The 56,456-nt window shown below is 74.4% G+C and carries 50 protein-coding genes (1 of these 50 running past the window's edge); 25 read left to right on the forward strand and 25 right to left on the reverse strand.

Annotated elements, in window-relative coordinates; genetic code table 11:
* Positions 1-228: the start of a TetR/AcrR family transcriptional regulator gene (locus ACZ5GH_RS01350; RefSeq protein WP_387755075.1), read on the reverse strand. 351 nt of this gene lie to the left of the window's left edge; 228 of the gene's 579 nt are visible here — the first part of the coding sequence; its start codon is at positions 226-228; the stop codon falls past the left edge of the window.
* Between the two features lie 154 nt (positions 229-382).
* Between ACZ5GH_RS01350 and ACZ5GH_RS01355 the strand changes: the two genes are divergently transcribed.
* Positions 383-856, forward strand: coding sequence for a DoxX family protein (locus ACZ5GH_RS01355; RefSeq protein ID WP_387755072.1), 474 nt, complete (start codon positions 383-385; stop codon positions 854-856).
* Here ACZ5GH_RS01355 and ACZ5GH_RS01360 read toward each other — a convergent pair.
* Together ACZ5GH_RS01360 and ACZ5GH_RS01365 are read right to left on the reverse strand one after the other, a co-directional pair.
* Entirely contained in the window at positions 845-1,156 is a 312-nt protein-coding gene (locus ACZ5GH_RS01360; RefSeq protein WP_387755070.1) for an MTH1187 family thiamine-binding protein, read from the reverse strand. The genes ACZ5GH_RS01355 and ACZ5GH_RS01360 overlap by 12 nt on opposite strands.
* Before the next feature lie 131 nt (positions 1,157-1,287).
* Positions 1,288-2,769, reverse strand: coding sequence for a SulP family inorganic anion transporter (locus ACZ5GH_RS01365; protein ID WP_387755716.1), 1,482 nt, complete (start codon positions 2,767-2,769; stop codon positions 1,288-1,290).
* Between the two features lie 745 nt (positions 2,770-3,514).
* Here ACZ5GH_RS01365 and gcl point away from each other — a divergent pair.
* The 4 genes from gcl to ACZ5GH_RS01385 all read left to right on the forward strand — a co-directional run bounded on the left by gcl (position 3,515) and on the right by ACZ5GH_RS01385 (position 8,211).
* Positions 3,515-5,296, forward strand: a complete 1,782-nt coding sequence (gcl, locus tag ACZ5GH_RS01370; RefSeq protein ID WP_464333141.1) for a glyoxylate carboligase — start codon at positions 3,515-3,517, stop codon at positions 5,294-5,296.
* Between the two features lie 158 nt (positions 5,297-5,454).
* Positions 5,455-5,943: a glutathione peroxidase gene (locus tag ACZ5GH_RS01375; protein WP_387755065.1), complete on the forward strand. Its 489-nt coding sequence runs from the start codon at positions 5,455-5,457 to the stop codon at positions 5,941-5,943.
* A gap of 205 nt (positions 5,944-6,148) precedes the next feature.
* Positions 6,149-6,721, forward strand: coding sequence for a nuclear transport factor 2 family protein (locus tag ACZ5GH_RS01380; RefSeq protein WP_464333142.1), 573 nt, complete (start codon positions 6,149-6,151; stop codon positions 6,719-6,721).
* A 278-nt stretch (positions 6,722-6,999) separates the two neighbouring features.
* Positions 7,000-8,211: a hypothetical protein gene (locus ACZ5GH_RS01385; RefSeq protein WP_464333143.1), complete on the forward strand. Its 1,212-nt coding sequence runs from the start codon at positions 7,000-7,002 to the stop codon at positions 8,209-8,211.
* A 109-nt stretch (positions 8,212-8,320) separates the two neighbouring features.
* Here ACZ5GH_RS01385 and ACZ5GH_RS01390 read toward each other — a convergent pair whose 3' ends face one another.
* Positions 8,321-9,241, reverse strand: coding sequence for a LysR family transcriptional regulator (locus tag ACZ5GH_RS01390; protein ID WP_387755057.1), 921 nt, complete (start codon positions 9,239-9,241; stop codon positions 8,321-8,323).
* 96 nt (positions 9,242-9,337) lie between these two features.
* Here ACZ5GH_RS01390 and ACZ5GH_RS01395 point away from each other — a divergent pair, with 96 nt between their 5' ends.
* From ACZ5GH_RS01395 to ACZ5GH_RS01410, 4 genes are all read left to right on the forward strand, one after another.
* Complete coding sequence (locus ACZ5GH_RS01395) at positions 9,338-10,042, forward strand: succinate dehydrogenase cytochrome b subunit (protein ID WP_387755055.1); 705 nt, start codon at positions 9,338-9,340, stop codon at positions 10,040-10,042.
* A complete protein-coding gene (locus ACZ5GH_RS01400; RefSeq protein ID WP_464333144.1) occupies positions 10,039-11,982 on the forward strand; it encodes a fumarate reductase/succinate dehydrogenase flavoprotein subunit in 1,944 nt (647 codons plus the stop codon). Before ACZ5GH_RS01395 ends, ACZ5GH_RS01400 begins: the two co-directional genes overlap by 4 nt.
* Positions 11,979-12,716, forward strand: a complete 738-nt coding sequence (locus ACZ5GH_RS01405; RefSeq protein WP_387755049.1) for a succinate dehydrogenase/fumarate reductase iron-sulfur subunit — start codon at positions 11,979-11,981, stop codon at positions 12,714-12,716. The genes ACZ5GH_RS01400 and ACZ5GH_RS01405 overlap by 4 nt, the downstream gene beginning before the upstream one ends.
* Before the next feature lie 352 nt (positions 12,717-13,068).
* Complete coding sequence (locus ACZ5GH_RS01410) at positions 13,069-13,374, forward strand: hypothetical protein (protein ID WP_387755047.1); 306 nt, start codon at positions 13,069-13,071, stop codon at positions 13,372-13,374.
* A gap of 21 nt (positions 13,375-13,395) precedes the next feature.
* Here the strand turns inward: ACZ5GH_RS01410 and ACZ5GH_RS01415 are convergent, their stop codons facing one another.
* Entirely contained in the window at positions 13,396-14,910 is a 1,515-nt protein-coding gene (locus ACZ5GH_RS01415; protein ID WP_464333145.1) for an FAD-dependent monooxygenase, read from the reverse strand.
* A gap of 93 nt (positions 14,911-15,003) precedes the next feature.
* On the opposite strand from ACZ5GH_RS01415, the gene ACZ5GH_RS01420 reads away from it, so the two are divergent.
* The 3 genes from ACZ5GH_RS01420 (at position 15,004) to ACZ5GH_RS01430 (ending at position 16,947) form a co-directional block, all read left to right on the forward strand.
* A complete protein-coding gene (locus ACZ5GH_RS01420) occupies positions 15,004-15,618 on the forward strand; it encodes a TetR/AcrR family transcriptional regulator C-terminal domain-containing protein (protein ID WP_387755041.1) in 615 nt (204 codons plus the stop codon).
* 265 nt (positions 15,619-15,883) lie between these two features.
* Positions 15,884-16,585, forward strand: a complete 702-nt coding sequence (locus ACZ5GH_RS01425) for a DUF6232 family protein (protein ID WP_387755038.1) — start codon at positions 15,884-15,886, stop codon at positions 16,583-16,585.
* On the forward strand, positions 16,582-16,947 hold the full coding sequence (locus ACZ5GH_RS01430; RefSeq protein WP_464333146.1) for a hypothetical protein: 366 nt from the start codon (positions 16,582-16,584) through the stop codon (positions 16,945-16,947). The genes ACZ5GH_RS01425 and ACZ5GH_RS01430 overlap by 4 nt, the downstream gene beginning before the upstream one ends.
* A gap of 126 nt (positions 16,948-17,073) precedes the next feature.
* On the opposite strand, the gene ACZ5GH_RS01435 is transcribed toward ACZ5GH_RS01430, so the two are convergent.
* Positions 17,074-18,009, reverse strand: a complete 936-nt coding sequence (locus tag ACZ5GH_RS01435; RefSeq protein ID WP_387755034.1) for a DUF2797 domain-containing protein — start codon at positions 18,007-18,009, stop codon at positions 17,074-17,076.
* Positions 18,010-18,222: 213 nt separating this feature from the next.
* Between ACZ5GH_RS01435 and ACZ5GH_RS01440 the strand changes: the two genes are divergently transcribed.
* The 4 genes from ACZ5GH_RS01440 (at position 18,223) to ACZ5GH_RS01455 (ending at position 24,722) form a co-directional block, all read left to right on the forward strand.
* On the forward strand, positions 18,223-18,543 hold the full coding sequence (locus ACZ5GH_RS01440) for a hypothetical protein (RefSeq protein ID WP_387755032.1): 321 nt from the start codon (positions 18,223-18,225) through the stop codon (positions 18,541-18,543).
* Positions 18,544-18,996: 453 nt separating this feature from the next.
* Positions 18,997-21,117 (forward strand): restriction endonuclease, encoded by a 2,121-nt coding sequence (locus tag ACZ5GH_RS01445; RefSeq protein ID WP_464333147.1) that lies wholly within the window; start codon positions 18,997-18,999, stop codon positions 21,115-21,117.
* A gap of 213 nt (positions 21,118-21,330) precedes the next feature.
* Positions 21,331-22,101, forward strand: coding sequence for an ABC transporter ATP-binding protein (locus tag ACZ5GH_RS01450; RefSeq protein WP_464333148.1), 771 nt, complete (start codon positions 21,331-21,333; stop codon positions 22,099-22,101).
* A gap of 56 nt (positions 22,102-22,157) precedes the next feature.
* Positions 22,158-24,722, forward strand: coding sequence for an ABC transporter permease (locus tag ACZ5GH_RS01455; RefSeq protein ID WP_464333149.1), 2,565 nt, complete (start codon positions 22,158-22,160; stop codon positions 24,720-24,722).
* Positions 24,723-24,835: 113 nt separating this feature from the next.
* Here the strand turns inward: ACZ5GH_RS01455 and ACZ5GH_RS01460 are convergent, their stop codons facing one another.
* The 5 genes from ACZ5GH_RS01460 to ACZ5GH_RS01480 form a co-directional block, all read right to left on the reverse strand.
* Positions 24,836-25,447 carry a DUF4232 domain-containing protein gene (locus ACZ5GH_RS01460; protein WP_464333150.1) on the reverse strand — a complete coding sequence of 204 codons (612 nt, stop codon included), beginning with the start codon at positions 25,445-25,447 and terminating at the stop codon, positions 24,836-24,838.
* Between the two features lie 227 nt (positions 25,448-25,674).
* Complete coding sequence (efeU, locus tag ACZ5GH_RS01465) at positions 25,675-26,529, reverse strand: iron uptake transporter permease EfeU (protein ID WP_387755019.1); 855 nt, start codon at positions 26,527-26,529, stop codon at positions 25,675-25,677.
* Between the two features lie 46 nt (positions 26,530-26,575).
* Positions 26,576-27,877: an iron uptake transporter deferrochelatase/peroxidase subunit gene (gene efeB, locus ACZ5GH_RS01470; protein ID WP_387755017.1), complete on the reverse strand. Its 1,302-nt coding sequence runs from the start codon at positions 27,875-27,877 to the stop codon at positions 26,576-26,578.
* Positions 27,878-27,994: 117 nt separating this feature from the next.
* The gene (gene efeO / locus ACZ5GH_RS01475; RefSeq protein WP_387755015.1) at positions 27,995-29,140 is read right to left on the reverse strand and encodes an iron uptake system protein EfeO; all 1,146 of its coding nucleotides are present in this window, start codon (positions 29,138-29,140) and stop codon (positions 27,995-27,997) included.
* 130 nt (positions 29,141-29,270) lie between these two features.
* On the reverse strand, positions 29,271-30,095 hold the full coding sequence (locus ACZ5GH_RS01480) for an ABC transporter ATP-binding protein (protein ID WP_464333151.1): 825 nt from the start codon (positions 30,093-30,095) through the stop codon (positions 29,271-29,273).
* Between the two features lie 211 nt (positions 30,096-30,306).
* Here ACZ5GH_RS01480 and ACZ5GH_RS01485 point away from each other — a divergent pair, with 211 nt between their 5' ends.
* The gene (locus tag ACZ5GH_RS01485) at positions 30,307-32,403 is read left to right on the forward strand and encodes an amino acid adenylation domain-containing protein (protein WP_464333152.1); all 2,097 of its coding nucleotides are present in this window, start codon (positions 30,307-30,309) and stop codon (positions 32,401-32,403) included.
* Positions 32,404-32,410: 7 nt separating this feature from the next.
* Here ACZ5GH_RS01485 and ACZ5GH_RS01490 read toward each other — a convergent pair whose 3' ends face one another.
* Together ACZ5GH_RS01490 and ACZ5GH_RS01495 are read right to left on the reverse strand one after the other, a co-directional pair.
* The gene (locus ACZ5GH_RS01490; RefSeq protein WP_387755007.1) at positions 32,411-33,739 is read right to left on the reverse strand and encodes a hypothetical protein; all 1,329 of its coding nucleotides are present in this window, start codon (positions 33,737-33,739) and stop codon (positions 32,411-32,413) included.
* Positions 33,740-33,848: 109 nt separating this feature from the next.
* Positions 33,849-34,250 (reverse strand): GNAT family N-acetyltransferase, encoded by a 402-nt coding sequence (locus ACZ5GH_RS01495; protein WP_464333153.1) that lies wholly within the window; start codon positions 34,248-34,250, stop codon positions 33,849-33,851.
* A 156-nt stretch (positions 34,251-34,406) separates the two neighbouring features.
* Between ACZ5GH_RS01495 and ACZ5GH_RS01500 the strand changes: the two genes are divergently transcribed.
* The gene (locus ACZ5GH_RS01500; RefSeq protein WP_464333154.1) at positions 34,407-36,002 is read left to right on the forward strand and encodes a M4 family metallopeptidase; all 1,596 of its coding nucleotides are present in this window, start codon (positions 34,407-34,409) and stop codon (positions 36,000-36,002) included.
* A 104-nt stretch (positions 36,003-36,106) separates the two neighbouring features.
* Here the strand turns inward: ACZ5GH_RS01500 and ACZ5GH_RS01505 are convergent, their stop codons facing one another.
* Positions 36,107-36,484, reverse strand: a complete 378-nt coding sequence (locus ACZ5GH_RS01505; protein ID WP_387754998.1) for a response regulator transcription factor — start codon at positions 36,482-36,484, stop codon at positions 36,107-36,109.
* A 569-nt stretch (positions 36,485-37,053) separates the two neighbouring features.
* On the reverse strand, positions 37,054-38,046 hold the full coding sequence (locus tag ACZ5GH_RS01510) for an ArsR/SmtB family transcription factor (RefSeq protein ID WP_464333155.1): 993 nt from the start codon (positions 38,044-38,046) through the stop codon (positions 37,054-37,056).
* Between the two features lie 84 nt (positions 38,047-38,130).
* Between ACZ5GH_RS01510 and ACZ5GH_RS01515 the strand changes: the two genes are divergently transcribed.
* From ACZ5GH_RS01515 to ACZ5GH_RS01530, 4 genes are all read left to right on the forward strand, one after another.
* The gene (locus ACZ5GH_RS01515) at positions 38,131-39,081 is read left to right on the forward strand and encodes an oxidoreductase (RefSeq protein WP_464333156.1); all 951 of its coding nucleotides are present in this window, start codon (positions 38,131-38,133) and stop codon (positions 39,079-39,081) included.
* A 116-nt stretch (positions 39,082-39,197) separates the two neighbouring features.
* Positions 39,198-39,827, forward strand: a complete 630-nt coding sequence (locus tag ACZ5GH_RS01520; protein ID WP_464333157.1) for a histidine phosphatase family protein — start codon at positions 39,198-39,200, stop codon at positions 39,825-39,827.
* A 123-nt stretch (positions 39,828-39,950) separates the two neighbouring features.
* Positions 39,951-40,526 carry a TetR/AcrR family transcriptional regulator gene (locus ACZ5GH_RS01525; RefSeq protein WP_464333158.1) on the forward strand — a complete coding sequence of 192 codons (576 nt, stop codon included), beginning with the start codon at positions 39,951-39,953 and terminating at the stop codon, positions 40,524-40,526.
* Between the two features lie 118 nt (positions 40,527-40,644).
* Entirely contained in the window at positions 40,645-41,652 is a 1,008-nt protein-coding gene (locus ACZ5GH_RS01530) for an SDR family oxidoreductase (protein ID WP_464333159.1), read from the forward strand.
* A gap of 100 nt (positions 41,653-41,752) precedes the next feature.
* Here ACZ5GH_RS01530 and ACZ5GH_RS01535 read toward each other — a convergent pair whose 3' ends face one another.
* The 3 genes from ACZ5GH_RS01535 to ACZ5GH_RS01545 all read right to left on the reverse strand — a co-directional run bounded on the left by ACZ5GH_RS01535 (position 41,753) and on the right by ACZ5GH_RS01545 (position 43,641).
* Complete coding sequence (locus ACZ5GH_RS01535; RefSeq protein WP_464333160.1) at positions 41,753-42,466, reverse strand: DUF4937 domain-containing protein; 714 nt, start codon at positions 42,464-42,466, stop codon at positions 41,753-41,755.
* A gap of 301 nt (positions 42,467-42,767) precedes the next feature.
* Positions 42,768-43,277, reverse strand: a complete 510-nt coding sequence (locus tag ACZ5GH_RS01540; protein WP_464333161.1) for a hypothetical protein — start codon at positions 43,275-43,277, stop codon at positions 42,768-42,770.
* A 133-nt stretch (positions 43,278-43,410) separates the two neighbouring features.
* A complete protein-coding gene (locus tag ACZ5GH_RS01545) occupies positions 43,411-43,641 on the reverse strand; it encodes a hypothetical protein (RefSeq protein ID WP_464333162.1) in 231 nt (76 codons plus the stop codon).
* A 242-nt stretch (positions 43,642-43,883) separates the two neighbouring features.
* Here ACZ5GH_RS01545 and ACZ5GH_RS01550 point away from each other — a divergent pair, with 242 nt between their 5' ends.
* Positions 43,884-44,384 (forward strand): hypothetical protein, encoded by a 501-nt coding sequence (locus tag ACZ5GH_RS01550; RefSeq protein WP_464333163.1) that lies wholly within the window; start codon positions 43,884-43,886, stop codon positions 44,382-44,384.
* On the opposite strand, the gene ACZ5GH_RS01555 is transcribed toward ACZ5GH_RS01550, so the two are convergent.
* The 3 genes from ACZ5GH_RS01555 to ACZ5GH_RS01565 all read right to left on the reverse strand — a co-directional run bounded on the left by ACZ5GH_RS01555 (position 44,375) and on the right by ACZ5GH_RS01565 (position 49,331).
* A complete protein-coding gene (locus ACZ5GH_RS01555) occupies positions 44,375-46,717 on the reverse strand; it encodes an acyltransferase family protein (RefSeq protein WP_464333164.1) in 2,343 nt (780 codons plus the stop codon). The genes ACZ5GH_RS01550 and ACZ5GH_RS01555 overlap by 10 nt on opposite strands.
* A 135-nt stretch (positions 46,718-46,852) precedes the next feature.
* Positions 46,853-48,592, reverse strand: a complete 1,740-nt coding sequence (locus ACZ5GH_RS01560) for a glycosyltransferase family 2 protein (protein WP_464333165.1) — start codon at positions 48,590-48,592, stop codon at positions 46,853-46,855.
* 169 nt (positions 48,593-48,761) lie between these two features.
* Positions 48,762-49,331: a GNAT family N-acetyltransferase gene (locus ACZ5GH_RS01565; protein WP_464333166.1), complete on the reverse strand. Its 570-nt coding sequence runs from the start codon at positions 49,329-49,331 to the stop codon at positions 48,762-48,764.
* A gap of 225 nt (positions 49,332-49,556) precedes the next feature.
* Between ACZ5GH_RS01565 and ACZ5GH_RS01570 the strand changes: the two genes are divergently transcribed.
* Both ACZ5GH_RS01570 and ACZ5GH_RS01575 read left to right on the forward strand, forming a co-directional pair.
* Positions 49,557-50,813, forward strand: coding sequence for an SLC13 family permease (locus ACZ5GH_RS01570; RefSeq protein ID WP_387755713.1), 1,257 nt, complete (start codon positions 49,557-49,559; stop codon positions 50,811-50,813).
* Between the two features lie 4 nt (positions 50,814-50,817).
* Positions 50,818-51,309 (forward strand): universal stress protein, encoded by a 492-nt coding sequence (locus ACZ5GH_RS01575; RefSeq protein ID WP_464333167.1) that lies wholly within the window; start codon positions 50,818-50,820, stop codon positions 51,307-51,309.
* 113 nt (positions 51,310-51,422) lie between these two features.
* Here ACZ5GH_RS01575 and aspA read toward each other — a convergent pair whose 3' ends face one another.
* The 4 genes from aspA to ACZ5GH_RS01595 form a co-directional block, all read right to left on the reverse strand.
* Positions 51,423-52,856 (reverse strand): aspartate ammonia-lyase, encoded by a 1,434-nt coding sequence (gene aspA / locus ACZ5GH_RS01580; protein WP_464333168.1) that lies wholly within the window; start codon positions 52,854-52,856, stop codon positions 51,423-51,425.
* 47 nt (positions 52,857-52,903) lie between these two features.
* The gene (locus ACZ5GH_RS01585; RefSeq protein WP_387754959.1) at positions 52,904-53,920 is read right to left on the reverse strand and encodes an asparaginase; all 1,017 of its coding nucleotides are present in this window, start codon (positions 53,918-53,920) and stop codon (positions 52,904-52,906) included.
* Positions 53,921-54,017: 97 nt separating this feature from the next.
* Entirely contained in the window at positions 54,018-55,457 is a 1,440-nt protein-coding gene (locus ACZ5GH_RS01590) for an amino acid permease (protein ID WP_464333169.1), read from the reverse strand.
* A complete protein-coding gene (locus ACZ5GH_RS01595) occupies positions 55,454-56,182 on the reverse strand; it encodes a FadR/GntR family transcriptional regulator (RefSeq protein ID WP_387754953.1) in 729 nt (242 codons plus the stop codon). The genes ACZ5GH_RS01590 and ACZ5GH_RS01595 overlap by 4 nt, the downstream gene beginning before the upstream one ends.
* Positions 56,183-56,456: the final 274 nt, after the last annotated feature.

The raw sequence follows: 56,456 nt of genomic DNA on the forward strand, positions 1-56,456 counted from the left end.
CTGGGACAGCTCGTCCAGCCGCGCCGAGTCGCTCTGCTCGCAGTAGCGCTCCAGCGCCCGCAGGTACAGCTCGTGCTTGCTGCCGAAGGTCGCGTACACACTGGCCCGGGCGATTCCGAGCCGCTCGACCAGGTCGGCCATCGAGGTCGCCTCGTAGCCGCGCTCCCAGAACAGCTCCAGGGCCGCCTGCAGCGCCGCGTCCGGGTCGAATTCCTTCGTTCGCGCCATGTCGAGAACCGTATCCCTTTCTGGACCGAACGGTCAAGAAAGAGCACCCATTGGTCCAGACCTAATGCCTGACGGAGCATTGCCAACGGAACTCGGCCAAGGCTACCCTTACCGCTCCCCCGTCCACCTCCTTCCCCACCGGGAGGCGCTTCGCATGCCCGCACCCCGCCCCACCACCCCCCGGCAGGCCGTCGACGCCGTCAGACCCGTCGTCCTGACGGCGTTCCGGATCGTCGTCGGCCTGCTCTTCGCCTGCCACGGCGCCGCCTCGCTGTTCGGCGTGCTCGGCGGCGCCAAGGGCGGCGGCACCGTCCCGCTCGGCCAGTGGCCGGGCTGGTGGGCCGCTCTGATCCAGCTGGTCGGCGGCGCCCTGGTGCTGCTCGGCGCCGGCACCAGGGTGGCCGCCCTGCTCTGCTCCGGCTCGATGGCCTACGCCTACTTCACCGTCCACCAGGAGCACGCCCTGCTGCCGATCCAGAACGGCGGCGAGCTCTCGGTGATGTTCTGCTGGTCCTTCCTGGTCATCGCGGCGCTCGGCTCCGGCCCGTACGCCCTGGACCGGCTGATCACCCGTCAGCCGGTGGCCGCGTCGGCCGAACCGGCGGCCCAGCAGACCTCAGCGGTCTGACGGTCCGCCCGCGGCCAGGTGGCGCTCGACCGAGGCGACCTTGGCGGTGAGGCCGTCGGTGACCCCGGCCCGGTCGTCGATCTTGATGACCGTGCTCACCCGGTTGCTGTGGGCCTTCACCGCCTCGATCGCCGCCTTGATCACCGGCATCACCTCGTCCCACTCCCCCTCGATGCTGGTGAACATCGCGTCCGTACGGTTGGGCAGGCCGCTCTCCCGCACGACCCGGACGGCGGCGGCCACCGCCTCCCCCACGTCCTCGCCGATCCCCAGCGGGGTCACCGAAAAGGCTGCGATCACGGTTCTGCGCTCCTTGCGTCGAAAGGCACTGGTCGCGTCCCGGAGCTCCACCCCGGGCCGCGACCAGGCTAGGGCGCGTCTGACAATTCGCGTCGCGAACCCGGCGGGAATCGTCAGGCACGCCCTCGACGTCAGGCCACCGAGGGCAGCGGCGGTTCGACCGCCAGCGGCGCCGTGGCGCGGGCCCGGTGCTGGTCGGCCCAGGAGACCAGGGCCACCGTGCAGGCGTGGTCCAGGTGGCGCAGCCCGGACCAGTCCAGCTCCACCGGCCGGTCCCCCGGCAGCCGTTCCAGGGTGTCCAGCAGCCGGGGCAGCCGCAGGAAGGTGGCGTTGCCGCTCAGCCGCACCCGGTGCAGCGGCTCCCCGTCCGGCCGCGCCTGCTCCTCCACCGCGATCTGCAGCTGCGAGGTCTGCCAGGCCGACTTGGCCACCGCGAGGCCGACGCCGACCAGCACCCCTTCGAACAGGTCGGTGGCGATGATCGCGCCCGCCGTCACCACCAGCACCAGCGCCTCGCCCAGGTGCCCGCGGCACAGCGCGACGATCCGGCGCAGCGGCACCAGCTTGGCGCCGGCGTGCACCAGGACGGCGGCCAGCGCGGTGAGCGGGACGAGCCCGAGCGCGCCCGGCAGCAGCGCGGTGAACAGCAGCAGCCAGCCGCCGTGCAGGACCCGCGAGGCCCTGGTGCGCGCGCCGGCCTGGACGTTGGTCGCGCTGCGCACGATCACCGCGGTCATCGGCAGCGCGCCGAGCAGCCCGCAGACGGCGTTGCCGACACCCTGGGCGGTGAGTTCGCGGTCGTAGTCGGTGCGCGGGCCGTGGTGCATCCGGTCGACGGCGGCGGCGCTGAACAGCGTCTCGGCGGAGGCGATCAGGGTGAAGGCGATGACGGTGCCGAGCCCGGCGGTGCCGACCAGGGCGGCCAGCGCGTCACGGTCGGGCAGGTGCACCACGTCGAGCAGCCCGGCCACCCGGACCCGGGCCACCGGCAGGTCGGCGGCGGCGGTGACGGCGGCGGCCAGTCCGACGGCGGCCAGCGGGGCGGGGACGGCGCGGGCGGCGCGCTCCGGGAGGTACTTCCAGCCGACCAGGACCAGCAGGGTGCCGAGGCCGAGGGCGACCGCGCTCGGGGTGGCGGCGCCGGTCAGCACGTCGTGCAGCAGGTCGGGCAGTCCGGCGATCTTCTGCGGCCCGGTGGCGGGGGCGCGGCGGTCGGCGAGCGCGTAGAGCTGGCCGAACACCAGGGTCAGTCCGATGCCGGCCAGCATGCCGTGCACCACCGAGGCGGACATCGCCCGGAACCAGCGGCCGAGCCGCAGGGCGCCCATCGCCAGTTGGAGCAGGCCGGTGCAGAGCACCAGCAGGCCGAGCGCGCCGACGCCGAAGCGCTGGACGGCGTCGGCCACCAGGACGGTCAGCCCGGCGGCCGGCCCGCTGACCTGGAGGCTGCTGCCGGGCAGCAGGCCGGCCACCAGGCCGCCGACGATCCCGGTGACCAGGCCGAGTTCGGCGGGGACGCCGGAGGCGACGGCCACCCCGACGCAGAGCGGGAGGGCGACCAGGAACACCACCAGTGAGGCCGGCAGGTCGTGGCGCCAGGGGACGGCGCGCAGGGCCGCGGCCGGGGTTCGGGGCCGGCCCGGCGGGCCGTGCTTGCGGAGGAGGCCCGGCGGGCTCTCGCTGCGGTGGGACGGCGGGTTCACCCGGTCACCGCCAGGGACCGGTCGGGGGTGCAGCAGCGCATGGGGGGTTCCTTCCGCGCGCCCGCCGCTGCGGGCGCGCCGTTGCGGGGCGGGGAGCAGGAGCACGGGGGAAGGGGACAGGGGACCGCGGAGGGGCGGCGACAGCGGTACGGCCGCGGGTCCGGATCGAGCGGCGCGCGGCGGCGGGTGTCGGGTCGGTACGGTCGGGGGGTGCGTCCCTCGCTCGGGTGCGGCGGACCGGGCGCACCGGTCCTGGACGGGGCCGCCGGCGGAGTTCCCCCGCTCCTCGGCGCTCCCGAATCCCCCCGCCGCGGCCTCAGTCGGACGTCACGGGCCCGGCGTGCCACCGACGGTACCCAGTGCGGCGGGGCGGCCCGACACCCCGCACCGTCCCTTCACCGGCGCTGCACACCGGCTGCGCTTCCCGGCGCGGAACGTCCGCTTCCCCGGGTACACCAGCGCGAACGCCGTCCGGGCGTACGAATCCGGGCCGCTCGGGCCGCCCCTCCCGGCGTCCACATTCTGTTGAAGCCCCCTTGACGGCCCGACAGGCCCCGCCCTACCGTGCTTCCACATAGAGAAACCATTCTTCCGTATGGTGGAATTCGTGAGATGAGCCCTCCGAGCCCCTGCGGGCCGACGCAGGAGAGATCCGATGCCTCGTATGACAGCCGCCCGCGCGGCCGTGGAGATCCTGAAGATCGAGGGCGTGGACGTCGCGTTCGGCGTGCCCGGCGCGGCCATCAACCCCTTCTACGCCGCGCTCCGAGCCGCCGGCGGAATCCGGCACACCCTGGCCCGGCACGTCGAGGGCGCCTCCCACATGGCCGAGGGCTACACCCGCGCCAGGGCCGGGAACATCGGGGTCTGCGTCGGCACCTCCGGGCCGGCCGGCACCGACATGATCACCGGCCTGTACTCGGCGATCGCCGACTCCGTCCCGATCCTCTGCATCACCGGCCAGGCGCCCGTCGCCCGGCTGCACAAGGAGGACTTCCAGGCCGTCGACATCGCCTCGATCGCACGGCCCGTCACCAAGGCCGCCACCACCGTGCTGGAGGCCGCACAGGTCCCCGGGGTGTTCCAGCAGGCCTTCCACCTGATGCGCTCCGGCCGCCCCGGCCCGGTGCTGATCGACCTGCCGGTCGACGTCCAGCTGACCGAGATCGAGTTCGACCCGGAGGCCTACCAGCCGCTGCCCGTCCACAAGCCCGCCGCCAACCGCGTCCAGATCGAGAAGGCCGTCGCCCTGCTCCAGCGCTCCGAGCGCCCGCTGATCGTGGCGGGCGGCGGCGTCATCAACGCCGACGCCGCCGAACTGCTGCTGGAGTTCGCCGAGTTGACCGGCGTCCCGGTGGTCCCCACACTGATGGGCTGGGGCGTCGTCCCGGACGACCACGAGCTGAACGCCGGGCTGGTCGGCCTCCAGACCTCCCACCGCTACGGCAACGAGACCTTCCTCGCCTCCGACTTCGTCCTCGGCATCGGCAACCGCTGGGCCAACCGCCACACCGGCGGCCTGGACGTCTACACCGCGGGCCGCACCTTCGTCCACATCGACATCGAACCCACCCAGCTCGGCCGGATCTTCGCCCCGGACCTCGGCATCGCCTCCGACGCCAAGGCCGCCCTGGAACTCCTCGTCGAGGTGGCGCGCGAACTGCGGGCCGCCGGCACGCTCAGGGACCGCGGCGCCTGGGCCGCCTCCGTCCAGGAGCGCAGGGCCCGGCTCCAGCGCCGCACCCACTTCGACGACGTGCCGATCAAGCCGCAGCGGGTGTACGAGGAGATGAACAGGGCCTTCGGCCCGGAGACCCGCTACGTCACCACCATCGGGCTGTCCCAGATCGCCGGCGCGCAGCTGCTGCACGTCTACCGGCCGCGGCACTGGATCAACTGCGGCCAGGCCGGCCCGCTCGGCTGGACCGTCCCGGCCGCCCTGGGCGTCGCCACCGCCGACCCCGGGGCCCAGGTCGTCGCGCTCTCCGGCGACTACGACTTCCAGTTCATGATCGAGGAGCTGGCGGTCGGCGCCCAGCACCGCATCCCGTACGTCCACGTGCTGGTGAACAACTCCTACCTGGGGCTGATCCGCCAGGCGCAGCGCGCCTTCGACATCGACTTCCAGGTCAAGCTGGAGTTCGAGAACGTCAACGCGCCGGAGCTGGGCGCCTACGGCGTGGACCACGTCAAGGTCGTCGAGGGCCTCGGCTGCAAGGCGATCCGGGTCACCGAGCCGGCGGGCCTGCTGCCGGCCTTCGAGGAGGCGAAGAAACTGGCCGCCGAGTTCCGCGTCCCCGTCGTGGTCGAGGCGATCCTGGAGCGGGTCACCGACATCTCGATGGGCGCCGCCGACATCGACAAGGTCACCGAGTTCGAGGAGCTCGCCACCCGCCCGGAGCACGCCCCGACGGCGATCAGGCCGCTGGTGCCCTGAACGGTCGCGCGCACCGGTCGCGCGGGCGCGTACGCGAGGCTCCGTACGCCCCCGCGCGCCCGGAACACCGGCACGCCGACCACGGTTGATCCCGTCGCGGCCGCTACCGTGGCCCCGGAAGAGGCCCGGCCCGACGACCCTCCGAAAGGACCACCACCGTGAGCCTGTACGACATCCCGCTGCGCACCCTCGCCGGCGCGCCCACCTCGCTCGCCGAGTACAAGGGCAAGGCGCTGCTGATCGTCAACGTCGCCTCCAAGTGCGGCCTGACCCCGCAGTACGAGGGCCTGGAGCGGCTCCAGCAGCGGTACGCCGGGCGCGGGTTCACCGTGCTGGGCTTCCCCTGCAACCAGTTCGCCGGGCAGGAGCCGGGCAGCGCAGAGGAGATCCGGACCTTCTGCTCAACCACCTACGGGGTGACCTTCCCGCTGTTCGAGAAGATCGACGTCAACGGGGAGGACCGGCACCCGCTGTACGCCCGGCTGACCGAGGTCGCCGACGACGAGGGCCAGGCCGGGGACATCAGCTGGAACTTCGAGAAGTTCCTGGTCTCCCCGGACGGCACCGTCGCCGCCCGCCTGCGTCCGGGCGTCGACCCGGAGGCCCCCGAGCTGATCACCGCCCTCGAAGCCGTCCTCCCGGCCTGACACCGCCGCCACCGCCCCCGCCTGACGACCCGGAGCGCGCCCCGCGCCCCGGGTCGTCGCGCGTCCGCCGGGCGCCGCCTCCCGGGGCGGTCGGCGGATCCCTGGAACCGGACCTTGATCTCAAGTCGACTTGAGGTCCTAGTCTCCCCGGTGTGCGGCCGGAGCGGCCGCGACACCCGCCGCGATCCCCGGGAGAGCCACCGCCATGACCACCGCCCCCGCCCCCGTCACCCCCACCGCCGCGGACTTCGCCGCCCTCGAGCAGCGCGTCCGGGCCCTCACCGACCGCGCCGACCTCACCGGTCTCATCGACGGCTACCTGCTCAGCCTCGACACGGTGCCTCACGGCGGCGGACGGTTCGACGAGGCGTGGGAACGGCGCTACTTCACCCCCGACGTGCGGATCACCTCGCCGGTGGGGCAGCACGAGGGGATCGACGGACTGGCCGAGTCCGAGCAGGCCACCCTCGGGAAGTTCGAGCGCACCCAGCACGTGGGCGCCAACTACATGATCGACCTGGACGGGGACCGGGCCACGGTGCGCTGGAACGCCCTGATGACCCACGTCCACCTCGCCTCGACCCAGCGGGCGCGGGGCGAGGAGCCCGGCGGCCACTTCGACGTCGGCGGCACGTTCACCGGCGAGGCGGTGCGCACCCCCGACGGCTGGCGCCTGCGCAGCCTGGACGTGCGGGCCGTGTGGACGAACGGGAAGGGCCCGCTCGTCCTGACCGCGAAGGCCGAGGAGACCCTGCGCGACCTCGCGGGCGGGGCGTGACGGCGGGGCGTGACGGCGACCGGAGCCGGCCCGATGTTGCGGACATGCTCAGCACGCCCCTAGGGTCTGTCTTCAAACTCGCGTCTGCGGGGCGACGCCGGGGCACGCACCTCGCCGCGTTGTCGTCGGTCGCCAATGCTCCGCAGTGGCTCCCTCCTCCGCCTTGCGATGCACGCACCCCAACGCCGCCCCGCCCGCCCTCCGGGCGAACGACGGGAGTTTGAAGACAGACCCTAGCGTGAGTGCCCGTCGACCCCGTTCCCGCGGAGAGGACCGCCTTGATCACTCGTCACCTCAGGACCGCCGCCCGAGCGCTGCTCGCGGCCGGTCTGCTCGTCACCGGCGCGCTCGTCGGCGCACCGCCCTCGGCCGCGGCCGCCGCGGCACCGACGGCCCTGACCGCCTCCGACTACACCCTCACCGCGGACTACCACCGGTTCGACACGCTCAACGCCGCGCTCGTCACCGCCCTCGGCACCTCCGCCGTGCACACGGTGATGGAGAACGCCAACCACGACCGGCAGGCGCTCCCCTCGTCCTTCTCCGTCAACGGCCTGTCCACCGGCTTCCGGTTCGACGACGGCGACGACTCCGACTGCCAGAGCGTCCCGCAGGGCATCACCACGAGCCGGGACGCCGTGGGGACCGCGAACAGCGGCAACTACGACGGCCACCAGCTCGTCCTGGTGAGCTGGTACACCACGGACGGCTGCGGCGGCGCCCAGCAGCGCAGCCGGATCACCCTGGTCGACTGGGACGCCACCTACCCCAACACCTACCGCAAGATCCTCCTGGTGGAGCCGTCCGGCACCGCGGCGGCGCCGGACTTCAAGGACATCCCGATCCACGCCGGCGGCGTCTCCTGGTACGGCGACTACCTCTACGTCGCCGACACCGGGAGCGGCATGCGCGTCTTCGACATGCGCAAGATCCTCAACACCGACACCGGAGGCACCGCCGACCAGATCGGCCGCCAGTCCGGCTCCGTCTACTACGCCCACAACTACGCCTACGTGCTGCCCCAGGTCGGCACGATCACCTCCCACGCGCCGTCCGGCAAGGGCCTGGTGTGGTCGTCGGTCTCCCTCGACCGGGTCAGCAAGTCGATCGTGATGACGGAGTACACCTGCCAGGCGGACTGCACCAAGTACCCCAACCGCCCGCCGCGGGCGGTCCGCTTCCCGTTCACCTCCGGGGCGACGACCTTCGCCGCGACGACGACCGCCACCCAGGCCCTCCAACTGCCCTGGTACAACCTCAACGGCGTGGCCTCCCACAACGGCCGCTGGTGGTTCAACTCCTCGCGGCAGAAGCAGCTCTACTACTGGACCCCGACCGCCGGCCCCGCCACCTTCCCCTGGGTGGGCGGCGGCGAGAGCCTCTCCTACTGGGAGGACGCCACCGCCGCCGACCTGCTGTGGTCGCTGCAGGAGACCACGGGCGGACGCAACGTCTTCGCGGTCACCCAGGCCACCTACGGCGGCGGCTGAGCACCCGCCCGCCGATCGGAGCCCACGGCCCGGGGCCGCGGCACCGTCCACTGCGGATGGTGCCGCGGCCCCGGGCCGGCCGCTTCCACCGCGCGGCAGCCGCGCGAGGTCACAGCAACAGCCGGGTGCCCGGCGGCAGTTCGCCGTCCCGGGCGGCGTCGTGGAGGTGCGCCAGCAGGGTGGTGCGCAGCGCCTCCGCCGCGCGGGTGAGCGGCACCTCCTGGCCGTGGGCGACGGCGATGGTGCGGCCCAGGCCCGGCCCGGCGAACGCGGTGACCGCCAGGCCGGAGCGGGCGGCCACCATGCCGGGGACGACGGCGGGCCCGAGCCCGGCCCGGACGAAGCCCAGGACGGCGTCCATCTCGCCGCCCTCCACCGCGAACTCCGGCTCGAACCCGGCCGCCCGGCAGGCCGCCAGGGTCGCCTCGCGGACGTCGTAGCCCTCCCGGAACATCACCAGCGGTCGGCCCTCCAGCTCCGCCACCCGGACCCTGCGCCGGGCCCGCCGCTCGGCCGCGACCAGCACCAGCTCCTCGTGCAGCAGTTCGGTGACCGCCAGGGCGGGCGCCTGCTCGCCGCTCGGCCGGGTGATGATCAGCGCGAGGTCCAGCTCCCCCGCTCCGAGCCAGCCGACCAGGTCGCGCGAGCCGCCCTCGCGGACCACCAGGGTCACCCCCGGGTAGCGGTCCCGGAACACCCGCAGCACGTCCGGCACCAGGCTGGTGCACAGGCTCGGCGGGGCGCCCAGCCGCACCCGCCCGCGGCGCAGCTGGACCGTCTCCTGGACGGCCAGCCGGGCGCTCTCCGTGTCGGCGAGGATGCGCCGGGCCAGCGGCAGCAGGGCGTCCCCGGCGTCGGTCAGCGCGATGTTGCCCCGCGCGCGGTGGAACAGTTCGGCGCCCAACTCCCGTTCCAGCGCCCGGATCTGCTGTGAGAGCGACGGCTGGGCGACGTGCGCCGCCTCGGCCGCCCGGGTGAAGTGCCGGGTCTCGGCGACGGCCAGGAAGTAGCGGAGTTGCTGGAGCTGCACAGGGCCAGGATAGGCCGCTTCGATAGCCGGCACCTATCGTCGCGAGCCGCATCATGTCTTGGACGCACCCCGGCCCCCGCCCCTAGCGTTGCTGCCATGACAACCGCGACTCGGACGGCCCGGCACCCGTCCACCCTGGCGACCCTGTGGCGGTCGACCGTCGGCAAGAAGGCGGTCATGGCCGTCACCGGACTGGTCATGCTGCTGTACCTGGTCGCGCACATGCTGGGGAACCTCAAGGTGTTCGCCGGCCCGGACGACATCAACGGCTACGCGGCCTGGCTGCGCACCATCGGACAGCCCTTCCTGGGCCACGAGTGGTTCCTGTGGATCGCCCGGGCCGGCCTGCTGGCCGCCGTGGTGCTGCACGGCGTGTCCGCGTACCAGCTCAGCCGCCGCGACCTCGCGGCCCGCCCGAGCGGGTACGTGCACAAGCGCCGCCGCGCGAGCTACGCGACCCGCACCATGCGCTGGGGCGGGGTGATCCTGGCGCTGTTCATCGTCTGGCACGTCCTCGACCTCACCACGCTGACCGTGAACCCGGCCGCCGAGCACGGCCACCCGTACCAGAACGTCGTGGCCTCCTTCGGCCGCTGGTACGTCGACGTGTTCTACGTCGTCGCGATGCTGGCCGTCGGCCTGCACATCCGGCACGGGTTCTGGAGCGCCGCCCAGACCCTCGGTGCCAACAACGCCCGCCGCGACCGGGCGCTCAAGCTGATCGCGAACGGACTGGCCCTGGTGCTGACGGTCGGCTTCCTGTCCGTCCCCGTCGCCGTGATGACCGGAGTGGTGAAGTGAGCTACCTGGATTACACCGTCGGCGAGCCGGTGGCCGACGCCAAGGCCCCCGCCGGCCCGATCGAACAGCGCTGGGACCAGCGGCGGTTCGACGCCAGGCTGGTCAACCCGGCGAACCGGCGCAAGCACACCGTGATCGTGGTCGGCACCGGCCTGGCCGGCGGCGCGGCCGGCGCCACCCTGGCCGAACAGGGCTACCGCGTCGTCCAGTTCTGCTTCCAGGACTCCCCCCGGCGCGCCCACTCGATCGCCGCCCAGGGCGGCATCAACGCGGCCAAGAACTACCGCAACGACGGCGACTCGGTCCGCCGGCTGTTCTACGACACCGTCAAGGGCGGCGACTTCCGCGCCCGCGAGTCCAACGTGCACCGGCTGGCCCAGGTCTCGGTGGAGATCATCGACCAGTGCGTGGCCCAGGGCGTGCCCTTCGCCCGCGAGTACGGCGGCCTGCTGGACACCCGCTCCTTCGGCGGCGTCCAGGTGTCCCGGACGTTCTACGCCCGCGGCCAGACCGGCCAGCAGCTGCTGCTCGGCGCCTACCAGGCGCTCTCCCGGCAGGTCGCCGCCGGGAACGTGGAACTGCACCCGCGCACCGAGATGCTCGACCTGCTGGTGGTCGACGGGCGGGCCCGCGGCATCGTCGCCCGGGACCTGGTCACCGGGGAGATCCGCTCCTACACGGCCGACGCCGTGGTGCTCGCCACCGGCGGCTACGGCAACGTGTTCTACCTCTCCACCAACGCCAAGAACTCCAACGCCACCGCGGTCTGGCGGGCGCACCGGCGCGGCGCGTACTTCGCCAACCCGTGCTTCACCCAGATCCACCCGACCTGCATCCCGCGCTCGGGCGACCACCAGTCCAAGCTCACCCTGATGAGCGAGTCACTGCGCAACGACGGCCGGATCTGGGTGCCCAAGGCCCAGGGCGACACCCGGCCGCCGGCCGAGATCCCCGAGGAGGAGCGGGACTACTACCTGGAGCGGATCTACCCCGCCTTCGGCAACCTGGTGCCGCGCGACATCGCCTCCCGGGCCGCCAAGAACGTCTGCGACGAGGGCCGCGGCGTCGGCCCCGGCGGCCAGGGCGTCTACCTGGACTTCGCCGACGCGATCCGCCGGATGGGCCGCGACGCCGTCGAGGCCAGGTACGGCAACCTCTTCGAGATGTACGAGCGGATCACCGCCGAGGACCCGTACCGGGTGCCGATGCGGATCTACCCGGCGATCCACTACACGATGGGCGGGCTCTGGGTCGACTACGACCTGCAGACCACCGTGCCCGGCCTGTTCGCCATCGGGGAGGCCAACTTCTCCGACCACGGCGCCAACCGGCTCGGCGCCAGCGCGCTGATGCAGGGCCTGGCCGACGGCTACTTCGTGCTGCCGCCCACGATCAACGACTACCTGGCCCGCCACCCGCTGCCGGCCGTGCCCGCCGACCACCCGGTGCTCGCCGAGGCGCAGGCCGAGGTCGAGGACCGGCTCAACCTGATCCTCGCGGTGGACGGCGACCGCACCCCGGACTCCTTCCACCGCGAGCTCGGCGAACTGCTCTGGGACGAGTGCGGGATGGCCCGCGACGCGGCCGGGCTCACCCGGGCGCTGGAGCGGATCCCGCGGCTGCGCGAGGAGTTCTGGCGCCGGATCAAGGTCCCCGGCACCGGGCAGGAGCTCAACCAGTCGCTGGAGAAGGCCAACCGGCTGGTCGACTACTTCGAGCTGGCCGAGCTGATGTGCCTGGACGCGCTGCACCGCGCCGAGTCCTGCGGCGGCCACTTCCGCACCGAGAGCCAGACTCCGGAGGGCGAGGCCGCCCGCCGCGACGAGGAGTTCTCCTACGCCGCCGCCTGGGAGTTCACCGGCACCGGCGAGGCACCCGTCCTCCACCGCGAGGACCTCGCCTTCGAGTACGTCCACCCCACCCAGCGGAGCTACGCATGAACCTCACCCTGCGCATCTGGCGCCAGGCGGGCCCGGACGCACCCGGCTCGATGACCACCTACCGGGTCGACGGGATCAGCCCGGACATGTCCTTCCTGGAGATGCTGGACACCCTCAACGAGGAGCTGATCACCCGCGGCGACCAGCCGGTCGCCTTCGACCACGACTGCCGCGAGGGCATCTGCGGCGCCTGCGGCATGGTCATCAACGGCCAGGCGCACGGCCCCGAGCGCACCACCACCTGCCAGCTGCACATGCGGCACTTCCAGGACGGCGACACCATCGACGTCGAGCCCTGGCGGGCGGCCGCCTTCCCGGTGGTCAAGGACCTGGTGGTGGACCGCTCGGCCTTCGACCGGATCATCGGCTCCGGCGGCTACATCACCGCGCCCACCGGCAGCGCCCCCGAGGCGCACGCCACGCCCGTCCCCAAGGAGGCCGCCGACACCGCCTTCGAGCACGCCGAGTGCATCGGCTGCGGCGCCTGCGTGGCGGCCTGCCCGAACGGCTCGGCGATGCTCTTCACCTCCGCCAAGGTGGTGCACCTCAACGTGCTGCCGCAGGGCGCGCCGGAGCGCTCCGCCCGGGTGCGGAACATGGTCTCGGCCATGGACGCCGAGGGCTTCGGCGGCTGCACCAACACCGGCGAGTGCGCCACCGCCTGCCCCAAGGGCATCCCGCTGCCCAGCATCGCGGCGATGAACCGGGAGTTCCTGCGGGCCGCCCGCGGCTGACGACTCCCCCCCGGTACCGTCCGACCCCGGACGGTCGGCCCCCGCTCTGGTGCTCAGGCGGGGGCCGACGTCCCTCCGGCGGGGCGTGCGGCGGGAGTTCGCGCTCCCCGTACGGGTGGCGGATCGCCGCGGGCGGTGCTTCCTGACGGAGAATCGCGCTACGGTGGTGCTCCGCTACGGAGGGACGGCATATGCCCGAGGTTCAGTCCTGTTCCGGTTGCGGCGGGTCCGGGGGGACCCAGAAGACCGAGGCAACGGTCGAACTGGACGAGGAAGGAAGCATGGTGCCCAGCGTCCACACCTTCTGGTCGCCCTGCGGTCGGTGCCACGGATCCGGGACGGTGATCGTCGGATGAGGTTCGTCTTCGAGTGCGTCGAGTGCGGTGGGCACTACCTGCCGCCCGAGGAGATGGTGTACCCGGACGGGCCGGCCTCGCCGGTCTGGTGCACCGACTGCCAGGGCGCCAAGCGCGCGGCCGGCGTCCGGGAGGACCCGCTGCTCGCCCGGGTCGCGCTGGCCGCCGCCCGGGCCGCGCTGGCCGGGCGGGCCGCCGAGGCGGCCGAGCAGCCGGCCCGCTTCGACGTCCGCCCGTCCCGTCCGCCGCTGTCCCGCCGGTCCCGGCCCGGCCCCGGCGTGGTGCGCAGCAGGCTGGGCTGACCTCCCGGGCGCCGCCTGCGGTCAGGCCGGGACGGCCCGGCCGAGGGCGGTGGCGAGGGCGCCGTCCACGGCGGCGCGCAGCTCGGTGTCGTCCTGCTCGGTCCAGGCCCCGGCGAGGTGGCCGTCGGGGCGGACGAGGACGGCGCGCAGGCCCTCCCAGCCGGCGCGGGGCCGGTCGGGGACGCCGTGGTGCACGGTCACGTGGTCCCGGGCCCGGTCGGCCAGCACACCGCCGGGCGTGAGGTCGAGCAGCAGGTAGGCGTCCGCCCGCAGCAGCGCGAACAGGTCGGCGCCCGGGTCGGTTCCGGTGCCGGTACCCGTCCCGGTGAAGGTGAGGCCCGGGGCGCGGGTGCCGGTCAGCGGGTGGGCGGCGGGACCGCCGCCGGGGTAGGCGACGTCGAGTCCGCTGAGCCGCCCGGCCAGCACCTCGCCGAACTCCTTCGAGCGCGGAACGAGCCGGCTGAGCAGGTCCCGCAGGGCCAGGCCCTCCGGGGTGAAGGCGTGGAACAGGTGGGTCTGCGCGCGGCTGTGCTCCACCAGCTGCTCGCCGACCGGGTGCCGGTCGGTGTGGTAGGTGTCCAGCAGCCCCTCGGCCGCCCAGCCGTTGACGGTCGCGGCCAGCTTCCAGCCGAGGTTGAAGGCGTCCTGGACGCCCACGTTCATGCCGACGCCGCCGGCCGGGTAGTGCTGGTGGGCGGCGTCGCCCGCGAGGACGACCCGGCCGCGCCGGTACCGCTCGGCCAGCCGGGTGGCGTTGCCGAAGCGGGACAGCCAGGACGGGTCGTGCAGGCCGAAGTCCTCGCCGGCGATGGCGGCGGTCCTGCGCCGCAGCTCCTCCAGGGTGAGGTCGCCGGGCCACTGGGTGGTCGCGCTGTCGGGGTCGGCCCCGACGATGCGCCAGCGGCCGCCCGGCAGCGGCACGACCATCAGTCCGCCCCGCTCGTTGAAGCGGTTGAAGCCGGGCGGCGGCGGGGTGGCGAGGCGGACGTCGCCGAGCCAGCCGAGGTAGCCGGCGGGCGTGCCGGGGAAGCCGATGCCGGCGGCCTCGCGCACGGTGCTGCGGGTGCCGTCGCAGCCGGCGAGGTACTCGGCCCGGATGTCGTACGGGCCCTGCGGTCCCTCGACCCGTACGGTCACCGAGTCCGGCCGCTCGGTGAACCCGGTGACCCGGTGGCCGCGCCGGATCCCGGCACCGAGGCCGAGGGCGTACTCCTCGAGCAGTTCCTCGGTCCGGGCCTGGGGGATGAAGAGGGTGTAGGGGTGCGGGGTGTCCAGGGCCGAGAAGTCGAGCCGGTCGGGGAGGTTGGCGAAGTGGCCGGTGGAGATCTTCAGGGCCTCCGCCAGGAAGCGCCGGTGCACCCCGCGCGAGGCCAGCACCTCGATGGTGCGGGGGTGCACGGTGAGCGCCTTGGAGCGCCGGTCGACCTCGGTGCGCTGCTCGACGACCGTCACGCCGACGCCGTTCAGGCGCAGTTCGGCGGCGAGCCAGAGCCCGACCGGTCCGCCTCCGGCGATGACGACCTGCTGCGTTTCCATGCGACTGCCTTCCACTGGAGCGGTGCCCGGGCATCCGGGCGCGACTGCTTCTCGGTCACTGACCGAGAAGCTGGGATCCAGTAAACTCGGTCAGTGACCAAGAGGCAATCCGGCGACCGGCTCGACCCGGCCGCAGTGACACGCGCAGGCCTGGAACTCCTGGACGAGAAGGGCCTGGAGGCGGTGACCACCAGAGCGGTCGCCGACCGACTGGGCGTGCGCATGAGCACCGTGCAGTGGCACGTGAAGACCAGGGCCCGGATGGTGGAGCTGATGGCGGACGCCGTCTTCGGCGAGATCCCGCTCACCGGCCTGCCGCCCGCGCCCGAGGAGCGGGTCCGCGAACTGGCCCGCCGCTGCCGCCGCGCCCTGCTGTCCCACCGCGACGGCGCCGCGCTGGTGGTGGGCACCTACGCGGCCGAGCCGAACACCCTGCGCTTCGCCGAACTGCTGGTCGGCGCACTGCTCGACGGCGGCAGGGACGGCCGCGAGGCCTCCTGGACGGCGTGGACGCTGACCTACTTCACCCTCGGCCTGGTCCAGGAGGAGCAGGCCGCCGCCGGCGACCACCCCTGGGGCGACGCCCTCGGCGGCGCCGTCTCCGCGGCCACCCACCCGGCCCTCCACAGCACGCTCCGGCACCTGGCGCCGGACTCGTTCGACGAGCGGTTCGAGTTCGGGATGTCGGCGATCCTCGGGCGAGCGTGACGAACACCCGCGACGGACACCCGGGCCGCGCCGGCCTGCCGCGCCGCGGACCAGGCCGGGGCACCCGCCGCCACTCGGACAGGGGGCCAGGTCCGGTCCGGGTGGGGTCCGAGGCAAGCCGAGCTGACTCACCGTCATCCCGCAGGGTGGTTTGGATCCTGGAAATGACGCGAAGTCAAGCATGGAGTGGCGCAAACGACTTGTGCCGGAGACGGTGCGCTGGTTCATTGGTCGTCGCGCGTTCCGCAGTCTCGGGGGAGCACCCATGCAGCCGACCGATCCCACCCACCCCACCGACCCCGGCCGGACCGGCCGTGTCCCGTACGTTCCACGGCCGCCCGGCGGGCCGCCGACACCGCCCCCGGTCGGTCCGGCACCGCCCGTCGCCCCGCCGACGGCCTACTCCGGTGCCTCCGCCGACAGCTCGGCCACCATCCGGGTCGCCGTCACCAACCGCATCCTCTGGGTCGGGCAGGCGGCCTACCCGCTGGCCAACGTCGCCCGGGTCGGCACCACCCTGATCGTGCCCGGCCGGCGCCGCGCGCTCCTACGGCTGCTCGCCTTCACCCTGGCCGTCCTGGTGGTCGCGTTCGCGATCTCCCAGGCCACCCGGAGCTCGTCGGGCCTGTACGACAGCGGTTCGTCCTCGGGCTCCGGGGCCGGCCCGGTCATCAGCGGGGTGATCACCGTGGGGGTCTACTTCCTGATCTTCACGTGGCCGGTGCTGCGCCGCCCCGACCTGCACGTGCTGACCGTGGACACGGCAGGGCCGCCGACCGCGGTGCTGGCCTGGCTCGTCCCGCAGCCCGCCTTCGAGCTCCAGGCGGCCATCACCCGCGCGATCGAGAACCCGCAGGCCGAGTTCCAGCAGCTCGTCCAGAGCATCACCGTCGACCTGAGGCAGTACCAGTTCGGCGACAGCGTCAACATCTACGGCGGCCAGGGGAACACGGGGGTCAGCAAGTGAACGACGACCAGCGTCCGGACGTGCAGTACGGCGACCGGGTCACGATCCACGGCGGCAGCGGGAACATCGGAATCCAGCACAACAGCGGCCCGGGCGCCGAGGCCCTGCCGCCGGAGGTCGTCGCACTGTTCACCCGGCTCGCCGCGGTGGTCACCGAGCTGGCCCGGGACGGCCGGCTCCCGGAGGCCGACCGGCAGAGCCTCGCGGAGGCCCTGCCGGTGCTGACCAGCCCCGCCGCCGAGGAGCCGAGGAGCCGGCGCAACACCCTGCTCCTGCTGGCCGGTGTGGCCCAGAGCCTCGGCGAGGCCGCGGCGCCCGCGCTGGGCCTGGCGAACCAGCTCCTCGCCCTGCTCAGCGGCTGACCGCAGCGGCGTGGGCCGCCGCCCGGGCCCGGGTGGCGGGTCACGCCGCCCGGGCCCGTCTCGGCGAGGAGGCGTTCCCCTCGCGGGTTTCTGGCGCGACCACCGTGGCCGCAGTGCCTCCGGACGTCAGAACAGCGCCTCCTGGGTGTCCGGCTCCGGCGGACGCAGTCGTTCGTGCAGCGTCAGGCCCTCGGACCCGCGGCCGGTGACCGGGCTGAGCGTCCAGCCGGTGAGCAGCCGGGTGTCCAGCAGCAGCGGGCCGGAGCCGTCCGCCTGGTCGAGGAAGAGGTGCCGGCCCACCGGCGGCCGCAGCCGGCCCGCGACCACCGCGCCGTCGGCCAGTGCGGCGATCTCCCGGTACGCCTCCGGGGCGCCGCCCGCCAGGCCGTAGCGCTCGACGTGGTCGACCACCGGGCGGTCGGCGAGCAGCTCCAGGGCGTGGCCGTCCAGCAGCCGGTGCGCCTGGGCGCGGGCCTCGCCGAGCACCGTACGGCGGTGCTCGGCGTCGCCGTGCGACCACCAGTGCTCGGTCTTGAGCCGGGACTTGAACCGCTCGCGGGCCAGGCCCGAGGCGGCGACGGTGAGTTCGGCGCGCCGGATCGCCGGCAGGGCGCCGCGGGCGGTGAACGCGTAGGCCAGCGCGCCCTGTTCGAGCAGCCGGCTGTCGCCGCGCTGCTCGGCGGTCAGGCCGACCTTGAGCAGGCCCTCGCCGAACCAGGCGAGGTAGAGCAGGTAGGTGCGGCCGTCGTCGAGGATCTGGTCCCGGGCGAGGGCGAGGCCGCGGTCCACGCTCTGGCAGGCCGGGCACTGCGTCGCGCCGCCGCCGGGGTCGACCACCGCGTGGTGCGGGCAGGGCGTGCGCTCCGTCGCCCCGGCGAGCCAGGCCCCGACGCAGCGGCGCGGGCCGCCCAGCAGCCAGCCGACCTCCGCCCCGGGCGTCACGGCGCGCTCGTGCACCTGGGCGCCGCGCGCGGCCCCGAGCACGGCGCGGCCGTCCCGCCAGCTCAGCCCGGTGGAGATCCAGCCGCCCGGGGCGGCCTGCTGCTGCGGGGGGATCGTCACGTCGCTCCTTGCCGTCGGTAGCGGTCGAGACTACCCGGTGGCACCGACAAGGCGCAGGGCCGCCGGCGGAGGCCGCCCGCGCCGGTCGGCGGCCGGGCCCGGTGGAGCGGCGCTCGACGAATGATCGAGTCGACGTGACCACGTCAATTCATCCGGTTAGCGTCCTTCCCAGTGCACTCCCCACGAACGATCCGCTTCGGGAAGGGAACCACCATGCGCATCCTCCAGCGTGTCGCGGCCGCCGCCGGCTCCATCGCCCTCGCCGGCTCCGGCCTGGTCCTGGCCGCCGCGCCCGCGTCGGCCACCACCACCGCACTGAGCTGCAACGCGCCGTCCTACTTCACCGGCAGCGGCGGCCACGCCGGCGCCTCGATCCGGTGCGTCGGCTCGGCCTTCACCGGCCGGATCGTCTGCTACAAGCCGGGCTACGGCAACTACACCCACTACGGCAACCGCGTCGAGTCCGGCGGCACCTCGACCACCTGGTGCGACCTCGGGGCGACCATCCAGAAGGCCGACGCCGTCTCCTCCTGACCCGCGGCACTGATCCGCGGCGCCGACCCCGCGGCGCCGGTCCCGCGACAGCCCGGCTCTCCGGCCGGGTGCGCGACGGCACTGCACGGGAGATCGTGGGCCCGTCCGGCGAGCTTCGCCGGGCGGGCCCACGTCTGCTCTCCGCCCCGGCCCCACGGCCCCGGCCCGCGTCGGCGGACCCGCCACGGCACCTCCCCGCACACCCGCCCCGCCCGCCCCGCCGACCGGCGAAGCGCCCCGTCCCCCTCCCCGACAGGCCGTCAGGTGCACCGCGACCGGGGCCGCCCGCTGCCGGAAGGGCCCGCAGGTCACCGGCGCTTGGCCGGGCGGGGTGTTCACGTTCTATTGTGGCGGGCGCGGTCGGCGGTGCGCCCGGGAGGCGCTGCCGCGCGGCCGCGGTCGGCGCGAGGCGAATGGGGTGGGCGGACGGTGTCGGGGCGGCGGAGCAGCGGGGTGCTGGCGATCTGGGCGGAGGCGCAGCGACAGCAGCAGCGCCGGGAGGAGGCCCGGTGGCGCGCCGAGGCGGCGGAGCAGCGCCGCCGGGAGCGGGAGCAGCGCGAGGCGCAGAAGGCGGCGGTCCGCGGCGAGCGCGAGGCGCAGCGCGCCTACCAGCAGTCGCGGGAGGCGGAGGCGGCCCGGCGGACGGCCGAACTGGACGCCCGGGTGGAGGAGTTGAGGGGGCTGCTGGCCGCCGGGCTGGCCGCGCCGGCGTTCGGTCCGCAGGCCCTGCTGGCGCCGCGGGCGGTGCCGTCGTTCGACCCGGGCCCGCTGGGCGAGCCGGTGCCGATGCCGGACCAGTCCGAGGCGCGGTACTTCGTGCCGCCGCCGGACCCGGTCCAGGCCCGCAACCCGGGGGTGCGGCAGCAGTACGCGCGGTACCTGGCCCAGGCCCGGGCCCGGTTCGAGCAGGACTGGTACGCCGCGCAGGCCCGGGAGGCCGACCGGCAGCACCGGCTGGCCGCGTACCACCAGGAGTACCTGACGCACGTCGAGCGGTCCCGCCGGCAGCAGGAGGAGCTGGCCGCCCGGACCGAGGAGTTGCTGCGCCGGCTGCGGGCGGGTGAGCCGGAGGCGGTGCAGGAGTACTTCACGGCCGGCCTGTACGCCTCGGCGGCCTGGCCGGAGGGCTTCCCGCACCGGCTGGTGGCGGCGTTCGACGCCGGGAGCCGCCAACTGGTGGTGGACTGGGAGCTGCCCGGGCCGGACGTGGTGCCGGCCGCCGCCCGGGTGCGGTACGTGAAGTCGGACGACCGCGAAGCCGAGGTGGCCCGGCCGGCGACGGAGCGCAAGGCGCTGTACCGGGAGGTGCTGGCGCAGTCGGCGCTGCGGGTGGCGGCGGAGCTGTTCCGGGCGGACCGGGACGGGCTGCTGGACTCGGTGGTGCTGAACGGCTTCGTGCTCGGCATCGACCCGGCGACCGGCCGGGAGGCCGAGCGCTTCGTCTCCACCCTGACCGCGACCCGGGCCGGTTTCGCCGCGCTGGCGCTGGACCGGGTGGCGCCGGTGGAGTGCTTCCAGGGCCTGGGCGGCCGGCTGTCGGCGCGCCCGGAGCGGCTGGACGAGGTGCGGCCGGACCGGCGGCCGGAGAGCGTCGGCGGGAGCATGGCCGGGCACGGCGGCGAGGACGAGCCGGACCTGTTCGAGATGGACCCGCTGGAGTTCGAGGACCTGATCGCCGAGCTGTTCCGGCTGCGCGGCTTCAAGGTGATGACCACGGCCCGCAGCGGCGACGTCGGGGTGGACGTGGTGGCCGAGGACCTGGACCCGGTGACCGGCGGCCGGATCGTGATCCAGGCGAAGCGCTACAAGAAGACCGTCCCGCCGACGGCGGTGCGGGACCTGGAGTCCACCGTCCGCCACCACGGCGCCATCAAGGGCATCCTGGTCACCACCGCGGGCTTCGGCCGGGGCTCGTACAGCTACATCGAGGGCAAGCCGCTGACCCTGGTGAGCGGCCCGGAGCTGGTCGCGCTGCTCGCCGAGCAGGGCCTGCGCGGCCGGCTCGGCGGGGGCTCCGCCGCCGCCCCGGCCGCGGCCGAGGCGCCCGCGGAGCCGGGCGGGACCGCCCTGACGGTGAGCTGGCGGAGCCGTACGGCCGGCGGGGACGCGGTGGAGCTGGACGTGACCGCCTTCCTGTGCGGCGCCGGCGGCCGGGTGCTGAGCGACGAGCACTTCGTGTTCTTCAACAGCCCGCAGGACCCGGACGGCGCCGTCCGGCTGCATCCGACCCGGTCGGTGCCGGGCGAGCCGACCCGGGCGGCCCGGCTGGCCCTGGACCTGCACCGGCTGCCGGCCGCCGTCGAGGAGGTGGTGGTCGCGGTCTCCACCGAGGAGGAGGAGCATCCGGCGCTGCCGCTCGGCTACGTGCACGGGCTGGCCCTCGCCGCCGCGTACGGGCCGGGGGCGGGCGGTCCGGCCGCCTGGACGGGCCCGACGGGCGGGGTGCCGGACAGCGCGATGCTGCTCGGGGCCTTCCGCCGGGCGGCCGGCGGCTGGGAGTTCAGCCCGTCCGGGCGGACGGTGGGCGACGGCCTGGCCGGGCTGGCGGCGGCCTTCGGCGTGGCGGTCGAGTAGACGGCCCCGGCCCTGGACCGGTCCGGGACTCGTCCAGGAGCGGCCCGGGACCTTGGACCTCAGGGTTCGGGTCATACCTGAGGAGGAGAGAGCCCCCGCCGCCCCGCCGGGTCGGCGGGGGCCGACCAGCCGCGCGGCATACGCATCGCGTTCGAACAGCTTGGGATGATGGAACGGAGTTGAACATTCCGTTAGTTCGTTCCAGGAGTCCACGTGACGTTCCCCGCAACCGCCGTCCACACCGGCCGGGCGGCCGCCCGAGCCACCGGCCTGAACAAGGTCTACGGGGAGGGAGAGACCCGCGTCGTCGCCCTCGACAACGTCAGCGTGGTCTTCCCCCAGGGCGAGTTCACCGCCATCATGGGCCCCTCCGGCTCCGGCAAGTCCACCCTGATGCACTGCATGGCCGGCCTCGACACCGTCACCTCCGGCTCCTCCACCATCGGCGACACCGAGCTCGTCGGCCTCAAGGACAAGCAGCTCACCCAGCTGCGCCGCGACCACATCGGCTTCATCTTCCAGGCCTTCAACCTGCTCCCCACCCTGACGGCCCTGGAGAACATCACGCTCCCGATGGACATCGCCGGCCGCAAGGTCGACAAGCCCTGGCTGGACCGCGTCGTCGACACCGTCGGCCTCTCCGGCCGCCTCAGCCACCGCCCCTCGCAGCTCTCCGGCGGCCAGCAGCAGCGCGTCGCCTGCGCCCGCGCCCTGGCCGGCAAGCCCGACATCATCTTCGCCGACGAGCCCACCGGGAACCTCGACTCCCGCTCCGGCGCCGAGATCCTCTCCTTCCTGCGCAACTCCGTGCGCGAACTCGGCCAGACCGTCGTCATGGTGACCCACGACCCGGTCGCCGCCTCCTACGCCGACCGCGTCGTCTTCCTCGCCGACGGCCGCATCGTCGACGAACTCCACAACCCCACCGCCGACACCGTCCTGGACCGCATGCGCCGCTTCGACGCCAAGGGCCGCACCAGCTGAGGACCCGGCCCCGAAACGCCACCCGTCCCCGAGTACCCCAGGACTGACGCTCCCCCATGTTCCGCACCGCACTGCGCAATGTGCTCGCCCACAAGGCCCGACTGCTGATGACGGTACTGGCCGTCATGCTCGGCACCGCCTTCGTGGCCGGCACGCTGGTCTTCTCCGACACCGTCGGCAACGCGCTCCGGACCCAGAACTCCAAGAGCTACACCGACATCGCCGTGACGGTCAGCGACCGCGAGGCCGCCGGCTTCGGCTACGACCACGGAGACCGGGCCGTCGACAGCCCGACCCTCACCGAGGAGACCCGTGCCAAGGTCGCCGCGCTGTCCGGCGCCGCCGAGGTCCGCGGCGTGGTCAGCGGCTTCGCCGGCATCGCCGACCGGAAGGGCGCGCTGATCGGCAACGGCTTCTCCACCACCGGCACCAACTACGTGCCGGGCGCCGACGGCACCGACCCGCGCTACCCGCTGGTCGAGGGCCGCGGCCCGAAGGACGCCACCGAGATCGCGCTGGACGCCAGGACCGCCGCCAAGGGCGGCTACCAGGTCGGCGACACCGTCCGGGTCGCCGTCAACGGCCCGGTGATGCAGCTGAAGCTCACCGGCACCGTGCACACCAACGACCCGCGCGTGGTGGCCGGCGGCTCGCTGGCCGCCTTCGACACCGCCACCGCCCAGCGGCTCTACCTGAGCCCGGGCCGCTTCGCCGAGCTGGACGTCAAGGCCCGGCCGGGCACCGACGACGCCGCGCTGCTCACCGCCGTCAGGCAGGCCGTCCCGCAGGGCGACTCCATCGAGGCCAGGACCGGCCGCGAACTCGCCGACGAGCAGGACGAGATGATCAGGAAGGGCACCACCTTCCTGACCACCTTCCTGATGGCCTTCGCCGGCATCGCGCTGTTCGTCGGCGTCTTCATCATCGCCAACACCTTCACCATGCTGGTCGCCCAGCGCACCAAGGAGCTGGCCCTGCTGCGCGCCGTCGGCGCCACCCGCCGCCAGATCACCCGCTCGGTACTGGTCGAGGCGCTGCTGGTCGGCCTGACCGCGTCGGTGACCGGCCTGCTGGCGGGCATCGGCATCGCCGTCGGGCTCAAGTCGCTGCTCAACGGCCCGATGGACGCGAACCTGCCGGACGGCCCGCTGATCGTCGCGCCGGGCACGGTGGTCGCCGCGCTCGCGGTCGGCGTGCTGGTCACGGTACTGGCCGCCTGGCTGCCCGCCCGCCGGGCCTCCCGGATCGCCCCGGTGGCGGCGATGAGCTCGGCCGAGCAGCCCGCCACCCAGAAGGGCCTGCTGGTCCGCAACACCATCGGCCTGCTGTTCTCCCTGGCCGGCCTCGCCGCGCTGGCGGCCGGCGTGGGCGGCAAGGAGGTCAAGCTGGTCGGCGTCGGCGCCGGCGCGCTGCTGATCGGCGTGTTCGTGCTGACCCCGCTGCTGTCCCGACCACTGATCGCCCTGATCGCCCCGCTGCTGCGCACCCTGTACGGCGCCCCGGGCAAGCTGGCCGAGGAGAACGCGATCCGCAACCCGCGCCGCACCGCCGCCACGGCCTCGGCGCTGACCATCGGGGTCACCCTGATCACCTCGCTGACCGTGATCGGCGCCTCGGTGAACGAGGCGGTGGACAAGGCCGCCGCGACCGACCTCAAGGCCGACTACACGGTCGCGATGCAGAACTTCTCCCCGCTCTCCCCCGAGATCGCCACCCAGATCGCCAAGGCGCCCGGCGTCGGCGTGGTGAGCGCCGAGCGCAGCATGTCCGTCCGGACCGGGCCGAACGAGGACGACAGCGAGTGGATCACCGCGGTGGACGCCGCGACCATCGACCAGCTGGCCACCGTCAAGGTCACCGAAGGCTCCGCGGACGCCCTCCGGCAGGGCAGGCTCCTGGTCAGTTCGGGCCGCGCCGAGCAGGCCGGGTACAAGGTCGGCGACACCCTCGCCGTCACCTACCCGGACGGCGTCAAGGGCTCGCTGACCGTCGGCGGCATCCTGGAGGCCAACACCGCGCTGGCCTCGATCGTCGCCCCGGAGGCCGTGGTCGGCCCGCACGCCAAGCCCGGCTCCGGGCTGGAGAAGGTCCTGGTCAAGGGCACGGACGGCGCCACCCCCGAGCTGAAGCAGGCGCTGCGCGACGCGTCCGGCGGCAACCCGCTGATCGCGGTCAAGGGCGAGAAGGAGATCAAGGCGGAGAACCGCAAGATGGTCACCGGGATCCTGAACATGATGTACGGGCTGCTCGGCATGTCCGTGGTCATCGCGGTGCTCGGCGTGGTCAACACCATGGCGATGTCGGTGTTCGAGCGCCGCCGGGAGATCGGCATGCTGCGGGCGATCGGCCTGGACCGGCTCGGCATCCGTCGGATGGTCCGCCTGGAGTCGCTGCTGATCGCGCTGTTCGGCGGGCTGGTGGGCGTCGGCCTCGGCGTCCTGGTCGCCTGGGCGGGCGTGCGCACGCTGGCGGACAGTCTGAAGGACATCACCACCGTGGTGCCGCCGGTGCAGATCGCCGGCTTCCTGCTCGCCGCCGCCGTGATCGGCCTGCTGGCCGCGCTCTGGCCGGCCCACCGGGCGGCGAAGCTGGACGTCCTGGACTCGATCAAGAGCCAGTAGCGGTCCGGGAGGACGGAGCCGGGAGCCCCCGGGGCGGTTTCGAGGAACCGCCCCGGGGGCTCCGGCGCGTCGTGGGTCGCAAGGCGTCGTCGAACGGCGTCAGCCGAGCGGCGTCAGTTGAACAGGACCTTCTCGTTGTTCGGCTGCAAGGTGCCGGTGGTCAGCCCGGCGGCCGAGACCAGCAGCTGGCCGGCCGGCTTGCCGTCGGTGCCGAGCACGTCGGCGGTGACCGGCGCGGTCTCGTCCGGCAGGGTGACCTGGAGGCCGGTGAGCACGTGGCAGCCGGCGTCCGCCTTGTCGCAGGCGGTCCACTTGAGGCCCGCGTAGCCGGACTTGTTGGGCTTCAGAGTGGTCAGCACCGCCGGCCCGGGGTGTGCCTCGCGGTTGGCCGACAGCGCGTCCGCGCTGTTGTCGGCCTTCAGCCCGCCGAAGCCCGGGTAACCGTACAGGGTGCAGTTGTGGTCGCTCTTGTTCTTGATCGTCAGCATGGCCGAGCCCGCGCCCTTGATCTGCACGGTGGCGGTGACCTCGTCGCTCTTGCACCGCGAACCGGCCGCCTGGCCGGCCATCGGGTCACCGGGGACGGTGGCCCCGGCGGCGCTCGCCTTCGGGTCGCCCGGCTTGTCGTCCGTGTACTTCACGTCGTCGCACGCGGTGAGCAGAACCGTCGCCGCGAGGGCGGCGACACCGGCGGCGACTAACCTGGCAGGCCTGCGAACGGTCATGATCCCCCCATGGGTGGGTAATGGCATGGAGCTGTCACCCTTAGTACGAAGGCCGTGGCGGAACGGTTCCACTGGGGCTGCAGATTGTCAGAGCTGACCGTTTTCGTCGCTTTCCTGACTTGTTTCGGCCGGGACTGGCCGGAACTGGCGGGAATGGGCGCCGGCTCGACGAAAACCGCCCCGCCCGGCGGCTGCCGGGCGGGGCGGTGAGGGGTCGAATCCGGGTGTCAGGAGGCCGACTTGGCGGCCGCCCGCGGAGCCGGCTCGGGCCGGCCGCCGCCGAAGAGGTTGAAGAGGTTGAAGAACACCGCCAGCGTGGGCAGCAGGTAGGCCAGCCAGACCACCAGCTGCAGCACCGTCGGGTCCGGCTGGAAGTTGAACACGCCCTTCAGCAGGGTGCCGTACCAGCTGTCCTTGGGAACCGCGCTGGAGATGTCGAAGGCCAGGCTGTGCAGACCGGGCAGCCAGCCGGCCTCCTGGAGGTCGTGCACGCCGTAGGCGAGCACCCCGGCCGCGACCACGACCAGCATCGCGCCGGTCCAGGTGAAGAACTTGGCCAGGTTGATCTTCAGCGCGCCCCGGTAGAACAGCCAGCCGAGCACCACCGAGGTGAGCAGGCCGAGCGCGGCGCCGACCAGCGGGTTCCAGCCGTCGTCGGTGGCCTGCACGGCCGACCAGATGAACAGCGCGGTCTCCAGGCCCTCGCGGCCGACGGCCAGGAAGGAGGTGACCACCAGGGCCGTGGTGCCCATCGCGAGCGCCGCGTCCAGCTTGCCGTGCAGCTCGGTCTTCAGGTGCCGGGCGGTGCGGCGCATCCAGAACACCATCCAGGTCACCAGGCCGACCGAGACGATCGACAGGGTGCCGCCGAGCGCCTCCTGGGCCTCGAAGGTGAGCTGCGAGGAGCCGAACTGGAGCACCGCGCCGAAGGCCATGGAGAGCGCCACGGCCGAGGCGACGCCGATCCACACCGGCGGCAGCTTGTCCTTGCGGTCGGTCTTGACCAGGTAGGCGATCAGGATGCAGACGACCAGGCTGGCTTCGAGGCCTTCGCGCAGGCCGATCAGGTAGTTGCCGAACACGCGGGCTCCCGGGGTGTCGAGGTGGTACGAGGGGGTCGGGCGGGGATCAGCCGAAGAGGGCCTGGCCCCACCACTCCCCCGGCTTGCGCACGCCCGCGGGGCAGGCGAAGTGGGCGGAACCGACGTGCTGGATGTACTCGTTGAGCTTGTCGCTCGCCGCCAGGCGGTTCTGCAGCGGGACGAAGGCCTTGCGGGTGTCGCGCTGGTAGGCGAGGAAGAACAGCCCCGCGTCCAGGCGGCCGAGGCCGTCGGTGCCGTCGGTGAAGGAGAAGCCGCGGCGCAGGATCATCAGGCCGTTGTTGGCGTCCGGGTGGGCGAGCGCGACGTGCGAGTCCGCGGGCATCGCCTTGAGGTCCGGCGCGTCGTGCTCCTTGGCCTTGCCGTACGGCGCGCCCTCGCCCTTGGTGCGGCCGAAGACGTCCTCCTGCTCCTTGAGCCCGGTGCGGTCCCAGGTCTCGATGTGCATCCGGATCCGCCGGGCGACCAGGTAGGAGCCGCCGGTCATCCACTCCGGGCCGTCGCCGGGGGCGGCCCAGACGTGGTCGGCCAGCTTCGCGGTGTCGGTGCCCGCGATGTTGTGGGTGCCGTCCTTGAACCCCATCAGGTTGCGCGGGGTCTGCGCGTCCGGGGTGGTCGAGGAGGTCTTGCCGAAGCCGAGCTGCGACCAGCGGATGTTGACGGTGCCCATGCCGATCCGGGCCAGGTTGCGGATCGCGTGCACGGCGACCTGCGGGTCGTCCGCGCAGGCCTGGACGCAGAGGTCGCCGCCGCTGCGGGCCGGGTCGAGCTTGTCGCCCTTGAAGTTCGGCAGGTCGATCAGGGCCTCGGGGCGCTTGGCCAGGAGGCCGAAGCGGTCCACGCCGTCCTTCTCGAACAGGCTCGGCCCGAAGCCGATGGTCAGGGTGAGCCGGGAGGCGGGCAGGCCGAGGGCCTCGCCGGTGTCGTCCGGCGGCGCCTGCGCCGAGTCGGGCACCGCGCCGGTGCCGACCTCGCGCCCGCCGGTCATCGCGGCGGCCGCCTTGGTCCACTCCTTGAGCATCTTGACCAGGGAGTCCCGGGTGGCCTTCTCGGAGACGTCGAAGGCGGCGAAGTGCAGCCGGTCCTGGACCGGGGTGGAGATGCCCGCCTGGTGCTCCCCGTAGAACGGCACCTCGGCGCCGACCGGCGCGGCCACCGGGACGGCGTCGTCCTGGCGGGTCGCCGCGGCGACCGAGCCGACGGCGGCGGCGCCGAGCGCGACGCCCGCCCCGGCCCAGCCGATGACGGCGCGCCGGCTGACCGCGCCCCTGCTCTCGGTGGCGTCCGGGGTGGCCGGCGTCCCGTTCTGCTGCTCGTGCTCCGTGTCCATCGGCGGGCGGGCCCTTCTACTGTGCCGGTCTTCTGCGCTGACCCACGGAGGCCGTGGCGGCCGGATCGCGGGCCGCCACGGCGTCGGTGGGGGTGGTGCTGCGGGTGGGTGCGGCCGTTACTTGACGACCACGGCGGCGGCCAGCTTCGACAGCGGCTCGCCCAGCGAGTTGACCGCGTCGGAGAAGGTCTTGCGCTCGGCCTCGGTGACCTTGTCGTAGGAGGTGAAGGAGCCGTCGGCCTGCTTGTACTTGGCCAGCAGGGTGTTGATGGCGGTGAACTCGGAGTCCAGCGTCTTCGCCAGCTCCGCGTCCTTCTCGGAGGCGACCGGCTTCAGCAGCTCGTAGGCCTTCTGCGCGCCCTCGACGTTGGCCTGGAAGTCGGCCAGGTCGGTGTGGCTGTAGCGGTCCTCCTCACCGGTGATCTTGTTGGTGGCGACCTCGTCCAGCAGCTCCTTGGCACCGTTGGCCATGCTGGTCGCGGTGATCTCGGCCTCGGGGATCTTCTTCTGCCAGTCCTTGAGGTCCGCGACCAGCTGGTCGGCGAGCTTCTTCTCGTCGTCGCCGATCTTCGCGTCGGCCCAGAGCGACTTCTCCAGCTTGTGCCAGCCGGTCCACTCCTGGCCCTGCTCCAGCTTGTCCTCGCGGGTGTCGGTCTTCGGGTCGACGTCGCCGAAGCTCTCGGCGACCGGCTCGGTGCGCTCCCAGCCGGTGCGCGAGGGCGCGTACAGCGACTTGGCCTTCTCCACGTCGCCCGCCTTGATCGCGGCGGCGAAGGCCTCGACGGCCGGGATGGTGGCGTCGGCCTGCTCCTGGGCGTACGTGCGGTAGGAGTCGACGGCGGCGGCCAGGCGCGGGTCGGTCGGCGCGGCGCTGCCGCCCGCGCCGGTGACGGTGACCTTCTGGCGGATGCCGTCGCCGACCATGCCGGGCTTGCAGGCGATCTCGTACGAGCCGGCCTTGATCTCGGCGTTGATGCTGGCCTTGGTGCCGGGGCCGATGTTCTCCCGCTCGGTGACGATCTTGTCGCCCTCGCCGTAGACGTAGACCTCGGTGGTCTTGGAGCCCTTGTTGCTGATGTCCAGCACGACGTGGCCGGCCGGGAAGCTGGTCCTGGAGACCTCGCAGGCGGTGTCGGTCGCGTTCACCTTGACCGCGTCGGAGGCGGCCTTGTCGTCCTTCTTGGACGAGCATCCGGCCAGGGTTGCGGTCGCCACGGCGAGGGTGAGCAGCGCTGCTGCGGTGGAACGGCGACGGGCGGACATGCGGGCTCCAACGGAAAAGGGCATGGGGGTGCCGAGGCAGTGCGGTCGACTGGCGGGCCAGCCGACCATCATTAGCTAAGGCATACCTTACGTACAGACGATTTTCAGTCCATACCCACCCCCGGAACCGTTACCTTCCCGGTGTACGGCGGGCGGCCGCCCGGGCCGTCCAGCGGCCCTCGTGCCGACTGATCCGGATCGGGTGGCCGAAGGTCTCGCTGATCAGCTCCGTGGTCATCACCTCCGCCACCGGCCCGGCCGCGACGCACTCGCCGCCGCGCAGCAGCAGGGCGTGGGTGGTGCTCTCCGGCAGCTCCTCCAGGTGGTGGGTGACCAGCACGCTGGCCAGTTCCGGGTGCTGGTGGCGCAGCAGGTCCAGGCTGTCCAGCAGCAGTTCGCGGGCGGTCAGGTCGAGGCCGGTGGCGGGCTCGTCGAGCAGCAGCAGCCGGGGACTGGGCATCAGCGCGCGGGCGATCAGGGCCCGGCCGCGCTCGCCCTGGGACAGCGTGGTCCAGGCGGCCTCGGCCATCGCGCGCATGCCGAGGGTGTCGATCAGCAGCTCGGCCCGCTCCAGGGCCTCCGGGGCCGGCTTGCGGTGGAACTCCGGCTCGATGGTGTTGGTGTGCCCGGTGAGCACGACCTCGCGCACCGTCAGCGGCGAGCGCAGCGGGTGGCGCGGGTTGACGTGCCCGAGGTGGGCGCGCAGTTCCCGGACGTCCACCCGGCCGAGCCGGCGGCCGAGCACGTCCACCTCGCCCCGGGTCGGGTGGGAGACCGCGCCGAGCAGCGCGAGCAGGGTGGACTTGCCCGCGCCGTTGGGGCCGAGCAGCGCCCAGTGCTCGCCGGGGCGGATCTCCAGGGTGATCCCGCGCAGCAGGTGGCGGCCGTCGCGCACGACGTCGACGTCCCGGGTGCGCAGCAGCGGCCCGGCGGCGTCGGGGGCGGATGAGTTCATGGGGCTCCGATCGCGGCGTCGGACGGGGTGTGCGGGCGGGGCGCCGCACGCAAGGCGGGGTGGCGGGCCGGCGCCGTCCGTCCGCGTGCAGAGTACAACCGTCGCCCGGGGGCGGGCCCGGACGTCCGAGGGATGGACGCGCCAGGACCCTGTTGCCCGGCGGGAGTTGGTAGGAGGATCGTGCCTCCGAGGGGAACAGGGGGAGACGACGATGACCGAGGAGCGGGCCGACACCCTGCACGCGCTGGTCGAACTGCGGGCCCGCCGGGCGCCGGAGGCGGTGGCCGTGCGCTGCGGCGAGCGGGAGCTGGGTTACCGGGAACTGGACGAGCGGGCCGGGCGGCTGGCCGCCGTGCTGACGGAGCGGGGCCTGGCCCCGGGCGGCCGCGCGGTGGTCGCCCTGGGCCGGGGCACCGAGGTGTACGTGGCGCTGCTGGCCGTGCTGAAGGCGGGCGCGGCGTTCGTACCGCTGGAGCCGACCGCGCCGGACGCGCTGCTGCGGCACGTGCTGGCGGACGCCGCGCCGGACGTGGTGGTCACCGAGAAGCGCCACCGCGGCCGGCTGGCGGACGCCGGCGGGGCACGGTTGGTCTGCGTCGACGCGGCCGCCCCCGCGACGGCCCCGTTCGAGCCGCCCGAGACCTCCTCCGCGGACCTCGCCTGCGTCCTCTACACCTCCGGCTCCACCGGCCTGCCCGTCGGCGCGCTGATCGAGCACCGCAACCTGCTGGCCGCGTACGAGGGCTGGCGCGAGGTGTACGGGCTCACCGCCGAGGACCGGATCCTGCAGACCGCGAGCCTGGAGTTCGACGTCTTCACCGCCGACTGGGTCCGCGCCCTCGGCACCGGCGCCACCCTGGTCGTCACCCCGTTCAACCTCGCCCTGGACCGCGCCGCCGACCTCGGCGCGCTGCCCGCCCTGGTCGCCGCCGAGCGGATCACCGTCCTGGAGCTGAACGTCCGCACCGCGCGCCGGCTGACCGCGCTGCTGGCGCGGACCGGCGACGGGCTGCCCGGGGTGCGGCTGCTCACCGTGGGCGCCGAGAAGTGGTACCTGGACGAGCAGTCGGGCCTGCAGCGGCTGCTCGGCGAGCGGACCAGGGTGCTGAACGTCTACGGCCTGGCCGAGGCCACCGTGGACAGCACCTGGTTCGACGCCCGGGGCACGGCCGCCGCCGACGGCGCCGAGCGGGTCTCGCTGGTCGGCCGGCCCTTCCCCGGCACCCGGGTGTACGTGCTGGGGCCGGAGGGCACGCCGCTGCCGCGCGGGCGGTTCGGCGAGATCGCGATCGGCGGCGCCGGCCTGGCCCGCGGCTACCTGAACCGGCCCGCGGACACCGCCCGCGGCTTCGTCCTGGCGGACTTCGACCCGGACGGGCGGGTGCTGCTGACCGGCGACGTCGGGCGGCTGCGGGACGACGGCGTGCTGGAGTTCACCGCCCGGGCGGCGACGGTGGTCGGGCCGCTCGGCCCCCGGCCGGTCGGCACGGTGCTCCCGCTGGTCCGGGCGGCGGCGCGGGCCGAGGGCGTGCTGCGCGGCCACCCGGGGGTCCGCGAGGCGGCCGTCGTCCAGGTGGAGCCCCGACCGGGCAAGCGGCAGCTGGTCGGCTACGCGGTGACCGAGCCGGGCTGGGACGGGACGGACGGCTGGTCGCTCTCCCAGTACCTGGGGAGGCGGCTCCAGGGCCGGTCGGTGCCCGCCGCCGTCGTCCCGGTGCCCGAGCTGCCGCGCACCCGGGCGGGCAAGCTGGACCGCGCGGCGCTGCCGCTGCCCGCCCCGCCGGGGCACACCGCCGCGCGTCCGGGCGGGTCGGCGGGGGCGAAGGGCGGTCAGCGCCGTAGCGGCGGCAAGGCCGGGGGCGCGGGCGGCGGCGCGGACGAGTCCCTGGGCTGCGCGGCGGCCCTGCTGGTGGCCCTCGGGGCGCTGTTCGCCTGGCTGACCACCGACGTGTTCTTCCCCGGCGCCACCGATCTCGGCGGCGTGCCGCCCGGCTACCGGGCCGGCTTCCGGTTGCTGTACCTGTGCGAGAACCTGGCGTTCGGCGCCGGGGTGGCCTTCCTGGTGCTCGGCTTCCCGGCGGTGCTGCGCCAGGGCCGGTCGTTCGGACTGTCGCTGCTCGCCCACCTCTCGGTGGGCTGGCTGCTGGTCTCCTGGTGGCCGCAGGACAACCTCTACCGGCTCACAGCGGCGACGGACTGGCCGCGCCAGACGGCCATGGTGTTCGCCTTCAACGTCCCGTTGATGCTGGCGGCGGTCGTCCTGGTGGTCTTCCTGTTGCGCAAACCTCGTACGTCCAAAGGCAGGTGACGGTTCGTCAGCGGAGCGCCTCGAAGATCCCGGCCAGCGCGTGGTGGCCCGCCGCGACCAGGGCCTCGGCGGCGTCCAGCGCCTCGGTGTCCGGCCCGGCGAGGGCGAGGCCGACGGTGGGTTCGGGCTCGCGGCCTGCGGTCGGGATCAGCGGCAGCAGGGTGACCCCGAGCCGGGCGCAGCGCGGCCGCAGCCGTTCCAGGTGGTCGTGCAGCGCGCCCTGGCCGAGCCGGGCGCCGAGCGGCATCGCGTCCAGGGTGCGCACCAGGTGGCCCGGGCCGCGCACCCGGTCCAGGCGGGCGCGCAGCATCAGGGCGACGGCCGGGCCGGTGAGCCGCAGGTTGATCTCGGTGGGGGCGAGCCGGCGCTCCCGGTCGGTGACGAAGTCGACGTCGTACCAGCCGCGGTAGCCCTCGGCGGCCAGCCGCTCCCCCACCGCCAGGGTGAACCGGCGGGCGGTGGCGGCGGCGCCCCGCGGCACCGCGCCGGGGCCGACGGTGACGCCCCGGTAGCGGGTGCCGGCCACGTCCATGGCGCCCGCGCCGACCGGGTGGACGGTGCCGTCCGGCCCCACCAGGGCGTCGTAGGTGAGGTCGCGCAGCCGGGCGGCCGGGCCCGGGTCCACGTACTCCTCCAGCAGCAGCGGGCCGTCGGACGGCAGGTCTCCGGTCCGGACCAGCCGCCGCAGCAGGGCCCCGCCGCCGCCCGCGGCGAACAGGTCGGCGGGCTCCACCACGACCGTGCCGTGGCCGCCGACGCCGTACGGGCTCTTCAGCACCGTGGTCAGCCCGCGCACGGCGCGGGCGGTCAGCCGGCGGGCGGCCCGGCGCCGGCCGTCCGGGCGCTCCTGGTGCGGCAGGCGGATGCCGGGGTGCCCGGGGGCGAGGGCGGCGAACAGGTCGTGGGCGGCGGCCTTGGACTCGAAGCGGCGGACGGCGGCGAGCTCGGGCCCCTCGCCCTGCGCGGCCGTCCGGCCCCAACCCACTACCGGGCGGCCGGAGTCGGCGATCCGCGCCGCCAGCGCCGGGCGGTCGGCGAGGGCCTCGGCCACCGTCCGGTCCGGGGCCACGCCGGCGTGCACCTCGACCGGGCCCCAGGCCAACTCCCGGGCCAGCCAGTCGGTCCACTCCGGGGCGACCTCGGCGGGCAGCACCAGCACGGCCGGTTCGGGGCTGTAGCCCACGGCCAGACAGGCGTAGTGGTGGGCCTGCCGCAGCCGCCGTAGGCGCCGCGCCGGGTCCGTGCCGGGGGCGAGGAACTGGGCGTCGAAGTCCGCCACGTCGCCCACGTGGACCGCCGCCCGGCCGCCGGTCCAGGCCCCCACCCATCCGTCCATGGGGCGGAAGCCTAGGGGGTGGGCCTCGCCGCCGACAGGCCCCGGTCCGGTCGGCGGCGGCCCCGGTCCGGTCGGCGGCGGCCCCGGTCCGGTCGGCGGCGGGCCCGGGTCAGAGCGCCAACAGCCCCGCGTCGGTGGGCCGCAGGCCGCAGGCGTCGAGGTAGAAGGGCCGCAGGTGCGGCTCGAAGTCGACGTGCAGCCAGGCGCAGCCGGCCGCGCGGGCGCCCTCGGCGGCCTCGGCGACCAGCCGGGTGGCGACGCCCTGCCGCCGGGCGTCCGCGGCGACCACGGTGTCGAGCAGGAAGGCGTGGACGCCGCCGTCCCAGGCGAGGTTGACGAAGCCGACCAGGGCGCCGTCGGCGGGGCGGCGGGCGGTGACCCAGCCGAGGCTGTGCCGCTCCAACCGGGCGGTCCGGCCGTCGGGTTCCACGGGCCCGCCGAAGCCGTCGGCGTGCAGGGCGCCGAGTTCGGGGTCGGTGAGCGGTCCGCGCCACAGGTAGTCGATCGTCACGACGGCACTGTAGACCGCTTGTTAAGTCCTGGTCACTTTTGACCATCGAAGGACACAACTTGGCAAAGTTATGACCTTTCCTCTAGCTGCACCTGACTGACCGCCGTCAATCTCTGACCAGCTCCTTTCCCTGCAGCTACCCCCACTGGAGTCCGAGTGATCCCCACGTCCTCCTCCCGCCGTGCCCGCGTGGCCGCGGCCGTCGCGGTCGTCGCCGCCCTCGCCGGCGCCACCGTCCCGGCCGCCACGGCCTCCGCCGCCACCGGCCCGCGCGAGGCCGCGATATCCCAGGCCCGCGCCAACGTGGCCCACAACGCCGCGGTGTTCGGCTTCGGCACCGGTCAGGACCTCGTGCTCAAGGACGTCGTGCTGGACGCCGACGGCGCCTCGCACGTGCGCTTCGACCGCACCTACCAGGGCCTGCCGGTGGTCGGCGGCGACCTGGTCGTCCACCAGGACGCCAAGGGCCGGCTCAAGGACTCCTCCCGTGCGGCCGCCCACGACGCCGCCGTGAAGTCGACCGTCCCCAAGGTGACGGCGCAGTCCGGCGCGGCCGGCGCGCTGGCCGCCGCCCCCGGCGTCCAGGACGCCGTCAGCACCCCCGAACTGGTCGTCTGGGCCGCCGACGGCACGCCCCGCCTGGCCTGGCGCACCACCGTCGAGGGCACCGGCGAGCACGGCCAGCCGGCCGGCAAGGTGGTCGTCACCGACGCCACCACCGGCGAGCAGATCGAGTCCTACGACGCCGAGCACCAGGCGACCGGCACCGGGAACTCCGAGTACACCGGCACGATCACCATCGACACCACCGCCAAGACCGGCGGCGGTTACACCCTGACCGACCCGGTCCGCGGCCACGTCACCAAGGACGCCAACAACCTCTCCGCGAGCTCGCTCAAGGCCACCTCCGGCACCCCGTTCAGCAGCACCACCAACGTCTGGGGCGACGGGAGGAAGTTCTCCACCGACCGCTCCACCGCCGCCGTCGACGCCCACGCCAACACCGCCTGGACGTACGACTACTACAAGAACGTCCACGGCCGCAACGGCATCAAGAACGACGGCAAGGGCGCCACCGTCTTCGTCCACGTCGGCACCAACTGGGACAACGCCCAGTGGTCCGACACCTGCTTCTGCATGATGACCGGCGACGGCGACGGCACCACCGACCCGGAGCAGGTGGACCTGGACACCATGGGCCACGAGATGACCCACGGCGTCACCAGCGCCACCGCCAACCTGCGCTACAGCGGCGAGTCCGGCGGCCTCAACGAGGCCACCAGCGACATCTTCGGCACCATGGTCGAGTGGTACGCCAACAACAGCATCGACACCGGCGACTACCTGTTCAGCGACCAGTCCACCCCGCCGTGGCTGCGCCGCTTCGACAAGCCCTCGCTGGACGGCCGCTCGGCGGACTGCTGGAGCAGCTCGGTCGGCAAGCTGGACGTCCACAACTCCTCGGGCGTCGGCAACCACTGGTTCTACCTGGCCAGCGAGGGCAGCGGCAGCAAGACCATCAACGGGGTCACCTACAACAGCCCGACCTGCAACGGCTCCACGGTGGCCGGCGTCGGCCACGACAAGATCGCCAAGATCTGGTACCGCGCGCTGACCGTCTACATGACGTCCACCACCACCTACAAGGGCGCCCGCACCGCCTCGCTGAACGCGGCCCGCGACCTGTACGGCGCCGGCAGCGCCGAGTACAACGCGGTGGCGGCCGCCTGGAGCGGCGTCAACGTCAGCTGACGCCCGTCCGGATCCACCTCGCACCGACCGACAGCGGCCCGGCCCGGCGGACACCCCGCCGGGCCGGGCCGTCCGGCTGCTCCCGCGCGGCGGTCGCCGGCCGGCTACGGCAGCTCCGGAGGCCGCAGGCCGTAACCCGCGTCGGTCCGCACGATCCAGGAGGGTTCGCCGAGCTTCGTCCTGAGCACCGTCATCGGGTACCGCAGCTCGTGGGGGTGGGGCGACGCGTCGAAGACCTTCCACATGATCGTGTGGGGCCCGTGCACGCCCTCGCCCAGCTCGACCAGGCCGCGCAGCAGCTTGACCTCGGCGCGGGTGAGCCGCACCTCGCGGCCGTCCACGGTGACCAGCCGGGTGTCCAGGTCGATGACGAGGCGCCCGTCGAAGGCGGTCAGCGCACCCTGCGGCTCCGGGAGCACGCCGAAGTGCTTCCGGACCCACTCCTCCGCGGCCCGGTCGTCCGCCGCGTGCTCCTCCGCCACGCCGGGCAGCCTAACCGGCGGCGCCCGGCGCGGACCAGGCCGCGGTACAACCGGCCAACCCGGCCGGGCGGTTGGTAGCGGTCCCGGCCATGCCCGCCGTCGCGAGAGCCGGCCGGCGGGCGGGCCGATCGACCGTTCGGGCCTTGGCCACCGCCCCGGGCGGCGCGCAGGTCCCGGACCACTCCGAGGCCGGCGGAGAGCGCTCGGCCGAGGGGCGGTCGGCCGCCGGGCCGGGTGCGCGGGCGGTGGCGACGGGATCGGCGTCCAGCGTGGCGCGGCGCAGTGGGCACGCCGTACGCGTACGCGGTCGGCGGCGCACCGGCCGGGCGCGGCCGGGCGACGGAGGCGGGGCGGCCTGTCGTCCGGGCGCCCCGGCGAGTTCGACGGCGCCGAGGGCGATCCGGGCAGCGCGGGGACGCAGGGCGGTGCGGCGGCCTCCTCGACACCGGAGGCACCCGGGGCGCCGGGGCGCCGACGGGTTGTCAGGACCCGCACGCCACGGCTGTCCGGCGGCTCCGGCCCCGGGGGACGCCGGCGCGTCGGGCAGGGGACACCCGATCCCCCTCCGGTCATCCTCTCCCGAACGGCGCCAGCAGCGCCTCCGCCGAGGCCGTCCGGGCGTAGAGCACCCAGCGCCCCGCGCGGTGGGCGCTCACCAGGTGCGCGTCGCGCAGCGCCGTCAGGTACTGGGAGACGGCCGAGGGCGAGAGTCCGGTGCGCCGGGCGAGTTCGGTGGTCGACGCCGGGTCGGCGAGCTCCGCCAGCAGCAGGGCGCGGGAGCGGCCGAGCACCGCGGCGAGCGCGTCCGCGCCCGGGGGCCGGGCCGTCTCCCACAGGCCGCCGGTCCCGGGTGCCGGGTAGGCGACCTGCGGCGGGTCCGCCGGGGCGAGCCGGGTGAACAGGCCCGGGCCGGTGAAGGCCGACGGGATCAGCAGCAGGCCCGCTCCGGCCTTCCGGCCGGGCAGCGGGCGGGCCCGGTGGAGCAGCCGGAGGGTGTCCTCCGACCAGCACAGCTCCGCGTGCAGGTCGTTCAGCACCCGCGCGGCCCCGTACTCGGCGGCCTGCCGGGCCCGGCGCAGCACCTCGGCGTCCAGGACGGCGCGGATCCGCGCCCAGTACGGTGCCAGCGCCAGCTCCCAGTACGTCCCGATCGCGGCGGTCAGCCGGGGCAGTCCGGCCCGCGGATCGGCGTGCAGGGCCCGCAGCCGGGGCCCGAGCCGGCCCTGTTCCTCCGCCAGCCGGTCGAGGTCGCGCCGGACCCGCGCGGCCGGGGTGGCCCGGATCGCGGCGAGCTCCTCGGCGAGGGTCGGCGCGGGCCCGGGCGGAGCGGGGTTGATGAAGTCGGGCACGTAGCCGGTGGGCGGGACGAGTTCCGCGAGCAGCCCGTACGCCGGGCCGAGCGCGGAGAGCCGGGGCCGCACCTGCTCCGCCCACGGCCGGTGGACGGCGTGCGGGAGGCCCGAACGCAGCAGGCGCAGGCTCGGACCGACCTCCCACATCGGCGAGACCGCGAACCGCATCCGGGCCAGGTCGCCCGCCGTGAACAGCAGCTCGGTCGGCAATGCTCCCCCTGGTCGGCCTCCGATGGATTCGCGCATTCCCGAATCACTGGCGGTCAGGCTAGGGCATTGGCGATCATGATCGGCATGACTTCCGACAGCGCCTCGATCACCGCCGGCTCGATCACCACCCCCGCGACCACCGCGACCACCGCCGCCGCCTCCGGCACCTGGCGGCTCGGCGACCGCACCGTCCACCGGATCGGCTTCGGCACGATGCGGCTGCCGCAGACCGGCCCGGCGCTCGTCCCGCACGCCGTCCCGCGCGACCGCGACCAGGCGCTGCGGGTGCTGCGCCGCGCGGTCGAACTGGGTGTCAACCACATCGACACCGCCGCCTTCTACTTCTCCCCGCTGCGCTCCGCCAACGAGCTGATCAACCGGGCGCTCGCGCCGTACGCCGACGACCTGGTGATCGCCACCAAGGTCGGCCCCGGGCGCGGCCTCGACGGCGAGTGGGTCGAGCACGCCCGCACCCCCGAGCGGCTGCGCGCCCAGGTCGAGCAGAACCTGCGCGAGCTCGGCCGCGACCACCTCGACCTGGTGAACCTGCGCGTCCTCGGCACCGACTCGGTCGCCGAACGCTTCGGCGCGCTGGCCGAGCTGCGCGAGGCCGGGCTGATCCGGCAGCTGGGCCTGTCCAACGTCCGCCCGCACCAGCTCGCCGAGGCGCGGACCATCGCGCCGGTGGTCTGCGTGCAGAACCCGTACGGCATCGGCGCCCCGGCCGAACAGGACGAGCTGCTGCGGATCTGCGGGGAGCAGGGCATCGCCTTCGTCCCCTTCTACGCGATCGCCGGGGCCGGTCGGGAGGGCGGCGCCGGCGCGGCCGAGGCCGCCCAGGTCCGGACGGTCGCCGAGGCGCGCGGGGTGAGCACCGCCCAGGTGCGGCTGGCCTGGACGCTGCAGCGCGGCCCGCACATGCTGGCCATCCCGGGCACCGGCGACGTGGCGCACCTGGAGGACAACATCGCCGCCGGGGCGCTGCGGCTGTCGGCGGAGGAGCTGGCGCTGCTGGACGAGGCCCACCGGGGCTGACCCCGGCCCGGCCCGCCGGGGCCCGGCCCGCCGGGGCTGGCCGGGAACCGGGCGCGGCCCGCGGTACGTCACTCCGGCGCGACATGATCTTCGTCCGCCGTGAGGAGACCCGGAGCATGACCGACCGCGCCACCCGCTACCTCTACCTGGCCCGCCACGGCGAGGCCGCGTCCGAAGGCGACGGCAGCGGGCTCACCGCCGCCGGCCGCCGCCAGGCGTCCCTGCTGGGCCGGCGGCTGGCCGGCCGCCCGTTCTCGGCGCTGCACCACGGCCCGCTGCCCCGCGCGGCCGAGACCGCGCGGCTGGTCGCGGAGCAGCTGGGCGGCGTGCGGCCGGAGCCGTGCGAGGAGGCAGGGGACTTCGTTCCGTACGTGCCCGCCCGGGACGAACTGCCCGACGACAGCGCCGAGTTCCCGCTGACCTATCTCGCCGGCACCACGGCGCAGGAGCGGGCGAGCGGGGCCGCGCTGGCACGGCGGGCCGTCGAGCGGTTCACCGGGCCGGTGCCGGGCGGCGAGGAGCGGCACGAACTGGTGGTCACCCACGCCTTCCTGGTGGGGTGGCTGGTCCGGCACGCGCTGGACGCCCCGGCCTGGCGCTGGCTCGGCGTCAACGCCGCCAACGCGGCGCTGACCGTCCTGCGCTACACGCCCGGCCGGCCGCCCGCCGTGCTGCTGCTGAACGACCAGGGCCACCTGCCGGAGGAGCTGCACTGGACCGGCTACCCGCCCCGGTTCCGCTTCTGACAGGGGCGCCGAGGGCCGACCGAAGGACCGCCGGGAGCCCGCCGGGGTCTACCACCGGGGTCCGCTGGGGGTCCGCCGGGGGCCCGTCGACAGAAATATGCAGACCGGTCTACTATCGGCCGCATGGGAGTCAAGGGCGAGGAGACCCGGGCCCGGCTGATCGCCGGCACCAGGGAACTGATCGAGGCGCAGGGCTACTTCGGGACGGGCCTCAACCGGATCGTGGCCGCCACCGGCGCCCCGCGCGGTTCGCTCTACTTCCACTTCCCCGGCGGCAAGGACCAGTTGGTGGCCGCCGCGCTCACCCAGGCCGGCCAGGAGGTCGAGGCGCTGCTCACCGCCCTGGCCGGGGACGGCGCCGACACCGCCGCCCTCGCCGAGCGGCTGATCGAGGCGTTCGCCGAACGCCTGGAGCACTCCGGCTACACCAGCGGCTGCCCGATCGCCACCGTCGCACTGGAGGTGGCCGGCACCAACGAGACCCTGCGGACGGTCTGCGCCGAGCTGTACGGGGGCTGGCAGCGGGTCCTGGCCGGGCGGCTGGAGGCCGAGGGCTTCGGCCCGGACCAGGCCGAGGCCGCCGCCGGGCAGGTGCTCGCCCTGCTGGAGGGCGCCGTCCTGCTCGCCTCCGTCCGGCGCAGCCGCGAACCGCTGGACCACGCCCGGAACGCCGTCCGGCACCTGCTCGGCCGCGGGTAGGACGGGTGGGCGGCAGATAGGGCGTCAGGTAGCCGGCGTACGGGCCGAACGCTCCGCGCCGCCTCCTGCCCAAAAAATATGCAGACCGGTCTACTGATTCTCGACCCTGGAGTTCGCCATGACCCCCACCGCACCGCCCCGCACCCTCGTCCTCGGCGCCACCGGCTTCCTCGGCCGCTGGCTCCTCCTCGAACTCCTCACCCGCGGCGAGCCGGTAGCCGCCGCCGTCCGCGGCCCGGGCAGCGCCGACGCCCTGCGCCGCTGGCTGCACGACCACGGCGCGGACGGCGGCGCGCCGACCACCGTCACCGCCGACCTCACCCGCCCCGGCCTCGGCCTCTCCCCCGAGGACGACGCCCGGCTCGGCGAGGTCCGCGACGTCCACAACCTCGCCGCCCGCTACGCCTTCGGCCTCACCCGCGCCCAGGCCGAACCCGCCAACGTCCACGGCGCCCTGCACGCCCTGCACTGGTCCGCCACCCGCCCCGGGCTGCGCCGCCTGGTCCACCTCTCCGGCTACCGCGTCGGCCGCGACCCGCGCCCGCACCACCCCCTCGACCCGGCCGCCACCGCCGCGCTCTACACCCGTCTCGGCGGGTACGAGGCGTCCAAGCACCTCGGCGACGCCGCCGTCCGGGTCACCGCACCCCGCCTCGGCGTCCCGCTCACCACCGTCAACCCGAGCAGCGTCATCGGCCACTCGCGGACCGGCGAGGCCGGCCAGTACCTGGGCCTCGCCCAACTCGTCCGGCAGCTCCACCGCGGCCGCCTCCCCCTGCTGCCCGGCACCCGGCGCACCTTCCTGCCCGTCGTCACCGTCGACCACCTGGCCCGCTTCCTGGCCGCCGTCCCCGAGCACGACCGCGGCCCGCTCGCGGCCCACACCGTCCTCGACCCGGCCACCCCCCACCTCCCCGAGCTGATCACCCTGCTCGCCCGCCACCTCGGCGTCCGCCCGCCCCGAGCCCTGGTCCCCGTCCGCCTCGTCCGCCGCCTCCCCGCGCCCTCACCGGCGCCGACCCGGAGACCCTCACCTTCCTCTCCGAGGACCGCTACGACACCGCCTCCGCCGACCGCCTCGCCAGCACCGCCGGCCTCACCCACCCACCGCTCAACCCGGCCCTGACCGCCTGGGCCGACCGCCTGGTGGCGGAGGACTTCGGCGCGTCGTGACGCCGCGTGGGAAGTCGGCCCCGCCGACTTCCCACGCGCCACCCCGCGCCCCGTCAGGTTCGCCCGCCCCGCTCGGCGGGTCGGGGATCGGGCAGGACACGCCAGGCCGCCTCAAGGGGCACGGCGTGGCCGGTCATCGACCGGACGTCGTTCTCCGGTGCGGCGCGAGAGCGCAGCGCCGGCAGGTGCCGGGCGGCGTAGCGCTGGTGGGCGGTGGAGCCGGACCACAGGGTCGTGACCAGGTAGCGGTCCGGCTCCAGGCGGGTGACGACTCCGGCGAGCATGCCGCCGGCCGCCGCCATGCCCGGAGCCCACACCGTGCGCTGGACGTCGAGGAAGTGCTCCTGGCGTCCGGGCAGCAGCCGGCAGTCGGCGACCCGCAGGAGAGCGGCGCGTCGAAGAGCAGCGGCCGGACCGGCCGTCTCACCCGGCATCTCCAGGACGGTCCCGCCGGTGGCGGTCTCGATCGCCGAATAGCCGGCGACCGGCCCGCTCTCGGCGACCACCGCGTCGTGCCGCTCCCGCATGAAGCCGCCGTAGGCCTCCGCGCCGGTCCACAGTCCCAGCAGACGGGCCTGGCCGGTCGCCGGATCCCAGCCGCCGACCTGCCCGACCAGGCCTGGCTGGTCACTGATCCTCGACCAGTGGAGCTGGGCCGCGAAGAACTGCCCCCGCGCGGCCACCGGTACCTCACAACTGATCCATTTGGCCCACATGAGCAGCCTGCCTCCCGGGTACGGACACGACGAACCGACGCGAGGAATCATCGGTCGCGGCCCCCGTCCGGCGTCAATCGGCCCGAGGACGGAGCAAGCCGGGCCGGCGCAGTAGGACCTGAGGCGTAGCCAGTGGCTCCCCTGACGGAGCCGGGCCCACCGACGTACGCCCGGGCCGGTCGTCGGCGCCGCCGCTGCCGTCCGGGTCGGCGCCGGGAGCGCGAGCTCTTCACGTCCCGCGGGGCGGCCGGGCGCCTCCGGCGCCTATCCGGTCGAACTCGGCCGGAACGCCGCGGAGTTCAGGCGGGGGCCGCTCCGCCCTCGCCAGGCCCCCGGCCGTCGGCGGGCGGGTTCACTCCGCCTCGCGGACGACCACCGCGTCGCCGGCCGCGGCCGCGCCGGCGAAGAAGTCCCGCAGCTCGCGCAGGTCGTGGACGACGAGTGCCGCCCAGGTCTCGGACCAGGGCGTCGGGTAGCCGAGGTGCGCGGCCGTGCGGGCCAGCACGGTGTTCTGCTGGCGGACGAGTTCGCCGAGCGCCGAGCCGCGCAGGAAGGCGGCGGCCGCCGCGACCTGTTCGGGGCGCAGCACCGGCATGGCGCCGTCCGGCCGCGCCCCGTCCGGTCGGTGGCGTCCGCCGCCGTAGACGGGCAGCCGGGCGGCCGGGTCGGGGTGGAGGCCGTTCTCGGTGAGTGCGAGTTCCATCAGGACGGCGGTGCGCCGCACGCCGAGGGCGAGCCCGGCCGAGGCCAGCCGGTCGTACCGGACGTCGCGGTCGCGGGGCACGAGTTCGCCGAGCTCCTCCGGCGAGCAGGCGTCCACGGCCCGACCGGGCAGGCGGCGCCAGAAGTGATCCGCACTCACCCGCTCAGCGTAGCGGGGTCACGGGGTGGGCCTTGCCGCCCCGGGCGGGTTCCGACCGCGCCGGCGCGGCCCGGGCCCCGCTCCGTACCCGGGGTCCGGGACCGGCGCCGGTACCCGGGACCCAGGAGCCGGCTCAGGCCTCGCCGGGGTGCCAGGCGGGCCATTCCCACGGGCGGTCGGCCCAGCGGACCCGCTGGGGGTCGCGCGGGTCGAGGTCGGGGAAGAGCTGGTGGACGCGCGGCTCGAACTCCTCCGGTGCGAGCGGCTCCCAGCCGTGGCCCTCGAAGTGGACGAGGCGGTAGCGGCTGTCGGTCCGGAACTCGGCCACCTCGACCAGGGCCTCGGACGTGCTGTTGGTCTCCATGCCCCCCAGCATGTGGCGCGGTGGCAATCAACGCCCGTCCAGACCCCTCTTCCGGGTCATGTCCCCGCGTCGGCGCGCTCGTTGAGCACGGAAAGGTTCGAGGGGGGCCGCTGGAAGGGACGAGCACAATGACTGGGCAGCCCACCGGAGGGCCGTGGCAGTGGCCGCAGAACGCTTGGCAGCCGCCGCCGGTCCCGACGAATCCGCTACCGCCGTGGTCCACCGCCCCGCCGCCGAGGCGGTTGTCACGCAAGGCCTGGACGGCCGCGATGGTCGGGACGGGCGCCGTGCTGGCGTCCGTCCTGGTGATGTGCGGGCCGGGGAAGGGCGACGAGGTCAGCGTGGCGGCGATGCCGGACGCCTCGCCGTCCGCCTCGGAGTCGGCGGCGCAGCCGCTGCCGGTCTCGCCGTCACCGGCCACGCCCGCGCCGTCCCCGCTGCCGCCGCCCACCCCGGGCCCGGCGGTCCCGGTGGGCGGCCCGGTCACGGTGCCGGCCGCGTCCAGCGCGGGGGCCGGCACGACGCCCGACGCCCAGCGCGCCTCGGCGAGCGCGCATCCCAAGCCGGCGCACAGCCCGCACTCCGCGGCTCCGGCCCGTAGCCCGTCGGGCGCGCCCGCCCCGGCGAGTGCCGGGGCGGGCGCGGGCGGCGGCCGGAGCACCATCTGCGACCAGGCGGAGCGGGCCGGCCACTGGCCGACCGGGTCGGACCAGGCCCGGATCTGCCACAGCCTCTACGGCTGAGCCGACGGCGTCCCGGCGGTCACGGATCCGGTGGTCACGGACGCGGCGGGAGCGGCCCCGGCGGGAGCGGCCCCGGCGGGAACGGTCGACCCGGCCGACCCGGTCGGAGCGGCCGTAGCAGCCGGAGCGGCCGTCGCCCCCAGCAGGCCCTTGTCCAGCCGGGGCGCCAGCACCCGCGCCAGGGTGTCGGTGATGTGCCCGGTGTCCCGGTACAGCACGACGCCCTCCAGCACGGCCGGGCAGGAGGGCCCGGTGCCGGGGCAGAGCAGCGGTCCGACGTCGAGGGTCCGGACCCCGTACCGGGCGGCGAGCCCGCCGTCCAGTACGGGGTCCGGCTCGAAGGCGGTGTCGCGCGGGAAGAAGCAGGCGTCCGAGCGCCCGTCGGAGGCGGCCAGGCAGGTCGGGATGTCCTTGCCGGGCATCGGGGTGTCGCCGAGGTAGGCGAGCGGGGCGCCGAGCGCGGTGAGCCGGTCCAGGGTGCGGGTCCACCCCTCGGCGCGCTCCTCCTGGCTGCCGTACCGGTTGAGCCCGGCCATCAGGACCAGCCGCGGCCTGGGCCCGGAGGTCAGCCGGGTGAGGGTGTTCTCGCGCCAGCGGTCGCACTCCTCGAAGGTGCGGCCGAGCACGTTGTTGCGCACGGTGAGGGTGGCCAGCGGGCAGCCGGGCTTGACCAGGACCTCCAGGGCCCAGCGCCGCTGCTCGGCCAGCGCGAGCGCGGCGGAGATCCACTGCCCGGCGTGCGAGTCGCCGATCAGCACGATCCGGTCGGGGCTGTCCTCGGTGCCGAAGAGGCAGCGCGGGCTGCTGTCGGCGTTGAGCGGGATCTCGCAGCCCTTGCCGGGCGGGAAGTCCTCCCGGGCCCGGGCCAGCGAGGGCGTCAGGGCGAGCACCCGGGTGCCGGGGGCGAGCAGGCCCGGGCCGTCGGCGGCTCCGGCGGGGGCCGCCACGGGCCCGGCGGCCGGGTCGCCGAGGGCGCGCACGGTGCCGCCGCCGAGGGTGAGTGCGGCGATCAGCGGGATGACCAGGGCGCTGGCGCCGACCGCGAGCCCGCGCCGGGGCGCCGGGCTGCTGCCGTACCGCAGCGGCTGCTCGACCAGCCGCAGGGTGAGCCAGGCGGGCAGCGCGCTGGCGGCGGTGAGCGCGAGCAGGGTGGTCCAGGGCAGCGCGCCGAACCGGGCCTGGGCGATGGTCAGCACCGGCCAGTGCCAGAGGTACCAGGCGTAGGAGAGCCGTCCGGCGGCGCGCAGCGGGCGGGCGGCGAGCAGCCGGCCGGCGTCGGCGGCGCCGGGGCTGCCGTGCCCGGCGAGCAGGACGGCGGCGGTGCCGAGGACGGGCAGCAGCGCGGCGGTGCCGGGGAAGGCGGTGGTGCGGTCGTAGAGGACGACCGGTGCGAGGACGGCCGCCAGGCCCAGCCAGCCGACCACCCGCAGGGACCACACCGTCGGCCGCCGCTCGGCGCGGGAGGCCAGTGCGGGGACCGCCAGCGCCGCGCAGGCGCCGGCCGCGAACTCCCAGAGCCGGCTGCCGGTGGAGAAGTAGGCGAGCGGCGCGGAGGTGGCCGTCCAGCGCAGGCAGAGCGCCAGCGAGACGCCGCCGACGGCCACGGTGGCGAGGGTGATCGCCAGGGTGCGGCGGCGCCCGTGCAGGTAGCGGGCGAGGCCGAGCAGCAGGACGCCCCAGAGCAGGTAGAACTGGTTCTCCACGCCCAGCGACCAGAAGTGCTGCAGCGGGCTGGGATCGCGTTCGGCGGCCAGGTAGTCGGTCTGCTGGCCGACGAAGCGCCAGTTGGCGAACTGGCCGGCGGAGGCGATCAGGTCCCGGGCGAGGTCGGTGCCGCGCAGCGGGTCGAGCAGGGCGCCGCCGGCGACGGCGGTGGCGACCAGCACGGTGGCGGCGGCGGGCAGGATGCGCCGGGCGCGGCGGGCGGCGAAGTCCCGCAGGCCGAGCGGGCGGCCGACGAGCAGGCCGGTGATCAGGAAGCCGGAGACGACGAAGAAGACGTCGACGCCGACGAAGCCGCCGGTCAGGCCGGGGACGGCGGAGTGGAAGGCGAGGACGGAGAGCACGGCGACGCCGCGCAGCCCCTCGATGTCGGGGCGGAAGGCGGTGCGCCGGCGGGTCCGCCCGTTCTCGGCGACGGCGGCGCGCCGCGGGGCGGCGGCTTCGCGGTCCATCCGGACGACGTCGGGCAGCAGCTCGGTGCGCGTCCCGGCGGAGTCGGTGGGTGTCCCGGCGGAGTCGGCGCGCATCCCGGAGGCGGAGGCAGCGGAGGCAGCGGCGGAGGCTGCGGAGGAGGAATCGGCGGACGGCGGTGGTGGTACGGCCGTTGACACGGCGGTGCTCCTTGCAGGAGTGGCAGCGGTGGTCGGGCCCGCCGGGCCGATGGGGCGGCCGGGCGGTGTCCGCGCCGGTGGGGCGACGCGCAAGGAAACGCAACGATCGAGCGGTGGATCGGAACTGACGGCAGGTCAGAACATCAGCGGATCGGCCCAGCCGGAGGCCAGCAGTCCGCACAGCAGCAGGACGGCGGTGACGGCGACGGCCTCGGCCCGGCCGAACCCGAGGTCGGAGCGGCCCCGGGCGGGCGCGGCGACCTCTCCGACGGCGGCGCCCTTGCCGCCCCCGGCCCCGTTCAGCAGCGGCCACAGCTCCCGGATCAGCGGGACCATGGTGTACGCGGTGAGCGCGAGCAGCCCGGCGAGCGCCCAGTAGGGCTGCCAGCCGTACAGCAGCGCTGCCCGGACCAGTCCGGCGACGCCCGCGAGGACGACGAACCCCAGCCAGCCGACCCCGATCCGGGCGACGGTACGGGCGAGCGAACTGCCGCCGGACACGGCGCCGGTGGGCACCCAGTCGGCGGAGCGGCGGCGCAGCGCGTGCGCGATGGCGACCACGTGGCAGAGCCCGCCGAGGAGTTGGACCCGGGTGACCTCGAAGCGCCAGCGGGTGCGGGACATCGCGGGCAGCAGCACCAGGGCGACCCAGATCGGCGGCAGGAACGGCAGCACCTGCCAGGGCTGGATCTCCTCCGGCCGGAAGAACAGCATGATCAGGGCGGGCAGCGGCACGGCGAAGACGTTCACCGCGCTGGTGACGTAGCCGAGGATGCCGTTCCAGAAGCAGAGCCGGGCGGACCTGGGCAGCGGCCCCTTGCGGAAGTCCGGGTCGCGGACCAGGGCCAGGGAGCCGAGGCACCAGCGGTACTGCTGGCTGATGAAGGCGGGCAGTCCGGTGGGCGACATGCCCTTGGCGACCAGCGCGGGGACGTAGCGGGTGGCCCATCCGGCGCGGGCGAGGGCGAGGCCGGTGTAGAGGTCCTCGCTGTGGTCGATCTCGGCGAAGCCACCGATCCGCTGCAGGGCGGCGCGGCGGTACAGGGCGTTGGTGCCGCAGCAGACGGTGCCGTCCTGCGCGTCCCGGGAGGGCTGGATCCAGCGGTAGAAGATCTCCTGGGTGGCTCCCGCGGCGCGTTCGAGCCAGGACATGTCGGCGTCCGTGTCGAAGCACTGCGGGCTCTGCACGATGCCGACCCCGGGGTTGTCGAGGTAGGGCACCAGGTGGTGCAGGAAGTCGGGGCGGGGGCAGAAGTCGGCGTCCAGGACGGCGACGACCTCGCCGGTTCCCTCGGCCAGGCCGTGGTTGAGGTTGCCGGCCTTCTTGAACCGGCCCCGGTCGGGGCGGGCGCGGTACCGGAATCCGTAGGACTCGGCGAGTCGGCGCACCTCCGGGCGGCCGGCGTCGTCGAGGACCAGGACGGTCAGCTCACCGGGCCACCGGACGGCCGCGGTGTGCCGGTAGGCGTTGTCCAGGACGGCCAGCGGTTCGCCGGCGGTCGGCAGCAGCAGGTCCACGCTCGGGGCGCGGGCCGGGCTCCAGGCGCGCAGCAGCAGGTCGTGCGAGTCGCGGGTGAAGCGCCGGGCGCGCTGGCCGTCGGTGAGCGAGAGCAGCCAGGTGGCCGCGTTGAGCACGGTGAGCACCAGGAACGGCCAGAGCAGCGGCTTGCTGAGGGCGAACAGGCCGAGCGTGGCGGTGGCTCCCGCGTAGGAGAGGGTGGCGCAGAGCAGCACCCAGCGGCGCTGCGGGCCGAAGTACCAGTAGAGCTCCTCGTCGTCGGGCGGGCTGGGCAGGCGGTGGTCGTCGGGGTCCGCGGGTGTCCGGCGCGGACCGGTGTCGGGTGCGGGCATGGCGGTGCCATGGAGAACGGGCATGCGGAAATGGCCCCCTGGGCAGCGGACGGAACGTGGCCGTTCGCGCTCAGCTTCTCACATTGGCCTAGACCAATAATGAACGAGGTGTGACATCTCCGCATCGCCCCAGCTCAGCGACTTGACAGGGCGTCACCTGCGGAAACCGGGCCGGTCGGCAGGCGCCCGGTGCTCACCCGGCCGCCTTCAACTCCTTGACCAGGTGGGCGAACCGGAGGTCCGGCCGCAGCGGTATGCCGAACCGCTCGTCGCCGTACGGGAACGGGCTGAACTCCCCGGTGCGCCGGAAGCCGCGCCGCTCGTACCAGGCGATCAGCTCGGCGCGCTGCTCGATCACCGTCATCTCCATCGCGCCGACGCCCCACTCCTCGGCGGCCACCCGCTCCGCCTCGGCCAGCACGGCCCGGCCGATCCCGCCGCCCTGCAGCCCGGGGCGCACCGAGAACATGCCGAAGTACGCCCGCTCGCCGCGCCGTTCCAGCTGGCAGCAGGCGAGCAGTTCGCCGTCCCGCTCGGCCAGCAGCACCAGGCCCTCGGGGTGGCCCACGGCCGCCGTGACGGCCTCCGAGTCGGTGCGCCGGCCGTCCAGCAGGTCCGCCTCGGTGGTCCACCCGGCCCGGCTGGCGTCACCCCGGTAGGCCGACTCGACCAGCGCGACCAGCGCCGGGACGTCGGCGGGCACGGCGGGCCGGAACACGGGCTCCCCGGCGGGCCCGGTGGATTCGGCGGCGGTCTCGGTCATGGCTGTCCTCTCCTCACCTGCGGAGGGCCGCCCGTGGTGGCCGGCCCGCGGGCATCGTGCCACAGCGCGCCGGGCACACCCGGAACCGGCCCGGAGCGCCCCGACGCTCTCCGGCCCCGCTCCCCGTGCCGCCCCTGGTCACGCCGTCGCAACCGGTACATTCCTACCGGCCCACCCGTGTGTCGACGGAGCAGGTGGGCACCGTCACCTGCGAGGAGCGAGACCCTGAGTACGTCATCCGCGGAAGCGCTGTCCATCGGGCTGCTGGTGCTGGTGCTGGTCTGCGCCGTGGTGCGGCCGTGGGGCTGGCCGGAGGCCGTGGTCGCCGTCCCGGCGGCCGGGCTGGTGGTGGCCGTCGGGGCGATCTCCTGGGACCACGCGGTGGCCGAGGCGCAGCGGCTCGGGCCGGTGATCGGGTTCCTGGCGGCCGTGCTGGTGCTGGCGCAGCTGTGCGACGACGAGGGCCTGTTCCGCGCCTGCGGGGCGTGGATGGCGCGGACGTCGGCCGGGAGCCCGCGGCGGCTGCTGGCGCAGGTGTTCGCGGTCGCCTCGGTGGTCACGGCGGTGCTCAGCCTGGACGCCACCGTGGTGCTGCTGACGCCGGTGGTGTTCGTCACCGCGGCCCGGCTGGGCGCCCGGCCCAAGCCGCACCTGTACGCCTGCACCCACCTGTCGAACACCGCGTCGCTGCTGCTGCCGGTCTCCAACCTCACCAACCTGCTGGCCTTCGCCGCCAGCGGGCTGAGCTTCACCCGGTTCGCCGCGCTGATGGCGCTGCCGTGGGTGGCGGCCATCGCCGTCGAGTACCTGGTGCTGCGCCGGTTCTTCGCCGCCGACCTGGACGCGGGCGCCCCGACCGCGGACGAGGTGACGGCGCCGGAGACGCCGCTGTTCGCGCTCGTCACCGTCGCCTGCACGCTCGCCGGGTTCGTCCTCACCTCGGTCGTCGGCGTCGATCCGGCCTGGGCGGCGCTGGCCGGAGCGCTCGTGCTCGCCGTCCGGGCCCTGGTCCGGCGCCGCACCACCCCGGTGGCGATCGTGCGCTCGGCCGCCGTGCCGTTCCTGGCCTTCGTGCTGGCGCTCGGCATCGTGGTCCGGGCCGTCGTGGACAACGGGCTGGCCTCCGCGCTCGGGCACCTCGTCCCCCACGGCACCTCGCTGCCCGCCCTGCTCGGCGTCGCGGCGCTGGCGGCGGTGCTGGCGAACGTCATCAACAACCTGCCCGCCACCCTGGTGCTGCTGCCGCTGGCCGTCCCGTCCGGTGCGGGCGCGGTCCTGGCGGTGCTGCTCGGGGTGAACATCGGCCCCAACCTCACCTACGCCGGCTCCCTGGCCACCCTGCTGTGGCGGCGCATCGTCCGCGAGCACGACACCGACATCGGCCTGGGCGAGTTCACCCGGCTCGGACTGCTCGTCGTGCCCGCCGCCCTGGCGGCGGCCGTGGTGGCACTGTGGGCATCCCTACGACTCCTCGGAGGCTGACACCGTGACCGTCGTCGTCTGGATCACCGAAGGCACCTGGCCCGCCTGTGTCGACGCCGCCCGCGCGCACGCGCCGCAGGGCGCCGAGATCGTCCTGCTGCACGTCAGCGGCCAGGAGGTGCCCGGCGTGGCGCACGGCGCCTTCGCCGGGCTGCTCGGCCGCGGCCACCGCGAACGGGACCCCGGCACCCGGGTGGAGACCCTGGCGGCGGCCTCCGCCCGACAGCTGCTCGACGCCGCGGCCGAGCGCCTCGGCCGCCCCTGCGCCCACGTGGAACGCACCGGACGGGTCGAACGCGAGGTCGTCGCGGCCGTCGAGGGCGCGGAGCTGCTGGTCCTCGCCCGGGACGGCGACCGCACCCGGCTCGGCCCGCACAGCCTCGGCCCCGCGACCCGCTTCGTGGTCGACCACGCGCCCTGCCCGGTCCTGCTGGTCTGGCCGGAACCCGCACCCGGCGCCGACACCCTCCCGCCCCCGCCGCACCACCACCACTGACCCGACCGGCCGCCGGTCCGCGCCGCCGCGCGGGGCGTCCGGCCGGACGCGACGAGCCGCCGCACCGGGACCGGTACGGCGGCTCGTCCCGCGCTCGCGAACGGCGCCCGCGCTCAGGCCACCGGCACGCCGCCGCCGACCACCTCGGGCACACCGCTGCCCGCGAGCACCTCGGGCCGCAGCAGCGCCCTGAGCGTCTCGGCCGGGAGCAGGCCCTTCTCCAGGACGAGTTCGGCCACGCCCCGGCCGCTGGCCAGGGCCTCCTTGGCGATGTCGGTGGCGGCCGTGTACCCGATGTGCGGGTTGAGGGCGGTCACCAGGCCGATGGAGTTCTCGACGCTCGCGCGCAGCGCCTCGGTGTTGGCGGTGATGCCGACCACGCAGCGCTCGGCGAAGGTGAGGCAGGCCGCGCGCAGGTGGGTGACGGACTCCGAGAGCGAGTGCAGGATGATCGGTTCGAAGGCGTTGAGCTGGAGCTGGCCCGCCTCGGCGGCCATGGTGACGGCGACGTCGTTGCCGATCACCTCGAAGGCGACCTGGTTGACGACTTCCGGGATCACCGGGTTGACCTTGCCGGGCATGATGCTCGAACCGGCCTGCACCGGCGGCAGGTTGATCTCGCCCAGTCCGGCCCGCGGCCCGGACGACAGCAGGCGAAGGTCGTTGCAGGTCTTGGAGAGCTTGACGGCGATGCGCTTGAGCACGCCGGACATCTGGACGAACGCGCCGCAGTCCTGGGTGGCTTCGACCAGGTTGGCCGCGGTGACGAGGGGCAGCCCGGTGATGGCCGCGAGGTGGCGCCGGGCGGCTTCGGCGTACCCGGCGGGGGCGTTGAGGCCGGTGCCGATCGCGGTCGCGCCGAGGTTGATCTCGTGGATCAGCCCGACCGCCTCGGCGAGCCGGCTGCGGTCCTCGTCGAGCATCACCGCGAAGGCGGAGAACTCCTGTCCGAGCGTCATCGGCACGGCGTCCTGCAACTGGGTGCGGCCCATCTTCAGCACGTCGCGGAACTCGACGGACTTGCGGGCGAACGCGTCCTGGAGGACGGCCATCGCGTCGAGCAGGCCGCGCACCGCGAAGACGGTCGCGATCCGGACCGCGGTCGGGTAGACGTCGTTGGTGGACTGACCGAGGTTGACGTCCTCGTTGGGGTGCAGGTGCCGGTACTCGCCCCTGGCGTGGCCCAGCAGTTCCAGCGCCCGGTTGGCGATGACCTCGTTGGCGTTCATGTTGGTCGAGGTGCCGGCGCCGCCCTGGATGACGTCCACGACGAACTGGTCGTGCAGCGTCCCGCCGCGGATCTCGCGGCAGGCGGCGACGATCGCGGCGGCCTTGCGGGGCTCCAGCAGGCCGAGTTCCTCGTTGGCGAGGGCGGCGGCCTCCTTCACGGCGGCCAGGGCGTCGATCAGGTGCGGGTACGTGGAGATGGGCGTGCCCGTGATGGGGAAGTTCTCGGTGGCACGCAGGGTGTGGACGCCCCAGTAGGCGTCGGCGGGGACGTCGCGGTCTCCGAGCAGGTCGTGCTCGCTGCGGGTGGCGGCGGTCATGGTGTGCGGGTCCTCTTCCTGAGGTGGGTGCGGGGGTCGTGGACCGGTCACGCCGAAGCGGCGCGGGCCTGCGGCGCCAGGGCCGGCACCGGGCGGACTTCGCCGACGCGGTGGCCGCCGCCGGCCGTGGCCTCGCCGGCGCAGTCCGCCAGCAGCGCGGGATCGACTCCCGCCAGCGCCAGGGCGGCGGCCGTCACCGGGACGCGTGCCCGGTTCGCCCCGTCCGCGATCTTCACGGCGACGGCGCGGCCGTCCGGCAGCGCGGCGATCTGGACGCCCTCGAAGCCGTCCTTGGCGAGCAGTCCGGGCACCGCGCGCATCAGCACGGCCGTGTCCCGTCCGCTGCCCGAGGCCATCTCCGGGTGACCGCGCAGCGCCTGCGCGACCCGGAACTCGGCGGTCCCCGGCGCCGCGGCGGCGATGCGGGCGGCGGCGAGGGCGAGGCCGCGCAGGGAGACCGCGAACAGCGGGGTGCCGCAGCCGTCCACGCTGGTGTGCGCGGTACGCCGGCCGGTGAGCTCCTCGACGACGGCGGCGATCTCCCGCTGGAGCGGGTGGCGGGGGTCGAGGTAGGTGGTCAGGGGCCAGCCGTTGAGCTTGCAGAGGTAGAGCATCGCGGCGTGCTTGCCGGAGCAGTTCTGGGCGAGCCGGGACGGCGGGCGGTCGCCTCGCACCCAGGTGTCCCGGACGGCCGGATCGTACGGGTGGTCCGGGACGTTGCGCAGGTCGTCCTCGGTGAGGCCGGCCAGTTCGAGGATCCGCCGGGTGCCGGCGAGGTGGCGTTCCTCGCCGGAGTGGCTGCCCGTCGCGAGGGAGAGCAGTTCGCCGTCCAGCGGCAGCCCGGCCCGCACCATGGCGACGGCCTGGACCGGCTTGAGCGCCGACCGCGGATAGCAGGCCGCCTCGATGTCACCGAGCCGGAACCGGACCTCGCCGTCCGCGTCGAGGACGACGACGGAGCCGTGGTGGACGCCCTCGATCATGCCGCCGCGGGTGACGTGGGCGACGGGGACGTGGTGGGGTTCGCGGATCGCCGGAGCGTCCGCCGGGGAACTTCTGTGCATCACTGCCTCGATCGGTGGTGGGTCGCTTCCAGTCCGTCCCGGCGGCCCTCGGCGACGGCGGGACCGGTCCGCACGTCGCCGAGGGCCGCCGCCCGGTTCAGTCGTCGGTCCCGGCGGCTTCGCGCGCGAGGCGCCCCCGGATCGCGTACCAGCCGGCGACGAGCGCGGCCGCGATCAGCGGCACGCACAGCACGGTGGTGCGTCCGGCGCCGCCGTCGGCGTACATGAGGACCAGGACGGAGGCGAGGAAGGCCAGCGTCACGATCTCGGTCCACGGGGAGCCGGGCAGGCGGTACGCCGGGCGGGCCAGTTCGCCGGCCCGGGTCTTCCGCCAGAAGAAGAGGTGGCAGACCATGATCATGGCCCAGGTCGCGATGATGCCGATCGCCGCGAGGTTGAGCACGATCTCGAACGCGTCGGCGGGCACCACGAAGTTGAGGCCGACGCCCAGGACGCACATGCCGCTGGTGAGCAGGATGCCGCCGTACGGCACCTGGGTGCGGCTCATCCGGGCGGTGAAACGCGGGGCGGACCCGTTCACGGCCATCGAGCGCAGGATGCGGCCGGTGGAGTAGAGGCCGGAGTTCAGCGAGGACATGGCCGCGGTGAGGACGACCAGGTTCATCACGCTGCCGGCCGCCGGGACGCCGATGTGGGACAGCACGGTCACGAAGGGGCTCTGGCCGGCGGAGTACCTGTTCCAGGGCATCAGCATCGAGAGCAGGACGACCGAGCCGACGTAGAAGAGGCCCACCCGCCACATGATCGAGTTGATCGCCTTCGGCATGATCTTCTCGGGGTTCTCGGTCTCCCCGGCCGTGACGCCGACCAGTTCGACGGAGGCGTAGGCGAAGACGACGCCCTGGATGATCAGCAACATGGGCAGCAACCCGTGGGGGAAGACGCCGCCGTTGTCGGTGATCAGCGACGGTCCCGGTACGGTGCCGTCCACCGGGTGCCGGGTGACGATCAGGAAGATCGCGATGCCCATGAAGACCACCAGCGCGCCGACCTTGACGATGGCGAACCAGAACTCCAGTTCGCCGAAGAACCGCACCGAGACCAGGTTCACGGTGAGCACCACGGCCAGGGCGATGAGCGCGATGACCCACTGCGGGACGCTGGAGAACAGGTGCCAGTAGTGGGTGTACGTCGCCACCGCGGTGATGTCGGCGATGCCGGTGGTCGCCCAGTTGAGGAAGTACATCCAGCCCGCGGTGTACGCGCCCTTCTCCCCCAGGAACTCCCGGGCGTACGAGACGAAGGCCCCGGAGGACGGGCGGTACAGGACGAGTTCGCCGAGCGCGCGCACGACGAGGAACGCGAAGAGGCCGCAGACGGCGTAGGCGACGAACAGCGAGGGGCCGGCGTCGGCGAGGCGCCCGCCGGCGCCGAGGAAGAGGCCGGTGCCGATCGCGCCGCCGATGGCGATCATGTTGACGTGACGGGGTTTCAGGGACTTGCTGTAGCCGGTGTCCCCGGCATCGACGTGACGGGTCGTGGGGCGCTTCTCGTCTTTGAGGAACTGCTCGCTCACGCCTCGGATCTGCCTTCCGTGGGGGTGTCCGCCCGCTTGGGGCGCACGATGTCGGTGAGGGTCGTCTCGACCCGGTGGAGGTGGTGGGACATCGCCTCGACGGCGTCGTGCTCGGAACCGTCCACCAGCGCCTCGACGATGGCCCGGTGCTCGCAGTTGGACTGCTCGCGCCGGCCGCCCAGCTCGTTGAGGAAGGTCGACTGACGCGCCAGTGCGTCACGGATCTCCTCGATGACCCGGCGGAACACGGGGTTCTGGGCCGCCTCCGCCACCGCCAGGTGGAAGACGGTGTCCAGCGCGACCCACGCGGTGGTGTCGGTCTCCCGCTCCATCCGGTCGAGCAGGTGGGCCAGGTGGTCCAGGTCCCCCGGGGTACGACGCAGCGCCGCGTACCCGGCGACCGGGATCTCGACGTGCCGACGCACCTCCAGCAGGTCACTCGCCGCGTAGTCGCCGAAGGTGGGGTCCTCGACCGTGTTCGCCACGACGAAGGTGCCCTTGCCGGTCCTGGAGACGGTCAGGCCCATGGCCTGCAGGGCCCGCAGCGCCTCCCGCAGCACCGGTCGGCTGACCTCCAGGGTCCGGCACAGCTCCGCTTCGGACGGGAGCTTGTCGCCCACCGCGTAGTCACCGCGCTCGATCGCGCCGCGCAGGTGGCCGAACACGGCTTCGGTGGCGCTGATCCGCCGCGGTATGCCAGCTGTCTGGCTGTCTGACAGGTTCACGGGCCGATCCTCGGGGCACCGGCGCCACGGTGTCAAGACACCGGCCCGGGCGGAACGGCTCGCGGCGCAGCTTGCGGAAGTCGGCTGAAGACGGTGCTCGCACGTCTCTGGACACGGCCGAGGCGCCGGGTCTATAAACGTGGAATCCACCCCGCATTACCACCGCTGACTCTGCTTCAGCATTTTGTTAGCGCTAACATTCCGCGCCGCCCTCCCTGCCCCACCCGAGCCGCTCACCCAAGGATGACGATCCCGTGTACAGATCAAGCTCCGC

The sequence above is a fragment of the Kitasatospora sp. Xyl93 genome, assembly GCF_055383135.1.

Excerpts from the sequence above, each read along its gene's own strand:
- ACZ5GH_RS01545 (WP_464333162.1), bottom strand. The coding sequence starts at position 43,641 with ATGGAGACCAACAGCACGTCCGAGGCCCTGGTCGAGGTGGCCGAGTTC.
- ACZ5GH_RS01440 (WP_387755032.1), top strand. The coding sequence starts at position 18,223 with ATGCGCATCCTCCAGCGTGTCGCGGCCGCCGCCGGCTCCATCGCCCTC.
- ACZ5GH_RS01520 (WP_464333157.1), top strand. The coding sequence starts at position 39,198 with ATGACCGACCGCGCCACCCGCTACCTCTACCTGGCCCGCCACGGCGAG.
- ACZ5GH_RS01455 (WP_464333149.1), top strand. The coding sequence starts at position 22,158 with ATGTTCCGCACCGCACTGCGCAATGTGCTCGCCCACAAGGCCCGACTG.
- ACZ5GH_RS01565 (WP_464333166.1), bottom strand. The coding sequence starts at position 49,331 with ATGACCGAGACCGCCGCCGAATCCACCGGGCCCGCCGGGGAGCCCGTG.
- ACZ5GH_RS01425 (WP_387755038.1), top strand. The coding sequence starts at position 15,884 with ATGCAGCCGACCGATCCCACCCACCCCACCGACCCCGGCCGGACCGGC.
- ACZ5GH_RS01380 (WP_464333142.1), top strand. The coding sequence starts at position 6,149 with ATGACCACCGCCCCCGCCCCCGTCACCCCCACCGCCGCGGACTTCGCC.
- ACZ5GH_RS01460 (WP_464333150.1), bottom strand. The coding sequence starts at position 25,447 with ATGACCGTTCGCAGGCCTGCCAGGTTAGTCGCCGCCGGTGTCGCCGCC.
- ACZ5GH_RS01415 (WP_464333145.1), bottom strand. The coding sequence starts at position 14,910 with ATGGAAACGCAGCAGGTCGTCATCGCCGGAGGCGGACCGGTCGGGCTC.
- ACZ5GH_RS01405 (WP_387755049.1), top strand. The coding sequence starts at position 11,979 with ATGAACCTCACCCTGCGCATCTGGCGCCAGGCGGGCCCGGACGCACCC.
- efeB (WP_387755017.1), bottom strand. The coding sequence starts at position 27,877 with ATGGACACGGAGCACGAGCAGCAGAACGGGACGCCGGCCACCCCGGAC.
- ACZ5GH_RS01530 (WP_464333159.1), top strand. The coding sequence starts at position 40,645 with ATGACCCCCACCGCACCGCCCCGCACCCTCGTCCTCGGCGCCACCGGC.
- ACZ5GH_RS01560 (WP_464333165.1), bottom strand. The coding sequence starts at position 48,592 with ATGCCCGTTCTCCATGGCACCGCCATGCCCGCACCCGACACCGGTCCG.
- ACZ5GH_RS01490 (WP_387755007.1), bottom strand. The coding sequence starts at position 33,739 with ATGGACGGATGGGTGGGGGCCTGGACCGGCGGCCGGGCGGCGGTCCAC.
- ACZ5GH_RS01515 (WP_464333156.1), top strand. The coding sequence starts at position 38,131 with ATGACTTCCGACAGCGCCTCGATCACCGCCGGCTCGATCACCACCCCC.
- ACZ5GH_RS01395 (WP_387755055.1), top strand. The coding sequence starts at position 9,338 with ATGACAACCGCGACTCGGACGGCCCGGCACCCGTCCACCCTGGCGACC.
- ACZ5GH_RS01410 (WP_387755047.1), top strand. The coding sequence starts at position 13,069 with ATGAGGTTCGTCTTCGAGTGCGTCGAGTGCGGTGGGCACTACCTGCCG.
- ACZ5GH_RS01535 (WP_464333160.1), bottom strand. The coding sequence starts at position 42,466 with ATGATTCCTCGCGTCGGTTCGTCGTGTCCGTACCCGGGAGGCAGGCTG.
- ACZ5GH_RS01525 (WP_464333158.1), top strand. The coding sequence starts at position 39,951 with ATGGGAGTCAAGGGCGAGGAGACCCGGGCCCGGCTGATCGCCGGCACC.
- ACZ5GH_RS01480 (WP_464333151.1), bottom strand. The coding sequence starts at position 30,095 with ATGAACTCATCCGCCCCCGACGCCGCCGGGCCGCTGCTGCGCACCCGG.
- ACZ5GH_RS01355 (WP_387755072.1), top strand. The coding sequence starts at position 383 with ATGCCCGCACCCCGCCCCACCACCCCCCGGCAGGCCGTCGACGCCGTC.
- ACZ5GH_RS01585 (WP_387754959.1), bottom strand. The coding sequence starts at position 53,920 with ATGCACAGAAGTTCCCCGGCGGACGCTCCGGCGATCCGCGAACCCCAC.
- efeO (WP_387755015.1), bottom strand. The coding sequence starts at position 29,140 with ATGTCCGCCCGTCGCCGTTCCACCGCAGCAGCGCTGCTCACCCTCGCC.
- gcl (WP_464333141.1), top strand. The coding sequence starts at position 3,515 with ATGCCTCGTATGACAGCCGCCCGCGCGGCCGTGGAGATCCTGAAGATC.
- ACZ5GH_RS01485 (WP_464333152.1), top strand. The coding sequence starts at position 30,307 with ATGACCGAGGAGCGGGCCGACACCCTGCACGCGCTGGTCGAACTGCGG.
- aspA (WP_464333168.1), bottom strand. The coding sequence starts at position 52,856 with ATGACCGCCGCCACCCGCAGCGAGCACGACCTGCTCGGAGACCGCGAC.